53 protein-coding genes and 3 tRNA genes (2 of these 56 running past the window's edge) are annotated in these 57,490 nt (G+C 72.1%); 13 read left to right on the forward strand and 43 right to left on the reverse strand.

The genetic code is table 11. The annotated features are described in order from the left end of the window. From trmD to C3V38_RS15145, 21 genes are all read right to left on the reverse strand, one after another. Positions 1-171: the beginning of a tRNA (guanosine(37)-N1)-methyltransferase TrmD gene (trmD, locus tag C3V38_RS15045; protein ID WP_106386522.1), read on the reverse strand. 621 nt of this gene lie to the left of the window's left edge; the window shows 171 of its 792 coding nt (coding positions 1-171); the start codon lies at positions 169-171; the stop codon falls past the left edge of the window. A 35-nt stretch (positions 172-206) separates the two neighbouring features. Next, entirely contained in the window at positions 207-740 is a 534-nt protein-coding gene (rimM, locus tag C3V38_RS15050; RefSeq protein ID WP_106386193.1) for a ribosome maturation factor RimM, read from the reverse strand. A 42-nt stretch (positions 741-782) separates the two neighbouring features. Continuing rightward, a complete protein-coding gene (locus C3V38_RS15055) occupies positions 783-1,025 on the reverse strand; it encodes an RNA-binding protein (protein WP_007632879.1) in 243 nt (80 codons plus the stop codon). 5 nt (positions 1,026-1,030) lie between these two features. After that, positions 1,031-1,528, reverse strand: coding sequence for a 30S ribosomal protein S16 (rpsP, locus tag C3V38_RS15060; RefSeq protein WP_106386194.1), 498 nt, complete (start codon positions 1,526-1,528; stop codon positions 1,031-1,033). Between the two features lie 198 nt (positions 1,529-1,726). Further along, entirely contained in the window at positions 1,727-3,298 is a 1,572-nt protein-coding gene (gene ffh, locus C3V38_RS15065) for a signal recognition particle protein (RefSeq protein WP_106386195.1), read from the reverse strand. A gap of 64 nt (positions 3,299-3,362) precedes the next feature. Continuing rightward, complete coding sequence (locus tag C3V38_RS15070; RefSeq protein WP_106386196.1) at positions 3,363-5,738, reverse strand: [protein-PII] uridylyltransferase; 2,376 nt, start codon at positions 5,736-5,738, stop codon at positions 3,363-3,365. 189 nt (positions 5,739-5,927) lie between these two features. Continuing rightward, positions 5,928-6,266: a P-II family nitrogen regulator gene (locus C3V38_RS15075; protein ID WP_007632886.1), complete on the reverse strand. Its 339-nt coding sequence runs from the start codon at positions 6,264-6,266 to the stop codon at positions 5,928-5,930. A gap of 27 nt (positions 6,267-6,293) precedes the next feature. Next, positions 6,294-7,589 carry an ammonium transporter gene (locus C3V38_RS15080; RefSeq protein WP_050797242.1) on the reverse strand — a complete coding sequence of 432 codons (1,296 nt, stop codon included), beginning with the start codon at positions 7,587-7,589 and terminating at the stop codon, positions 6,294-6,296. A gap of 237 nt (positions 7,590-7,826) precedes the next feature. Next, entirely contained in the window at positions 7,827-9,308 is a 1,482-nt protein-coding gene (gene ftsY, locus C3V38_RS15085; RefSeq protein WP_106386197.1) for a signal recognition particle-docking protein FtsY, read from the reverse strand. 121 nt (positions 9,309-9,429) lie between these two features. After that, on the reverse strand, positions 9,430-9,666 hold the full coding sequence (locus tag C3V38_RS15090) for a hypothetical protein (RefSeq protein WP_106386198.1): 237 nt from the start codon (positions 9,664-9,666) through the stop codon (positions 9,430-9,432). A gap of 46 nt (positions 9,667-9,712) precedes the next feature. Then, positions 9,713-13,279, reverse strand: coding sequence for a chromosome segregation protein SMC (gene smc / locus C3V38_RS15095; RefSeq protein WP_106386199.1), 3,567 nt, complete (start codon positions 13,277-13,279; stop codon positions 9,713-9,715). Positions 13,280-13,295: 16 nt separating this feature from the next. Then, positions 13,296-13,586 (reverse strand): acylphosphatase, encoded by a 291-nt coding sequence (locus tag C3V38_RS15100; protein WP_106386200.1) that lies wholly within the window; start codon positions 13,584-13,586, stop codon positions 13,296-13,298. After that, on the reverse strand, positions 13,583-14,074 hold the full coding sequence (locus C3V38_RS15105; protein WP_174705790.1) for an OsmC family protein: 492 nt from the start codon (positions 14,072-14,074) through the stop codon (positions 13,583-13,585). Before C3V38_RS15105 ends, C3V38_RS15100 begins: the two co-directional genes overlap by 4 nt. 4 nt (positions 14,075-14,078) lie before the next feature. Then, positions 14,079-14,990 carry a bifunctional DNA-formamidopyrimidine glycosylase/DNA-(apurinic or apyrimidinic site) lyase gene (gene mutM, locus C3V38_RS15110; protein WP_070719744.1) on the reverse strand — a complete coding sequence of 304 codons (912 nt, stop codon included), beginning with the start codon at positions 14,988-14,990 and terminating at the stop codon, positions 14,079-14,081. Position 14,991: 1 nt separating this feature from the next. After that, a complete protein-coding gene (gene rnc / locus C3V38_RS15115) occupies positions 14,992-15,705 on the reverse strand; it encodes a ribonuclease III (RefSeq protein WP_063973486.1) in 714 nt (237 codons plus the stop codon). Next, entirely contained in the window at positions 15,702-16,301 is a 600-nt protein-coding gene (locus C3V38_RS15120; protein ID WP_106386201.1) for a DUF177 domain-containing protein, read from the reverse strand. The genes rnc and C3V38_RS15120 overlap by 4 nt, the downstream gene beginning before the upstream one ends. A 23-nt stretch (positions 16,302-16,324) precedes the next feature. Continuing rightward, the gene (locus C3V38_RS15125) at positions 16,325-17,116 is read right to left on the reverse strand and encodes a DivIVA domain-containing protein (RefSeq protein WP_043566353.1); all 792 of its coding nucleotides are present in this window, start codon (positions 17,114-17,116) and stop codon (positions 16,325-16,327) included. 131 nt (positions 17,117-17,247) lie between these two features. Further along, complete coding sequence (gene coaD, locus C3V38_RS15130) at positions 17,248-17,721, reverse strand: pantetheine-phosphate adenylyltransferase (protein ID WP_070719736.1); 474 nt, start codon at positions 17,719-17,721, stop codon at positions 17,248-17,250. Further along, positions 17,718-18,305, reverse strand: coding sequence for a 16S rRNA (guanine(966)-N(2))-methyltransferase RsmD (rsmD, locus tag C3V38_RS15135; RefSeq protein WP_106386202.1), 588 nt, complete (start codon positions 18,303-18,305; stop codon positions 17,718-17,720). Before rsmD ends, coaD begins: the two co-directional genes overlap by 4 nt. 16 nt (positions 18,306-18,321) lie before the next feature. Continuing rightward, positions 18,322-20,592 (reverse strand): ATP-dependent DNA helicase RecG, encoded by a 2,271-nt coding sequence (gene recG / locus C3V38_RS15140; RefSeq protein WP_106386203.1) that lies wholly within the window; start codon positions 20,590-20,592, stop codon positions 18,322-18,324. Beyond that, on the reverse strand, positions 20,589-22,364 hold the full coding sequence (locus tag C3V38_RS15145) for a DAK2 domain-containing protein (RefSeq protein ID WP_106386204.1): 1,776 nt from the start codon (positions 22,362-22,364) through the stop codon (positions 20,589-20,591). Before C3V38_RS15145 ends, recG begins: the two co-directional genes overlap by 4 nt. Before the next feature lie 127 nt (positions 22,365-22,491). Here C3V38_RS15145 and C3V38_RS15150 point away from each other — a divergent pair, with 127 nt between their 5' ends. Next, positions 22,492-23,286, forward strand: a complete 795-nt coding sequence (locus C3V38_RS15150) for an enoyl-CoA hydratase/isomerase family protein (protein ID WP_106386205.1) — start codon at positions 22,492-22,494, stop codon at positions 23,284-23,286. Positions 23,287-23,333: 47 nt separating this feature from the next. Here C3V38_RS15150 and C3V38_RS15155 read toward each other — a convergent pair whose 3' ends face one another. From C3V38_RS15155 to thiL, 3 genes are read right to left on the reverse strand one after another with little or no spacing between them, the layout of a single operon-like run. Then, on the reverse strand, positions 23,334-24,041 hold the full coding sequence (locus tag C3V38_RS15155; RefSeq protein ID WP_070719722.1) for a uracil-DNA glycosylase: 708 nt from the start codon (positions 24,039-24,041) through the stop codon (positions 23,334-23,336). Between the two features lie 3 nt (positions 24,042-24,044). Continuing rightward, positions 24,045-24,566, reverse strand: coding sequence for a gamma carbonic anhydrase family protein (locus tag C3V38_RS15160; protein WP_007633234.1), 522 nt, complete (start codon positions 24,564-24,566; stop codon positions 24,045-24,047). Between the two features lie 9 nt (positions 24,567-24,575). Next, positions 24,576-25,589, reverse strand: a complete 1,014-nt coding sequence (thiL, locus tag C3V38_RS15165) for a thiamine-phosphate kinase (protein ID WP_254426016.1) — start codon at positions 25,587-25,589, stop codon at positions 24,576-24,578. Positions 25,590-25,710: 121 nt separating this feature from the next. On the opposite strand from thiL, the gene C3V38_RS15170 reads away from it, so the two are divergent. Beyond that, positions 25,711-26,325: a DUF3515 domain-containing protein gene (locus C3V38_RS15170; protein WP_106386206.1), complete on the forward strand. Its 615-nt coding sequence runs from the start codon at positions 25,711-25,713 to the stop codon at positions 26,323-26,325. Positions 26,326-26,378: 53 nt separating this feature from the next. Here the strand turns inward: C3V38_RS15170 and C3V38_RS15175 are convergent, their stop codons facing one another. Beyond that, complete coding sequence (locus C3V38_RS15175; protein ID WP_007633230.1) at positions 26,379-27,485, reverse strand: D-alanine--D-alanine ligase family protein; 1,107 nt, start codon at positions 27,483-27,485, stop codon at positions 26,379-26,381. 10 nt (positions 27,486-27,495) lie between these two features. Next, positions 27,496-28,494 (reverse strand): NAD(P)H-dependent glycerol-3-phosphate dehydrogenase, encoded by a 999-nt coding sequence (locus C3V38_RS15180; RefSeq protein ID WP_106386207.1) that lies wholly within the window; start codon positions 28,492-28,494, stop codon positions 27,496-27,498. A 107-nt stretch (positions 28,495-28,601) separates the two neighbouring features. Here C3V38_RS15180 and cofC point away from each other — a divergent pair, with 107 nt between their 5' ends. From cofC to C3V38_RS15195, 3 genes are read left to right on the forward strand one after another with little or no spacing between them, the layout of a single operon-like run. After that, a complete protein-coding gene (gene cofC, locus C3V38_RS15185) occupies positions 28,602-29,321 on the forward strand; it encodes a 2-phospho-L-lactate guanylyltransferase (protein ID WP_106386208.1) in 720 nt (239 codons plus the stop codon). Continuing rightward, entirely contained in the window at positions 29,318-31,414 is a 2,097-nt protein-coding gene (locus C3V38_RS15190) for an RNA degradosome polyphosphate kinase (RefSeq protein WP_106386209.1), read from the forward strand. The genes cofC and C3V38_RS15190 overlap by 4 nt, the downstream gene beginning before the upstream one ends. Continuing rightward, the gene (locus C3V38_RS15195; protein WP_106386210.1) at positions 31,411-32,325 is read left to right on the forward strand and encodes an NUDIX hydrolase; all 915 of its coding nucleotides are present in this window, start codon (positions 31,411-31,413) and stop codon (positions 32,323-32,325) included. The genes C3V38_RS15190 and C3V38_RS15195 overlap by 4 nt, the downstream gene beginning before the upstream one ends. A gap of 28 nt (positions 32,326-32,353) precedes the next feature. Here C3V38_RS15195 and C3V38_RS15200 read toward each other — a convergent pair whose 3' ends face one another. The 3 genes from C3V38_RS15200 to leuC all read right to left on the reverse strand — a co-directional run bounded on the left by C3V38_RS15200 (position 32,354) and on the right by leuC (position 34,939). Then, positions 32,354-32,734 carry an HU family DNA-binding protein gene (locus C3V38_RS15200; protein ID WP_106386211.1) on the reverse strand — a complete coding sequence of 127 codons (381 nt, stop codon included), beginning with the start codon at positions 32,732-32,734 and terminating at the stop codon, positions 32,354-32,356. A 135-nt stretch (positions 32,735-32,869) separates the two neighbouring features. Next, entirely contained in the window at positions 32,870-33,466 is a 597-nt protein-coding gene (leuD, locus tag C3V38_RS15205; protein WP_106386212.1) for a 3-isopropylmalate dehydratase small subunit, read from the reverse strand. A gap of 6 nt (positions 33,467-33,472) precedes the next feature. Beyond that, entirely contained in the window at positions 33,473-34,939 is a 1,467-nt protein-coding gene (gene leuC / locus C3V38_RS15210; RefSeq protein ID WP_106386213.1) for a 3-isopropylmalate dehydratase large subunit, read from the reverse strand. Positions 34,940-35,009: 70 nt separating this feature from the next. Here leuC and C3V38_RS15215 point away from each other — a divergent pair, with 70 nt between their 5' ends. Continuing rightward, entirely contained in the window at positions 35,010-35,711 is a 702-nt protein-coding gene (locus tag C3V38_RS15215; protein ID WP_106386214.1) for an IclR family transcriptional regulator, read from the forward strand. 26 nt (positions 35,712-35,737) lie between these two features. On the opposite strand, the gene C3V38_RS15220 is transcribed toward C3V38_RS15215, so the two are convergent. Further along, positions 35,738-36,589, reverse strand: coding sequence for an ABC transporter substrate-binding protein (locus C3V38_RS15220; protein ID WP_106386215.1), 852 nt, complete (start codon positions 36,587-36,589; stop codon positions 35,738-35,740). Positions 36,590-36,660: 71 nt separating this feature from the next. Continuing rightward, positions 36,661-36,736, reverse strand: a tRNA-Glu gene (locus C3V38_RS15225). Positions 36,737-36,869: 133 nt separating this feature from the next. Here C3V38_RS15225 and C3V38_RS15230 point away from each other — a divergent pair. From C3V38_RS15230 to C3V38_RS15240, 3 genes are all read left to right on the forward strand, one after another. Beyond that, complete coding sequence (locus C3V38_RS15230) at positions 36,870-37,610, forward strand: TetR/AcrR family transcriptional regulator (RefSeq protein WP_106386216.1); 741 nt, start codon at positions 36,870-36,872, stop codon at positions 37,608-37,610. Beyond that, entirely contained in the window at positions 37,603-39,192 is a 1,590-nt protein-coding gene (locus tag C3V38_RS15235; protein ID WP_106386217.1) for an MDR family MFS transporter, read from the forward strand. Before C3V38_RS15230 ends, C3V38_RS15235 begins: the two co-directional genes overlap by 8 nt. A gap of 171 nt (positions 39,193-39,363) precedes the next feature. Beyond that, positions 39,364-40,344 carry an acyl-CoA thioesterase gene (locus C3V38_RS15240; protein ID WP_083961655.1) on the forward strand — a complete coding sequence of 327 codons (981 nt, stop codon included), beginning with the start codon at positions 39,364-39,366 and terminating at the stop codon, positions 40,342-40,344. 61 nt (positions 40,345-40,405) lie between these two features. On the opposite strand, the gene C3V38_RS15245 is transcribed toward C3V38_RS15240, so the two are convergent. The 3 genes from C3V38_RS15245 to gltX all read right to left on the reverse strand — a co-directional run bounded on the left by C3V38_RS15245 (position 40,406) and on the right by gltX (position 42,239). Continuing rightward, positions 40,406-40,478: transfer RNA gene (locus tag C3V38_RS15245), tRNA-Glu, on the reverse strand. Positions 40,479-40,531: 53 nt separating this feature from the next. Continuing rightward, positions 40,532-40,603: transfer RNA gene (locus tag C3V38_RS15250), tRNA-Gln, on the reverse strand. Between the two features lie 151 nt (positions 40,604-40,754). Further along, complete coding sequence (gltX, locus tag C3V38_RS15255) at positions 40,755-42,239, reverse strand: glutamate--tRNA ligase (RefSeq protein WP_106386218.1); 1,485 nt, start codon at positions 42,237-42,239, stop codon at positions 40,755-40,757. Between the two features lie 128 nt (positions 42,240-42,367). Between gltX and C3V38_RS15260 the strand changes: the two genes are divergently transcribed. Beyond that, positions 42,368-43,498: an isochorismate synthase MenF gene (locus C3V38_RS15260; protein WP_106386219.1), complete on the forward strand. Its 1,131-nt coding sequence runs from the start codon at positions 42,368-42,370 to the stop codon at positions 43,496-43,498. Between the two features lie 71 nt (positions 43,499-43,569). On the opposite strand, the gene C3V38_RS15265 is transcribed toward C3V38_RS15260, so the two are convergent. The 5 genes from C3V38_RS15265 to serA form a co-directional block, all read right to left on the reverse strand. Next, positions 43,570-44,364, reverse strand: a complete 795-nt coding sequence (locus tag C3V38_RS15265) for a fumarylacetoacetate hydrolase family protein (protein WP_061229712.1) — start codon at positions 44,362-44,364, stop codon at positions 43,570-43,572. A gap of 9 nt (positions 44,365-44,373) precedes the next feature. Beyond that, a complete protein-coding gene (locus tag C3V38_RS15270; protein ID WP_368664642.1) occupies positions 44,374-45,012 on the reverse strand; it encodes an exonuclease domain-containing protein in 639 nt (212 codons plus the stop codon). Between the two features lie 80 nt (positions 45,013-45,092). Then, positions 45,093-46,955 carry a DUF294 nucleotidyltransferase-like domain-containing protein gene (locus tag C3V38_RS15275; RefSeq protein ID WP_106386220.1) on the reverse strand — a complete coding sequence of 621 codons (1,863 nt, stop codon included), beginning with the start codon at positions 46,953-46,955 and terminating at the stop codon, positions 45,093-45,095. A 111-nt stretch (positions 46,956-47,066) separates the two neighbouring features. Then, positions 47,067-48,086: a 3-isopropylmalate dehydrogenase gene (locus C3V38_RS15280; RefSeq protein WP_106386221.1), complete on the reverse strand. Its 1,020-nt coding sequence runs from the start codon at positions 48,084-48,086 to the stop codon at positions 47,067-47,069. Between the two features lie 26 nt (positions 48,087-48,112). Then, entirely contained in the window at positions 48,113-49,705 is a 1,593-nt protein-coding gene (gene serA / locus C3V38_RS15285) for a phosphoglycerate dehydrogenase (RefSeq protein WP_106386222.1), read from the reverse strand. Positions 49,706-49,884: 179 nt separating this feature from the next. Between serA and C3V38_RS15290 the strand changes: the two genes are divergently transcribed. Both C3V38_RS15290 and C3V38_RS15295 read left to right on the forward strand, forming a co-directional pair. Continuing rightward, positions 49,885-50,517 carry a hypothetical protein gene (locus C3V38_RS15290; protein ID WP_106386524.1) on the forward strand — a complete coding sequence of 211 codons (633 nt, stop codon included), beginning with the start codon at positions 49,885-49,887 and terminating at the stop codon, positions 50,515-50,517. Next, positions 50,514-51,986 carry an NAD(P)/FAD-dependent oxidoreductase gene (locus tag C3V38_RS15295; protein WP_106386223.1) on the forward strand — a complete coding sequence of 491 codons (1,473 nt, stop codon included), beginning with the start codon at positions 50,514-50,516 and terminating at the stop codon, positions 51,984-51,986. The genes C3V38_RS15290 and C3V38_RS15295 overlap by 4 nt, the downstream gene beginning before the upstream one ends. A 24-nt stretch (positions 51,987-52,010) precedes the next feature. On the opposite strand, the gene C3V38_RS15300 is transcribed toward C3V38_RS15295, so the two are convergent. From C3V38_RS15300 to C3V38_RS15315, 4 genes are all read right to left on the reverse strand, one after another. Next, complete coding sequence (locus C3V38_RS15300) at positions 52,011-53,627, reverse strand: hypothetical protein (RefSeq protein ID WP_106386224.1); 1,617 nt, start codon at positions 53,625-53,627, stop codon at positions 52,011-52,013. 77 nt (positions 53,628-53,704) lie between these two features. Further along, positions 53,705-54,718 carry a ketol-acid reductoisomerase gene (ilvC, locus tag C3V38_RS15305; protein WP_106386225.1) on the reverse strand — a complete coding sequence of 338 codons (1,014 nt, stop codon included), beginning with the start codon at positions 54,716-54,718 and terminating at the stop codon, positions 53,705-53,707. 54 nt (positions 54,719-54,772) lie between these two features. Further along, entirely contained in the window at positions 54,773-55,279 is a 507-nt protein-coding gene (gene ilvN, locus C3V38_RS15310) for an acetolactate synthase small subunit (RefSeq protein WP_007627160.1), read from the reverse strand. Beyond that, entirely contained in the window at positions 55,276-57,171 is a 1,896-nt protein-coding gene (locus C3V38_RS15315) for an acetolactate synthase large subunit (protein WP_106386226.1), read from the reverse strand. The genes ilvN and C3V38_RS15315 overlap by 4 nt, the downstream gene beginning before the upstream one ends. A 280-nt stretch (positions 57,172-57,451) precedes the next feature. On the opposite strand from C3V38_RS15315, the gene C3V38_RS15320 reads away from it, so the two are divergent. Further along, positions 57,452-57,490, forward strand: the 5' portion of a protein-coding gene (locus C3V38_RS15320; protein ID WP_129591201.1) for a PH domain-containing protein. Its footprint extends 396 nt past the window's final position; the window shows 39 of its 435 coding nt (coding positions 1-39); its start codon is at positions 57,452-57,454; its stop codon lies beyond the right edge, outside the window.

Below are 57,490 nucleotides of genomic sequence, written 5' to 3' on the forward strand. Positions count from 1 at the left end.
CGGCCCGCCGCCGAACGGGGTGTCGTCGACGGATTTGTGCACGTCGTGGGTCCAGGCGCGCAGATCGTGGACGCCGACCTCGACGATGCCCCGGTCGACGGCGCGACCGAGAAGGGCGAGCCGGAGCGGGGCGAGGTAGTCGGGGAAGACGGTGACGACGTCGAGACGCATGATCGGCCCGGGCGGCTCCTCGGCGGCGGGCCCGGTCACGACGTGCCCAGGTCGAGCAGTCCCTCCGGTGGGTCGATGACGCATGTCCCACCGGGGACGTCCACCTCGGGGACCATCTCGGTGACGAAGGGCACGAGCGCGTCGGAACCGTCGGCCAGTCGGATCCCGAGGAGCTCACCGGCTGGGGTGTGGACGATCTCGGTGACCTCGCCGAGCGGTGCGCCCGTGGTGTCGAGGACCCTGAGCCCGACGAGCTGGTGATCGTGGTACTCGTCCGGGTCCTCCGGATCGGGGAGCTCGGCGGAGTCGACCAGCAGGAGCATACCGCGTAGCGCGTCGGCCGTGTCGCGATCGGATACACCGGCCAGGCGCACGAGAAGCCGCCCGGAATGGTTCCGGGCGGCTTCCACTGTGACGTCACGGTCGGTGGCGCGGTCCCCCTTGCCGACCCGGCCGGTGAGACGTGCGCCGGGAGCGAAGCGCTCCTCGGGCGAATCGGTACGGACCTCCACCACGAGCTCGCCACGGACGCCGTGCGATTTGACGACGCGGCCCACGACGAGCTCCATGGTGTGTCAGGTCCTCCGGTTGTCGGTGCGTACGGGCTGGGATCAGCGGTCGGTGTCGACCACGTCGACCCGGATGCCCTCTCCCCCGACGGCGGAGACGATCGTCCGGATGGCGGACGCGGTTCGACCGCCCCGGCCGATGACACGGCCGAGATCCTCGGGCGCGACCGCCACCCGGATCACGGTGCCGCGCCGACCACCACTCGACCGGACGGACACGGCGTCGGGATCCGACACGATGCCGCGGACGAGGTGGTCGACGGCGTCGACGACCATGTCGTTCATCTGTCTCAGGCCCCGGCGGTCTCGGCGTCAGCCGACGCGGCCTCGCCCTCGGCGGAGTCGGTCGACGCGGCGGCCTCCTGCTCGGCCTTCTTGGCCTCTTCGGCCTTCTTCGCCTTGTCGGCCTTGCGCTTGGTGGTGATGGCCTCGGCGGACGGCTCGCCCTGGGCCTCCTCGAGCGCCTTGTTGAACAGGTCCAGCTTGGAGGGCTTGGCCTCCGGGGTGCGCAGGGTGCCCTCGGCACCCTCGATGCCCTTGAACTTCTGCCAGTCGCCCGTGATCTTGAGCAGCTGCTCGACGGCCTCGGTCGGCTGGGCGCCCACGCCGAGCCAGTACTGGGCCCGGTCGGAGTCGATCTGGATGAAGCTCGGCTCCTCCTTCGGGCGGTAGAGGCCGATGGTCTCGATGGAGCGACCGTCGCGGCGGGTACGGGCGTCGGCGACGACGACCCGGTACTGCGGGTTGCGGATCTTGCCGAGTCGGGTGAGCTTGATCTTGACGGCCATGAGCGCGTCTCACTTCCTGTTGTGGGTCACATGGCGATTCAGCGACGCCCGCGCTGCTCGCGGGGTCCGGTTTCGCCTTCCGGGTGACCGCCGCTCGGCCCGGACCCCCGCATGGGGACCCACCGGTGACGGCGTCCAGCGGTCCAGTCTAGACACGCCCGGCCCGCGCGCACCAATCGGTGAACGCGGGCCGTCGGGTCACCGCTTGGGGAACTTGAGGTTGTCCAGATCGATGCCCTCGAGGCCGGGCGGGAGCTGGTCCAGGCCCGGCGGCAGCTGCGACAGGTCCGGCATGCCCCCGGGCGGCATCCCCGGCATGCCACCGGGCGGCATCCCCGGCATCATCCCCCGGTTCTTCGGCGGCGTGGGGCCGCGACCCTTGCCCTTCCCCTTGCCCTTCTTGCCCTTGCGCTGGTTCTTGCGCCCGGCCCCGGGCATCCCCATCTGGCCGGCCATCCGGCTCATCATCTTCCGGGCCTCGAAGAACCGGTCGACGAGCTGGTTGACGTCGGTGACGGTGACACCCGAGCCATTGGCGATGCGTTGACGCCGGGAGCCGTTGATGATCTTGGGGTCGGCGCGTTCCTCGGGCGTCATGCCGCGGATGATCGCCTGGATGCGGTCGAGGTGCTTCTCATCGATGTCGCCGACGGCGGCCTTCATGTCCTTGCCGCCGGGCAGCATGCCGAGCAGGTTCCCGATGGGACCCATCTTGCGGATCATCATCATCTGGTCGAGGAAGTCCTCGAGCGTGAGCTCGCCGGAGCCGATCTTGGCGGCGGTCTTCTCGGCCTCCTTGGCGTCGAAGACCGTCTCGGCCTGCTCGATGAGCGACAGGACGTCACCCATGCCGAGGATCCGGCTCGACATGCGCTCCGGGTGGAAGACGTCGAAGTCCTCGAGCTTCTCGCCGTCCGAGGCGAACATGATCGGGGTGCCTGTGAGCTCGCGGACGCTCAGCGCCGCGCCGCCGCGCGCGTCGCCGTCGAGCTTGGTGAGCACGACGCCCGTGAAGCCCACGCCCTCGCGGAACGCCTCGGCGGTGACCACCGCGTCCTGACCGATCATGGCGTCCAGGACGAAGAAGGTCTCGTGCGGCTGGACGGCGTCGCGGATGCCGCGGGCCTGGGCCATCATCTCCTCGTCGATGCCGAGGCGGCCGGCGGTGTCGACGATCACGACGTCGTGCATCTTGGCGCGCGCATGGGCCAGCCCGCGCTGCGCCACGGACACCGGCTCCTGGACGCCGATCTCCGCGCCGTCCCCGCCGACCGAGGTGCCGGGGTGTGGAGCGAAGGTCTGTACTCCGGCGCGCTCGCCGACGATGCGCAGCTGGTCGACCGCGCCCGGGCGTTGGAGGTCGCACGCCACCAACAGCGGGGTGTGCCCCTGGCCCTTGAGCCAGTACGCGAGCTTTCCCGCCAGCGTGGTCTTACCCGCACCCTGGAGGCCGGCCAGCATGATCACCGTCGGTGGTTGCTTGGCGAACCCGATCCGGCGGGCCTCGCCTCCGAGGATGGCCGTGAGCTCGGCGTCGACGATCTTGACGACCTGCTGGGCGGGGTTGAGCGCCTCCGAGACTTCGGCGCCCTTGGCCCGTTCCTTGACCCGGGAGATGAAGGCGCGCACGACCGGCAGCGCGACGTCCGCCTCGAGCAGCGCGAGCCGGATCTCGCGGGCCGTCGCGTCGATGTCGGCCTCGCTCAGCCGACCTTTTCCGCGCAGGTCCTTGAGCGCCCCTGTGAGGCGGTCGGACAAGGAATCGAACACGGCAACAGCTCCCTGGTTCGCGTCCCGGGAGCGCGCGCGTCCCGGCGTCGTCGGCGACGACTGATCACAGGGTATCGGCACGCGCGACGACCGGCTTCGCGGGCTCATGTCCCGGCAGCAGCGACTCGACCTGACCGGCCGTGCTGAGGACCGCACCCGGGCCGGAGAGTGCGAACACGTCCTCGACCGCCGCGCCCCTGGTCCGGACCACCACCCAGTCGATCCGGGCGCCCGTCTGCAGGATCGCGGAGACGATGCGGGCGAACAGCCCCGGTCGGTCCTCGGCGCGGACCTCCATCATCACGCCGTCCGCGTCGGAGCGGTGCCCGACGAGTACCGAGGACCTGGCCCGCGGGGGACCGATGGGCAGGGCCTCGCCGCGAGCGAGGGCCGCGCGCAGTGATCCCGGGAGGCCGGCGTCGATCGCGCGGCGCAGGTCCTGCCGGAGCACCCGGGCGTCCACCGGGTCGCCGAAGCGCGTGGATACCGTCATTCTCGCGCGCATCCCCCCGGGTGGCCGCAGGTCGATCTCCGCGTCGACGATCTCCAGTCGGTGGGCGGCGAGGACCTCCGCGGCCACCGCCAGTGACCGTCCGGCGCCGGGGGCCACGAGGGTGACCTCGTGTGTGGTGCCCGTGCCCGCGGCGCGGAGGTCGACGACGACGTCGGGGGGACCGTGCCGTCTCGACGCCCGCACCGTCGGGGCCTCGACGGCGGCCGGGCGGGGTCCCACCTGGGCTCGGCACGCCGCGACGAGCGTCGAGTGCACGCCGGCCCGTCCCGCCGTCCACACGGTCGGTCCGGTGGCGATCGAGTCGGCCTCGGTGAGCGCGGCCAACACGTCCAGCGCGACCGTGTCCCAGTCCAGGGTGTCGAGGACGAACTGGGCGGTCTCCGGGTCGGAGGGGTCGCGGCGTGCGGCGGTCCTCGCGAGGAGGAGGTGGTGTCGGACCAGTCGTTCCAGGGTCTGGGTGTCGCGCACGCTCAACCCCATCCTCTCGGCGATCGGCCGGATCATCACCGCGCCGTTCTCGCTGTGGTCGCCCACGCGGCTCTTGCCGAGGTCGTGGAGGAGCGCCGCGAGCAGCAGGAGGTCGGCCCGCGCGACCGAGGTGGTGAGCCGCGACGCCTCGACCGCCGTCTGCACGAGGTGCCTGTCGACGGTGTAGACGTGCGTGCGTTCGCGGGCGGGCAGGTCCCGCACGCCGGACCACTCCGGCAGCAGGCGTTCCCACAGTCCGCAACGGTCGAGGGCCTCGTGAACGGGGATCTGTGCCTCCCCAGAGCCCAGCAGGACCAGCAGGTCGGACAGCGCCTCCGCGGGCCAGCGGCCGTCGGGGGCGGGGCTGCGCTCGGCCAGGACGCCGAGGGTGGACCCCGCCACCGGGAGGGAGAAGCGCGCGGCGGCGGCCGCCACGCGCAGGGGTAGCCAGGGCTCCTCCTCGACGCGCGCGCCACGGGCCAGCGCCACCTCGCCCGCGTGCTCGACCACGCCGTCGTCCAGCGGCCGGCGGACCGGGGACCGCCTCAGCAGCCCGGTGAGTCCCCGCGTCGACAGGGTGGCGCACGATCCGCGGATCGCCTGGTCAGCGGTGAACGCGATCGTGCGGGAGGCGTCGCTGAGGGCACGGGCGAGGTCGAACCGGTCACCGAGTCCGAGGGCACGGCCGACCTCGTCGCCGTACTCCGCGTGTAGCACCTCGCGGGCTCGTCCGGCGACCCGGTGCAGCTCGGTGCGGGCGTCGAGCACGAGCCGGTGCGCGGCGGCCATCCCCCCGGGCACCACCGGCCGGCCGTCGCTGAGGTGCGCCAGCGCCAGGGCGGTGACGAGCTGTGCGTCGCGCAGCCCCCCGACACCGTTCTTGAGATCCGGCTCGCTGCGGTGGGCGATGACGCCGGCGCGATGGCGCCTGGCCGCGGCCGCGGCGACGAGGTCGTCGAAGCGGGAGGCGATCTGGTCACGCCACTGGCGGCGGGCACCGTCGACGACCAGAGCACCGAGATCCGCGTCGCCGGCGATCACCCGCGCGTCGAGCAGGCTCAGGCCCACCGAGACGTCAGCCGCGGCGACGGCCAGGCACTGGTCGACCGTGCGGACGCTGTGGTCGAGGCCGATCCCGGAGTCCCATAGCGGGTACCACAGCGCGTCGGCGAGCTCGCTCACGTCGCGGTCGGTGCGGCGCTCGTGCACGAGCACCAGGTCGAGGTCGGAATGTGGCAGGACCTCCCTGCGACCGAGTCCGCCGAACGCGATGAGGGCGAATCCGGAGCCTGGGTCGACGCCGGCCTCCTCGGCGAGCCTCGCCAACTCCATCTCGAAGAGCTCGCAGAGGGCGGCCCGTAGCGCCGCGGCCGGTAGATCCTCGCGTCGCGCGGAGAGGATCCGTGCGCGTCCGGCCCGCAGTGCCGTGGCACGTTCGCCGTCAGCCGTCGCCGTCATCCCTCTCCCCTTCCCCACGTCCGTCGGATCCAGAGTCCCGCGCCCGTGTCACCCCGCCGGGGCGGGCGTGTTTCGCTTCTGTGAACGGCCCCGCACGGAGCAGGCGCGCACGAGAGCGCGCGGGCCGTCCCCGTCGGGGACGACCCGCGCGCGGAAGCGGGGTGTGCGTGGGTGAACGGGCAGGGCCGCTCAGATGGCGTCGACGCCCTCCTCGCCCGTGCGGACACGGACGATGCTCTCGACGGCGGTCACCCAGACCTTGCCGTCGCCGATCTTGCCGGTGCGGGCCGCGTCGACGATCAGCTGCACGACCGTCCCGGCGGTGTCGTCGTCGACCACCACCTCGACCCGGATCTTCGGGACGAAGTCGACGGCGTACTCGGCGCCGCGGTAGACCTCGGTGTGGCCTTTCTGGCGGCCGTAGCCCTGGACCTCGCTGATGGTCAGTCCGTGGATGCCGGCCTGCTCGAGGGCGGCCTTGACGTCGTCGAGCGTGAACGGCTTGACGATCGCGGTCACGAGCTTCATGTCGTGGTTCCTTTCGAGGTGGTCGGGTCAGCGGATGAGCGCGCTGGTGGAGGGCTCGTACGCGGTCTCCGCGTGCTGGGCGCCGTCGATGCCGGCCTGCTCGTCGGACTTGTCGATCCGCCACCCGAGGGGGCGGCAGATCGCCCAGGCGATCGCGGTCATCACCGCGGTGAACACGAGCGCCGCGACGGCGATCACGATCTGGACCACGAGGAGCTTCCATCCCTCGCCGGAGTAGAAGATCCCGGGGGCGGTGTCGAAGGTGCCAGTGGCGAACAGCCCGATCGCGATCGTGCCCCACAGGCCGGCGACCAGGTGGACGCCCACCACGTCGAGCGCGTCGTCGTAGCCGAAGCGGTGCTTGAGCCCCACGGCGAGGGCGGACAGCACACCCGCGATCGCGCCGAGGGCGATGGCACCGAGCGGGTGGACCGACCCCGCGGCGGGGGTGATGGCGACCAGTCCGGCGACGACGCCGGAGGCCGCGCCGAGGCTGGTGGCGTGCCCGTCGCGGATACGCTCGGCCAGGAGCCAGCCCAGCATCGCGGCGGCGGTGGCGGCGGTGGTGTTGACCCAGGCCAGGCCGGCCGTGCCGTTGGCACCGAAAGCGGAGCCGGCGTTGAACCCGAACCAGCCGAACCACAGCAGTGCGGCGCCGAGCATGACCAGGGGCAGGCTGTGCGGGCGGAAGGCGGTGCGACCGAAGTCGAGCCGCTTGCCGATGAGCAGGACGAGCACCAGGGCGGCCATGCCGGCGTTGATGTGCACGACGGTTCCACCGGCGAAGTCGACGGGGCCCACGGCGGCGGTCAGACCGCCCTCGCCGTCGTCGACCGTCCCGAAGATCATGGCGGCCAGACCACTGTCGGAGTGGGAGAGCAGTCCCCCGCCCCACACCATGTGGGCGAGCGGGAAGTACGCGAGGGTGACCCACACCCCGGCGAACGCGAGCCAGGTGCCGAACCGGACGCGCTCGGCGATCGCCCCGGAGATGAGCGCCACGGTGATGATCGCGAACGTCACCTGGAAGGCGACGTCGACGACCGCCGGGTAGGCGCCCGAGCCGGACATCATCCAGCCGCTCGCGTCCCCGATCACCCCGGACAGTCCGAACATCTCGAAGGGGTTGGCGAACAGTCCGGCCACGGACTGGCTGCCGTAGGACATCGACCAGCCCCACAGCAGGTAGACGACGCCGACCAGCCCCATGGTGCCGAACGACATCATCATCATGTTGAGTACCGACTTCTGCCGGGACATGCCGCCGTAGAAGAGCGCCAGGGCTGGCGTCATGAGCAGGACCAGGGATGCCGCCATGAGCATCCAGGCCGTGTCTCCCGTATCGAACTCCGGCGTCGCCTCCTGGGCGAGCAACGCGACACTGTCACCTATCACGGTGCGGTCCTCCTCGTTTCATCGCGTGGTGAGCGTCTTCTCGCTCCCCGGTCGCCTGTAGAGGTTTCCGCTGCCGTGTTGCGGTGGATGTCCGCGTGTGTTTCCTGACGGTTACACGCGGCGGGCCCCGGTTCCGGTTGTGTATCGCGGCCCGCCGCCCCGGGCCTACGTCCCGAGCAGGGCGTCCACGAACGCCTCGGGGGTGAACGGCGCCAGGTCGTCGGCGCCCTCCCCCAGTCCGACGAGCTTCACCGGCACGCCGAGCTCGTGCTGGACCTGGAAGACGATCCCGCCCTTGGCGGTGCCGTCGAGCTTGGTCAGGACGACGCCCGTGATGTCGACGACCTCCTTGAACACGCGGGCCTGCATGAGGCCGTTCTGCCCGGTGGTCGCGTCGATCACGAGCAGCACCTCGTCGACGGGGGTCTTCTTCTCGACGACCCGCTTGACCTTGCCGAGCTCGTCCATGAGGCCGGCCTTGGTGTGGAGGCGGCCCGCGGTGTCGACGAGCACGGCGTCCACGCCGGTCTCGACGCCACGCCTCACCGCGTCGAAGGCGACCGAGGCGGGATCGGCGCCCTCCTTGCCGCGCACGACCTCGGCGCCGACGCGCTCCGCCCAGGTCTGGAGCTGGTCCGCCGCGGCGGCGCGGAACGTGTCCGCGGCGCCGAGCAGGATGGCGCGGCCGTCGGCCACGAGGACGCGGGCGAGCTTGCCGGTCGTGGTGGTCTTGCCGGTGCCGTTGACGCCGACGACGAGGAGGACGGCCGGCGTCCCGTCGTTCGGCAGCGCACGGAGCGATCGGTCGTACTCGGGGTGGAGGTTGTCGATGAGGGTCTGCCGGAGCAGGTCCCGCACCTCGGCCTCGGTGCGGACCTGGCGGGTCGCGATCTCCTCCCGCAGCCGGTCCACCACGCGCTGGGTCGTGGTGGCCCCGAGGTCGGCCATGATGAGGGTGTCCTCGATCTCCTCCCAGGCGTCCTCGTCGAGGTCGCCCGCGCCGAGGAGGCCGAGGAGCCCCTGGCCCACGGTGTTCTGCGAGCGGGCGAGCCGGCCCCGGAGGCGGTCGAGTCGGCCGGTGGCCGGATCGATGCGCTCGACCGGTGCGACCGGCTCGGGGGTCCCGGTGATGACCTCGGTGGTGGGCGCCGGGATCTCGTCGGAGGGTACCTCGGGCGGCACGACCACCGGCTCGACCGGGGCGGGCTCGACGACCTCGGTGTCCGCGCTCGGACCGGGTTCGACATCCGGCTCGACGACAGGGATCTCGGGTCCGGCATCGACGTCGCGCCCGGGCGCGGGCGACGGCTCGGACGGCGTCGGGGTCTCCGGTGCGGCAGGGGCGTCCGGCCGTGCGTCGGTCTGCGTCGCGGGTGACGCGGCGGGCGGCGCGGCAGCGGAACGGGGCTCCTCCCTCGGGATCGGCTCCTTGGCGGGCGCGGCCACTCCGCCGCCCTGCGCGAAGGAGAACCCCGTCCCGGCCTGGTAGTTGCCGGACCGCTCCTCGCGGGTGAGCTCCTTGCGTTCCTCGGCCTTGGTCAGGGAGATCTGCCGCTTCTTGCGCAGCTGCAGGCCCACGACCAGAGCGATGACGGCCAGCAGCAGCACCGCGGCGACGGCGATGATGATCCAGGTGGTGGTAGTCACGGTGCCCAGTATGGCCGAGGGCGTCCGTCACCATGGCGGCCCCCGGGGTCCCGCGCCCGCCCGGTGCCCCCGGGGACGAGAGGGCGCCGGACCCGACAAGGCCCGGCGCCCTCTCCTCGCGTCAGACGTCGTCCTCCGCGACCGGGCCGCCCTCGCTCTCCCATCGGTCGATCATCCTGACCTTGGTGCGGGAGAACTTGCGTCGCACGCCCACGCCCCCGCGGTCGCTCTCGGGGACGAACCGGGCACCGAAGTACTCGAGGGCGTCGGTGAGGGCCTGCACGGTGAAGGCCTGCACCTCGGTGTCGTCGAGTTCACCGATCCCTCGCTCGTAGTCGCGGATCTTCTGCTCGTCCACACCGGCCGCGGGTCGCGTCCGGCGGAGCGGGGGCCTGACGCCCCGGTCAGCGCATGCGTTGCGAGATGACTTTGGAGATCCCGTCGCCCTGCATGGAGACGCCGTAGAGCACGTCGGCGACGTCCATGGTCGGCTTCTGGTGGGTGATCACGATGAGCTGGCTGGTCTCCCGCAGCTGCTCGAACAGCCCGATGAGCCGCCGCAGGTTGGTGTCGTCGAGCGCGGCCTCGACCTCGTCCATCACATAGAAGGGGCTGGGTCGGGCCTTGAAGATCGCCACCAGCATCGCCACCGCCGTCAGCGACTTCTCGCCGCCGGACAGCAGCGAGAGCCGCTTGACCTTCTTCCCGGGCGGCCGCGCCTCCACCTCGATGCCGGTGGCGAGCATGTCGTCGGGCTCGGTGAGCACCAGCCGGCCCTCGCCGCCCGGGAACAGCACCGAGAAGACGTCGCGGAACTCACGTTCGACGTCGATCCACGCCTCGGTGAAGATCTGCTCGATCCGGTCGTCGACGTCGTCGATCACGCCCTCGAGGTCCGCGCGGGCCTTCTTGACGTCGTCGAGCTGGGCCGACAGGAACGCGTAGCGCTCCTCGAGCGCGGCGAACTCCTCCAACGCGAGCGGGTTGACCTTGCCGAGCGTGGCCAGGTCCTTCTCGGCCCGCCTGAGGCGCCGCTCCTGCTCGGACCGCACGAACGGCATGGGCGGCGGCGGGGTGACGTCCTCGCCGCGCTCGCGGGCCGCCTCGTACTCCGACATCTCCAGCGCGGACGGCGGCAGATCGACGTCGGGCCCGTACTCGGCGACCAGCGCCTCCGGCTCGATCCCGTGACGCTCGAGCACCGCCGCCTCGAGCTCCGAGACCTTGACCTCGAGCTGGGCGCGGACGATCTCGTCGCGGTGGGCGGCGTCCCCCAGGCGTGAGACCTCCGACTCCGCCGCTGTGAGGTCACCTCGCAGGGCGGTGGCCCGGGCACTCGCCTCCGCGCGCGCGGCCGCCAGCCGGTCGCGTTCTGCCGAGGCGGCCGTGATGAGCTCGTCGAGGCGGGCCAGCAGCCGCGCGCCGAGCTCCTCCACGACGCCGGCGACCTCGGCGCCCCGTCGGCGCTCGGCCGCCGCCCGGGCCGCGCGGGCACGGGACTCGCGCTCGGCCTGGGCGGCCCGCCGCAGGGACGCCGCCTTCCCGCGGACGCCGGCGGCCCGCTCCTCGGCGGAGCGGTGCGCGAGCCTCGCCTCCAGTTCGGCGGCCCGGGCTGCCGCCACCTCCGCCTGCGCCGCGACCCGGCCGTCGTCCTCGGGCGGCCTGACCTCGTCGTCGTCGTCACCCGCCCGGACGAGCCGGTCGGACAGCTCGGCGTGCTCGGCGCGCGCGGCGTCGAGCTTGTCCACGGCGATGCGCCGCGACTGCTCGAGGCGGCGCACGTCCGCCTCGGCGCGACGCCTCCGCTGTCCGATGCGGGCGAGCTCGGCGTAGATCTCCTCGATCGCGGCGTCGGACTCCCCGATCGCGGCGAGGGTCTCCGAGTAGCGGTCGGCGCGCTCGGCGTCCTCCGCCTCGGCACCGGCCAGCTCGGCGCGCGTCGTCTCGATCTCGGCACGGACCGAGTCACGTTCGGCGACCGCGGCGTCGATCGCGGACTGGATCTCCAGACCCGTGCGCCCGGACGCCGAGCCACCCACGGTCCACCCAGCGCCGGCGAGCTCCCCGCCCCGGGTCACCGCGCGCACGCGCCGGTCCGCGTCGACCTGCGCGTGGGCGGCGGCCAGGTCGTCGACGACAACCACGTCCACCAACAGGGCGGTCACAGCGGCGACCAGGTCCTCGGGCACGTCCACCACGTCCAAGGCCCACCGGGCGCCGTCGACGAGGTCCACCTCGAGCCGGTAGTCCCCGCCGGGCACGCCGCGGCCCACAAGCCCCGCCCGACCGGCGTCGGCCTCGCGCAACGCGGCGAGCACCTCCCCACGGTCCACGCGGGCGTCCACGACCACCGCGTCGACGGCGGGGCCGAGCGCCACACCGATCGCGCGCTCCCAGCCGTCGCGCACGCCGAGCGACTCCCCCACCGTGCCCGCCACGGCGTCCGCGCCGAGGTGCCGCACGACCCAGTCGGCGCCGTCACCGGCGCCCTTGTTCTGTTCGAGGGTCTCGATGCGCGCGGCCAACCGCGCGATCCGCTGATCGGCCTCCCGCTCGAGGCGCTGCAGCTCGGCCAGTCGCGCCCGGGCGGCCAGGTGGGCGCGCTCCGCGCGGCCGAGGTGCTCGTCGAGGGTGCGCTCGCTCTCGGAGTGGGCGCCGATCCGGGCGTGCACGGCGTCGAACTCGGCCTCGGCGTCGGCCACGGCGGCGCGGGCGGCGGCTGCCTCGGCGTCCAGCCGCGCGATCTCCGCCTCGGTCGACTCCACGCGCGCGGCGAGCGTCTCGACCTTGCCGGCGAGGCGCGCGACGCCCTCCCGCCGGTCGGCGATCGCACGGACCGCCCGAAGGTGCTCGGCCTCGAGCTCGGCCAGGGCCGCCTCGGCCGCGCCCAGCGCCTCCGTCGCGCGGCGGGCCCGGTCGGCGGCGGCCTCCACCTGGCCCGCGAGGTCCTGCTCGTGCGCTGCGGCGCGCTCGGCCTGCCGGTCGAGCTCGTCGGGATCCGTGCCGTGATGGACCGCGACCTCGGCCGCGAGCGAACGGGCGCGGTCGGACGCGATTCGGGCGGTCGCGCGGGCCCGCTCGGCCAGGGTCGACAGGGCGAACCACCGCTGCTGGGCGGCGTCGGCCTCGGGGGTGAGCCTGTCGAGCTCGGCCTGGGTCTCCGCCGCGGCGCGGGCCAGCTCGTCCCGGCGGTCGACCGCCTCGGCGACCCGGTCGGCCAGGCGGGCGCGCACGCTCTCCGCGTCGGCGAGCTCGCGCCGGCGGGTGACGAGGTCGTCGGCGGCCAGCCGGAACGTCGCGTCGCGCAGGTCGGCCTGGATCGTCTGCGCCCGCCGCGCCACCTCCGCCTGCCGCCCCAGCGGCTTGAGCTGGCGTCGCAGTTCGGTGGTGAGGTCGGTGAGCCGGTCGAGGTTGCCCTGCATCCCGGCGAGTTTGCGCTGCGCCTTCTCCTTGCGGCGGCGGTGCTTGAGGATACCGGCGGCCTCCTCGATGAACGCGCGTCGCTCCTCGGGTTTGGACTCGAGGATCTCGGCGAGCTTGCCCTGGCCGACGATCACGTGCATCTCGCGGCCGATGCCGGAGTCCGACAGCAGTTCCTGCACGTCCATGAGGCGGGTCCGGTCGCCGTTGATCTCGTACTCCGCGGCGCCGTCGCGGAACATCCGGCGGGTCAGGGAGACCTCGGCGTAGTCGATCGGCAGGGCGCCGTCGGAGTTGTCCAGGGTGAGCGTGACCTCGGCGCGGCCGAGCGGCTGCTTACCGGCGGTACCGGCGAAGATGACGTCCTGCATCTTCCCGCCGCGCAGGGTCTTGGCGCTGTGCTCACCCATGACCCACGTCAGCGCGTCCACGACGTTGGACTTGCCCGAGCCGTTGGGGCCGACGACGCAGCAGATGCCGGGCTCGAACTTCAGGGTCGTCGGCGCCGCGAAGGACTTGAAGCCCTTGAGCGTCAACGACTTGAGATACACGGGAGTCGATCCTAGGTCAGCGTTCGACGAATCCCGTCAGTCCGCCTCGCGCCGGTTCGTAGGTGTCGACGACGAGGTCCACGCGTCCGGGGGTGTCGCCACCGCGGAGGAGTTCGAGCAGGCTGGAGCACGCGGCCTCGTCGCCCTCGGCCACCACGTGGACGCGGCCGTCCGGCTTGTTGGCCGCGTACCCGCTCAGGCCCAGTTCGAGGGCGCGGCTGCGCGTCCACCAGCGGAAGCCCACCCGCTGGACGTGGCCGTGCACCCACGCGACCAGGCGGACCGGGTCCCGTCCCGGGGCGCTCACTCGGGATCGCGCCCGGTCTCGAAGTGCAGCGCGACCTCGGTACCCGCGGTGATCGTCCGGCCGACGGTGCACGTGGCGTCGACCGAACGGCGGATCATGTCGAGCACGCGGTCGGCCATCGCCGGGTCCAGGCCCGACAGGTCGAGCTCGTAGGTCTCCTCGAGGCGCGGGTAGCGCTCGTTCTCGCGGTCGGCGTCGCCGGAGACGCGGACCGTTGCGGCGTAGTCGTCACCGAGCCGGCGGGAGACGGTGAAGTCCGACGCCATGGCCGTGCACGCACCGAGAGCGATCTTGAGCAGCTCGCCCGGGGTGAACACCCCCTCGACATCGGCCGACCCGATCTCGACCCGTGCCCCGCGCGAGGAGGTGCCCACGTAGCGCCGGGTGCCGATCCGGTCGACCCGGAGCTCCGGGCCGGTGCCCGGGGTGGGGGCGTCCCCGGCGGCGGGTGCGGGATCCTGCGGTGCGGGCTGAGGCGTCTGGGTCATGCGGTCATCGTACGACCGGGCGCCGGCGCGCCCCGCTCCGGCGGCGGGGCGCGGGCTGGCACACGGGGCAGAAGTGCGAGCCCCGGTTCATGAAGTCCTCGCGCACGACGGCGGTCCCGCAGCGGCTGCACGGCAGGCCCGCGCGGCCGTAGACGTCGAGCGACCGGTCGAAGTAGCCGGACGCGCCGTTGACGTTGACGTACAGCGCGTCGAAGGAGGTGCCACCGGCGTCGAGGGCGTCGGCCATCACGTCGCGGGCGTGCTCGAGCACTCCCGTGACGGCGCGCAGGGTGATCGCGCCCGAACGTCGCCGACCGTGCAGGCCGGAGCGCCACAGCGCCTCGTCTGCGTAGATGTTGCCGATGCCGGACACGACGGTCTGGTCCAGCAGGAGCCGCTTGATCTCGGTGTCGCGGCGTCGGATGACCCGGGCGGCGGCGACGGGGTCGAACCCGGACTCGAACGGGTCCGCGGCGATGTGCGCGGCCGGCGCGGGCAGCAGCACCCCGCTGCCGTCGCGGGCCCCGGCCAGCGGCACGACCGTCCACCCGCCGAACGTGCGCTGGTCGACGAACCGGAGCTCGTTGCCGTCGTCGAGGACGGCCCGGGCGTGCAGGTGGCGCACCGGCGGTGCGCCGGCACCCGTGACGAGCATCTGACCGCTCATGCCCAGGTGGACCAGGAGGCAGTCCGCACCGGCCGCGTCGTCGCCGTCGAGGGTGAGCCACAGGTACTTGCCGCGCCGCCGCGCCCCGCTGACGGTACGCCCGGTCAGCCGCGCGACGATCTCGGCCGCGCCCCCGGGCTGGCGACGGGCCGTGCGCGCCCCGGTGACCTCGACGGAGACGAGCGTGCGGCCCACGACGTGATCGGCCAGTCCCCGGCGGACGACCTCGACCTCGGGAAGTTCGGGCACGTCAGCCGGCGGTCCGGTCCGCCGTGGTCCCGTCCAGGGCCGCCCAGGCCTGCTCGGCGGCCTTCTGCTCGGCCTCCTTCTTGGTGCGGCCGGTGCCCTCGCCGAGCGCGTCGTCGCCGACGAACACCACGGCGGAGAAGGTCTTGTCGTGATCCGGTCCCGTCGAGGTGATCTCGTACCGCGCCTTGGGCCGGCCGAGCGACGCGCACTTCTCCTGCAGACTGGTCTTCCAGTCCAACGCCGCGCCCAGATGGGGCACGACCGTCAGGCGGTCGCCGATGATCTTCTCGATCAGGCCGCGGGCCGTCTCGAGGCCGTGGGTGAGGTAGACCGACCCGAACACCGCCTCGAGGGTGTCGGCGAGGATCGAGTGCTTGTCCCGACCGCCGGTGAGCTCCTCCCCGCGGCCGAGCCGCAGGTGCCGGCCCAGTCCGCCGTCGCCGAGCTCGCGGGCGATGTCGGCCAGGACGTAGGTGTTGACCAGGCTCGCGCGGATCTTGGCCAGGTCGCCCTCGGGGCGATCCGGGTACGCGTTGTAGAGGTACTCCGTCACGACGAGCTCCAGCACGGCGTCGCCGAGGAACTCGAGGCGCTCGTTGTGTGGCAGCCCCCCGTGCTCGTAGGCGTAGGAGCGGTGGGTCAGCGCCTGGGTCGCCAGGCCGGCGGGCAGGGCCACGCCCAGGACGGCGTCCAGCGCGGAGGGCTGGTCGGTCACGCGCGGTCCCCGTCGGTGTCGGCCGGGTCGGTCATGCCGAACTTCTCCGCCAGTCCGGCCCAGCGCGGGTCGATGCGGCCGGTCTCCTCGCCGGAGACCCCGTCCGGGGCGGGCGTCTCGGGGTTCACGCACTCGTCGTGTCCGTAGTCGGTGCACGTGGGCGACATGGGGAACTCGAGCCCGAACGCGTCGACGAGAGCTGGTTCGAGATCGATCAGCTCGCCGTCGAGCAGGCGCACCTCGTCCTCCTCGGCGCCGTCGGCCGCGGCGGTCCCGGGGGTCGCGTACATCTCGGTCAACTCGACGGCGACGTCGGTGGTGAACTCACCGAGGCAGCGCGCGCACTCGACGTCGGCCCGGCCGCTGACCGACCCGGTGACCAGCACGCCCTCGTCGACGAACGTCATCATGAGGTCCAGCTCGACCTGCGACCCGCTCGGGATCCGGATGAGCTCGACGCCGATGTCGGAGGGCAGCACGGCGGCGCGCCGCACCGGCTCCATCGCGCCGGGTGTGCGGGACAGCACGCGGGTGTCGAGGACGAGCGAATCGGCGGCCGGGCGGCCGTGGCGGGGGGTGCGGGAGGTGGTGGACACGCCCAGCAGACTACCCGCCTGGCTCAGTAGTCCCCGTACCCGTCGCCGAAGCGCTCGTCGTCACGGGTGCCCCTGCGCGCGGCCGGATCGCGCCGCGCGGTGGGCGCGACACCGTGCAGTTCCTCGCGGCCGCGGGCGACGGTGCGCAGCGTCGCCCCGAGGAACTCCTCGAAGCGGGCCATCTTCTCGTCGATGTAGGCGTCGCACTCCTCGCGCCGGCGCTCGCTCTCGGCGTGGGCGGCGTCGCGCACGCGGGCGGCCTCCTCGTCGGCGATCCGCACGACCTCGGACTCGGACAGCATGCGCTGCTGCTCCTGGCGGGCCTCGGTGATCGTGCGGTCGTAGAGGATGTTGGCCTGCTCGACCAGCCGGTCGGCCTCGGCGCGGGCGCGGGTGGTGGTGGACTCGGCGTCCCGGCGGGACCGGTCCAGCAGCTCGGCGGCCTCGGCACGGGCGTCGCCGACGAGCCCGTCGGCGTGCGCGGTGGCCTCGGCGACCATGCGGTCGGCGCGGGACTTGGCGTCGGCGAGCATCGCGTCGGCGTCCTCGCGGGCGTCGCGCAGGGTCCGGTCCGCCTCGGCGTCCGCGGCGGCGATGGTCTCGCGGGCGGTGGCGTCGGCCTCCGCGAGCACCCGGTCGCGCTGGTCGAGCACGTCCTGGGCGTCGTCGAGTTCACCGGGGAAGGAGTCGCGGATGTCGTCGAGCAACAGCAGGGACTCGTGCCGGGGCACCACGCAGTTCGCGGTCATGGGCAGACTGCGGGCGTCCTCGATCATCGCGTTCAGCTCGTCGAGGGCCTGGAACACTCGGTACACGCTCGTCCCTTCACCGGATCGTCACATTCGTCCCATCAGTGTGCCCGCAACACACGGCGGCGGGCCGGTGCGGAGACGGTGTGTCCGGTGGTCGGGCGATTTCGACCGGGGCGTTCCCGCAGCGCGACGGTTCAGCCCAGACGCTCTCGCAGCGCGACGGCGACCGGCTCCGGCAGCAGGTGCGAGACGTCGCCGCCGAGCCGGGTGACCTCGCGGCACAGCGACGACGACACGAACGCCAGGTCGGCACGCGTCGGCAGGAAGACGGTGTCGACGCCCGCGATGGACCGGTTCATGTGGGCCATCGGCAGCTCGTAGTCGTAGTCGGTGGAGTCGCGCAGGCCCTTGATGACGGCCGTCGCCCCCTGGTCGCGGCAGTAGTCCACGAGCAGCCCGTAGAAGCTGTCCACCCGCACGCCGGGCATGTCCGCGCACACCTCGTCGATGAGCGCCTTGCGCTCGTCGATCGTGAAGGTGCCCTGCTTGTTGGGGTTGGCGACCACGCACACGATCACGTCGTCGAACAGCTCCGCGGCGCGGCGGATGATGTCGAGGTGCCCGAGGGTCACCGGGTCGAAAGAGCCTGGGCACACGACGGTCGTCATGGGGCGACCGTATCAACAGGCCTGGCCATCTCGATCGTGGTCTCCCCGTACGTGCGCTCGAAGATCACGTCGTAGCCGGCGGGCCAGCGCACGGCGGGGTCGCGCTTCGAGCGCTCCCACACGACGAGGGCGTCCTCGGCGAGCCAGCCCCCCTCGAGCAGCGCGCCCAGGACCGACTCGTCGAGCACGGCCGAGCGCTCGTACGGCGGGTCGGCCAGGACCAGGTGGAACCCGCCGGGCACGGGGCAACCGCCCTCGAGGGCCGCCGGGAGGGCCGCCCGTCTGACGGTGGTGCGCAGGGAGGGGGACGACGACGAGGCCCCTGCGGTGTTCTTCTTCAGACAGGCCACCGCCCGGTGGTTCTCCTCGACGAACCACGCGGTGTCGGCACCCCGGGACAGGGCCTCGAGCCCGAGCGCCCCGGAGCCGGCGAACAGGTCGAGGACGGCGGCGCCGTCGAGGTCCACCCGGCTCTCGATGGCGCTGAACAGCGCCTCGCGGACCCGGTCGGTGGTGGGCCGTGTCCCGGCCGGCGGCACGGCGATCGACAGCCCGCGCAGGCGGCCGGAGATGATGCGGGTCATTCGGTTTCCCGTCGCGTCAGTATCTGAACAGGTATTCGGATTCCTCGGAGCCGGCCAGGCGGCGGACGCGCTCGGCGAGGGCGGGATGCCGGTGCAGGCCCGGGTCCGCCTCGAGGATCTCCTCGGCGTGGCGGCGCGCGATCTCGATGACGTCCCCGTCGTCGACCACCGACAGCAGCCGTAGCGCTGACAGCGCCCCGGACTGCGCGTCCCCCAGGACGTCCCCCTCGCGCCGTTGGACGAGGTCCAGTTGGGCCAGGACGAACCCGTCGGTCGTGGCGGCGACCGCGTCGAGCCGCTCCATGGACCGACTCCCCGCGCGGGAGTTGGTCACGAGCAGACACAGACCCGGCAGCCCGCCGCGGCCGACCCGACCGCGCAGCTGGTGGAGCTGGCTCACACCGAAACGCTCGGCGTCCATCACCACCATGACCGTGGCCTCGGGGACGTCCACACCGACCTCGATGACGGTCGTGGACACGAGCACGTCGAGGCGGCCCGCGGCGAAATCGGCCATGGTGGCGTCCTTCTCCTCCGACGGGAGCCGGCCGTGCAGGAGGCCGATTCTCAGCCCGGCCAGCGGGCCGGTGGACAGGTACTCGTGCAGATCCACGGCGGCGACCAACGGCGGTCTGTCGCCGCCCTCGTCGTCGTCCCCCTTCGTCGCGTCGTCGGACCTGCCGTCGTCGGCGTCGATGCGGGAACACACCACGTACGCCCGGTGGCCGGCGGCCACCTCCTCGCGCACCCGCTCCCACGCCCGCGCCAACCACGCCGGCCGCTCGCGTGCGGGCACGACGGACGTCGAGATCGGACGCCGACCCCCGGGGAGCTCGTCGAGCTCGGAGACCTCCAGGTCGCCGAACACCGTCATGGCGATCGTCCGCGGGATGGGGGTCGCGGTCATCACCAGCAGGTGCGGCACCATGCCGGCGCGGCCCTTGGACCGCAGGCGGTCACGCTGGCGCACCCCGAAGCGATGCTGCTCGTCCACCACCACCAGGCCCAGGTCGAAGAAGTCCACCGAGTCCTGGATCAGGGCGTGGGTGCCCACGGCGATCCCCGCCTCACCGGTGACGATGTCGAGCAGGGCCGCCCGCCGCTGGGCGGTCGACATCGACCCTGTGAGCAGCACGACGCGGGTGGCCTCGTCGGCGGCGCCCAGCCGACCGCGCTCGCCGAGGTCACCGAGCATCGCCGTGAGTGACCGGTGGTGCTGGACCGCCAAGACCTCGGTGGGGGCGAGCATGACGCACTGCCGTCCGGCGTCGAGCACCTGCAGCATCGCGAGCAGCGCGACCACGGTCTTGCCCGAGCCGACCTCACCCTGCAGGAGCCGGTTCATGGGCTCGTCCCGCGCCAGGTCGGCGGAGATCTCCTCCAGCACGGCCTTCTGTCCGTCGGTGAGCTCGAACGGCATGCGGGCGCCCATCGCCGCACGGATACCGTCGTCGCGCACCGGGCTCGCCGGCGCCGGGTCCCGCGCGACGAACCGGCGCCGCGCGCCGAGCAGCAGCTGCAGGGCGAGCGCCTCGTCGAAGCGCAGCCGGTGGCCCGCGTGGTCCTTCTCCCGCGCGTTCTCGGGCAGATGGGCCTTGCGCAGCGCCTCGTCCAGCCCCATCAACCCCGCCGCCGAGCGCACGGTGTCGTCCAGGGGGTCGACCACCGGCACCAGGGCCCGCAACGCGGTCACGACCGCGCCGAGCAGATCCCAGGAGGTGACGCCCTCCTTCGCGGCGTAGACGGGCAGCAGCGGGCGGTCGAACAGGCTCGGCCCGCCCTCGGCGTCGATCTCCGCCGCGAGCCGGGCCAGCGCCGCGAGGTCACCCGATCCCTTGAGCTGCCCGCCCTGCCCGGAGACCGGCCGCAGCACCAGGAACTCGGGGTGCTTGAGGTCCGGCGCGCGACGGAAATGCGACACGGTGCCGTCGAACATGGCGAGGGTGCCCACCGGGAGCAGGTACTTGATGCTGCGCCCGGCGAAGAAGACCACCCGGAACTCCGTGTCGCCGTCCTCCACGGTGAGCGTGAGCATCTCCCGGGGCTGGCCCTTCTTGGTGTGGTACGTCCTCGTCCGGGCCGTGGTGACCGTGCCGATGACCGTCACGCGCTCGCCGTCGACGAGCTGCCGCTTGTCGTAGCGTTGCCCGTGCTGGCGGTAGCGCCGCGGCAGGGTGTGCAGCAGGTCCCCGACGGTCCGGTGACCGAACGCCGTGGTGATCCGCTCCGCCAGCCCGGGGTCGAGCACCTCGACCAGGGGCGTGTCCGTGGTGGCGAGCGTCGTCATTCGACCCCGACGTGCGCCAGCGCCCGCCCCGGGCCCGCGGCGTAGCCGACGACCTCGATGTCGGGGTGCGCGCTGCGCAGCCTGGACAGCACCGACTCGGTCGCCGCCTCGTCGTACTCGTCTCCGAACAACACCGTCACGAGCTCCCCGCCGGCGGACAGCATGCGGTCGACCAGCGCGCACACCGCCTCGACCGCGTCGGTCTCGATGAGCGCGACGTCGTGGCCGACAACGCCGAGCAGGTCGCCCGCCGCGCACCGGCCGACCAGGGTGAGGGCGTCCTGCTCGGCGCGGACGAGGTGCGCGTGCCGGGTGCCCGCCGCGGCGTCGGCCATCGAGAACCCGTCCAGGGACAGGGTCGTGATGGGGTCGTGCACGGCGAGCGCGGCCAGCCCCTGCACCACCGATCCCGTCGGCAGGATCAACGCGTGGCCGACGGCGTCCCGCAGGGCGGCGTCGAGCGCGCTGATCCGGTCGCGCGAGAGCTCCCCGTTGGGCAGCACGAGGAGCTCGTCGGCCTCCACGGCCAGCACGGCGTCGACCACACCCTCCCCGTCCTCGCCGGGGTCGACGGTCGCGGCGCCCGCGCCCGCGAACAGCGCGGCGAGCGGGCCGTCCGGAACGACGGCCACCACACGACGCACCCCCGGCTCGCCGCCGGCACCGCCGCGCCGGGCGGCGCCGCCGGTACCCGCGCCCGCGGCGTCGTCGGCGGATGCGTCCCGGCCGCCGTCCCCGGTCGGGTCGAGCATGTCCGTGACCCTGATCTCGGTGACTCGGCCCAGCGGCAGCGCCGTCTCGATCGCCGAGCCGATGTCGTCGGTGTGGACGTGGACCGCCCACCTGGCGTTGACGTCCGAGCCGCCGTCGCCGACCACCACCACGCTGTCGCCGAGCATCCGGAGTGCCGACCGCAGCTCGTCGGCGCGCGCGTCGTCGGAGTGGGTCAGCGAGTACATCACCTCGTAGCGCGTGCCGCGCCCGACGCCCTCGGCGTCGCAGGTTTCACCGGCTCCCGCGCCGCCGGGCCGGCCGTCTCCACCGGATGCCGCGACCGCGGCCGCCGCGGCGGCGGGCTCGGACGGCGTGAAGTACTCCGGCCGCTCGGGCGTCTGTCCCGTGAGCACCTCGACCATCGCGTCGAGCAGGACGAGCAGGCCCCGGCCGCCGGCGTCGACCACCCCGGCACGGCGCAGCGCCGGCAGCTGCGCGGTGGTGCGGTCCAGGGCCCCCGCACCGGCGTCCGCCGCCGCGCGGGCCACCTCGACCAGCGAGTGGGCCGAGGAGCGACCCGCCGCCGAGGCGGCCTCGCGCAGGACCGTCACGATGGTCCCCTCCACGGGGTCGCTCAACGCGTGGTCGACGAGCGTGACCGCCGTGCGCAGGGCCCGGCGGTAGGTCGAGGCGTCGACGACGGTGAAGGTCGCCGCCTCACCGACCGCACGGAGCACCTGGGACAGGATCACCCCGGAGTTGCCGCGCGCCCCGTGGACCGCGCCGTGGCCGAGCGCGACCGCGATCTCGCGGGCGCCCGCCGTGCCGCCGCCCTCGGCGATCCACGCGTCCTCACCCTCCGCACGGTCCACGGCCGCGCGCATCGTGTAGAGCAGGTTTGTCCCGGTGTCCGAATCGGGCACCGGGAAGACGTTGAGGGCGTTGATCTCCTCGCGATGGAGGGCGAGCATCTCGACCGACCGCCGCGCCCACGTGAGCAGTCCGTGCGCGTCGAGGGTCGACGGACGGTCCTCGACATGTGTCGACTCCTGCGTCATCACCCCTCCTCACCACACGACCACCCCTGTGGTGCAACTCCCGGCCGGCGCGGCCAAGCCTAGTACCCTCACCACTCGACAGCCGTCCGACTAGCCGAGACGGCCGATACGACCCGGGAGCAGCACGATGACCTTCGACCTCGCCGACACCCCGCTCGTCACCCTCTCCGAGGGCGTACTCACGCTCCCGATCTCGCTGGAGGGCAAGGGCAACTCGCTGGACTCCGACGCGGTCGACCAGGCGTCGGTCGCGCTGCGCGCCCTGCTCGCGGGTGATATCGAGGCCGGCGCGGTCCTCCTGGTGGGCCTGGGGGCGAACTTCTGCGCGGGCGGCAACGTCCCGGGCTTCGCCGCGGCCCCCGACCGCGCGGAGCACGTGCGTGAGCTCGCCGACCGTCTCCACGCGGTCGTCCGTCAGCTCGACGAGCTCCCCGTGCCGATCGTCGCCGCCGTCGCGGGGTGGGCGGCCGGCGCCGGAGCCTCGCTGGTCCTGGCCGCGGACTTCTCGGTCGGTGGCCCCGGCACCCGACTGCTGGCGGCCTACCCGGGAATCGGCCTGTCCCCTGACGGCGGGATGTCATGGCGCCTGCCCCGCGCGATCGGCCAGGGGGCGGCGCGGGCGTTCATCGTCGGCAACGAGCCGATGGACGGGGCGCGGGCGTACCAGCTGGGCCTGCTCACGACGTTCGTCGAGGGCGACGTCCGCGAGGCCGCGCGCGAGCTGGCCGTGCGCCTGGCCGCCGGGCCCCGCGAGTCCCACGCGGCCGCCAACGCCCTGCTCCGTGCCTCGGAGTCCGCGACGCTCGCCGAGCAGCTCGACGCCGAGCGGGATTCCATCGCCCGCCTGGCGGTCTCCCCCGACGGGGTGGAGGGCGTGGACGCCTTCGTCGCCAAGCGCACACCGGAGTTCGGCGGGCGCTGACGCGGCAGGGCGGGCCGGCCGGCCGGCCCGCCGGAAACGGTCTGCCTCTACGCCTGTCTGGGCTCGTCGGGGAGACTCCAGTCGACCGGCTCCACGCCGAGTCGACGGAGCTCCTCGTTCGCGCGGCTGAACGGCCTGGAGCCGAAGAAGCCCCGCGACGCCGACAGCGGTGAGGGGTGCGCAGAGGCGATGACCGGGGTGTCGCCGAGCATCGGCGTCAGTGACTGCGCGTCACGCCCCCACAGGATCGCCACCATGGGTCGCTCGCGCTCGACGAGCGCCTCGATCGCCCGCTGGGTGATCTCCTCCCAGCCCTTACGGCGGTGGGAGGCGGGCTCGCCCGGGGCCACGGTGAGCACCCGGTTGAGGAGCAGCACCCCCGCCCGGGTCCACGCGCCGAGGTCACCGTGTGCGGGGGCCGGCAGCCCGAGATCGTCGGTGTACTCGCGGTAGATGTTGACCAGACTGCGTGGCAGCGGGCGCACGTCCGCCTCGACCGCGAAGCTCAGTCCGATCGGATGGCCGGGCGTGGGGTAGGGATCCTGGCCCACGATGAGGACGCGGACGTCGTCGAACGGCTGGGTGAACGCCCTCAGGACGTGGTCGGCGGCCGGCAGGAAGCCCCGGCCGGCGGCGTTCTCGGCGCGGAGGAAGTCGCCCATCCGGTGGATCCGCTCCTCGACCGGGGCCAGGGCCTCCGCCCAGCCGGGGTCGAGGAGGTCGGCGAGCGGCGCGGGGGCGCGTCGTGTGCTCACCGGTCAGTCGAGGCGTCGCAGGTCGGCGCGGTAGCGCATGGCGTTGTCGTGGTACATCTGCGTGTTGCCCTCGAGCATCGCGGGGTCGACCTCGTGGCCCTCCCGGATCTTCGCGGGCATGCCCATCGCCATGCGGCGGTCGGGCAGCTCGAACCGCGGGGGCACCAGGCATCCCGCGGCGACGACGGCGCCCGAGCCGATGACGGCGCCGTTGAGAACGATCGACCCGGACGAGATCAGCGTGCGGTCGCCGATGGTCGCGCCCTCGATGTGGGCGTTGTGCCCGACCACGCAGTGCTCGCCGATGATCGTCGCGTCGGTCGCCGTGCAGTGCACGATGGTGCCGTCCTGGATGTTGGACATGGCGCCGACCTCGATGCGCCCGTAGTCCCCGCGGAGCACGGCGGTGGGCCACACGGAGACGCCGGGCCCGAGGGTCACCCGCCCGATGACCACCGCGTCGGGGTGGACCCATGCGTCGGGGGCGATGTCGGGTTCGAGGTCTCCGAGTGCGTAGACGGCCATGCGTCCACCCTAGTTCGCGCCCCGCGCAGAGTCCCAGCCCCCGGGGACCCGCGGCTCGCCGTCGAGGGTGACGCGCCCCGGCTCACCGGCCCGGACGGTGCCGATCACTGTGAACCCGGCCGGCGGGGTGACCCCGGGCGGGAAGGTGCCGAGCAGGCCGTGGTCCTCGCCGCCGTCGAGCACCCAGTCGGTGACCTGCGCGTCGGGGTCGGCCGCACCGAGCGTCCCGGCGGCCTCGTACAGGAGGGGGTCGACGGGGAGCGCGTCCATGGTGAGATCGGCGGCTACGTCGGACGCGCGCGCCAGGCCCGACAGGTCACGCAGCAGGCCGTCGCTGACGTCGGTGAGGGACCGGGCGCCGGCGAGGCGCGCCGCGGTCCCGAGCCCGACCGGGGGCACCGGGACGCGGTGCGACTGCTGTAGAGGTCCGTGAGGATGTCCGGCGAGGAGGAGGGCGAGGCCGGCCGCCGAGCGCCCGGGGGTCCCGGTGAGTGCGACGGTGTCCCCGGGCCGCGCGCCGTCGATCCGCAGTGGTCGCGCGCCGCGCGGGAGGGTGCCGAGCGCGGTGACGCCGACGACGACGAGGTCGGCCCTGGTGAGATCGCCGCCCACCACGACGGCACCGGATCGGGCGGCTTCCCCGTGGATCCCCGCGGCGAGGTCCTCGATCTGCCCCATGGTCGTCCCGGCGGGTACGGCGAGGGCGACGAGCACCCGGGTGCAGTCGGCGCCCATCGCCAGGACGTCGGAGACGTTCTGGGCCACCGCCCGGCGCCCCAGGTCGGCCCAGCCGGTGAAGTCCAGTCGGAAGTGGGTGCCCTCGACGAGCATGTCGGTGGTGACCACCGTCGCCTCCGCCGGCCCCAGCACCGCCGCGTCGTCCCCGTTGCCCACGGGATCGTCCGGGTGGCCGTCGCCCGGCCCGCTGAGGACGGCGAGAACCGCCGCCTCCCCCGCCCGTGCGACGGTCAGATCCCGGTCGGGGCTGACCGCATGCATCCAGGTCCCGGCCCGGTCTGACACGGCGGCCACCCCTTTTCCCGTGGAGTCGCACGCCGGGAGCTCCGGCGTGGGTCTGTAGCGTTGCCGTCAGGCTAGCGGCCGCGCCCCGGGGCGGTCGCCGTGGGAGGAAGGACGACGCGACGTGGCTTCGAGGGATTCGGATCCGGCCGACCGGTACGACGCCGGACCGAGGGATGCGGGTACCGCGTCCGCGGCGCCGGTCTCGAAAATCGTGGTGGCGCTCGCCGTCGTCATCCCCCTCGCGATGCTGGCGGTGGTGCTGGTGATGATGCGCGGCATCGGCGACGAGGCGGCCGAGGAGGCCGCGAGCGAGCCGGTGGCCGCCGTCGCCATCCCGGCCCCGGGCGCGGGGTCCGAGGAGTGCGTCGCCCTGATCGAACAGCTGCCGGAATCGCTCGGCGACGCCGCCCGGGTGGCGCTGGTCGAGCCGGCGCCCGAGGGAACGGCCGCGTACCGGATGCCGGACGCCGAGCCGGTCATCGTGCGGTGTGGGATGCCGGCCCCGCCGACGTTCACGGTCGGCGTCGCGCTGCAGGCGGTCAACGGCGTGCAGTGGTTCAACGAGCCCGATCCGGATCCGGCCGTCACGGCCTCCACCTGGGTAGCGGTCGACCGCCCGCAGTACGTGGCGGTGACCCTGCCCGAGGGCAGCGGCACCGGCCCGATCCAGGATCTGTCCGACGCCATCACCGCCGCGCTCGAGGAGGTCGAGCCGGACCCGGCCCCGGCGGGCTGACCCGCCCGAAGGCGCCCCGACGCCACTCGGCAGGGCCCCACCGCGCCCTGAGGTCAGCCGCGGGCGATCGCGGTGCGGATCAGGGTGTCGAGCAGGCTCTCGTAGTCGACCCCGGTCGCCGCCCACATCTGCGGGTACATCGAGATCGGGGTGAATCCCGGCATCGTGTTGACCTCGTTGATCACCGGTCCCTCGGCGGTGACGAAGAAGTCCACGCGGCTGAGGCCGCGGGCGTCGAGGGCGTGGAACGCCTCGACCGCCAGGGTCCGTAGCTGCTCGGTCTGCTCCGCCGGGAGGTCGGCGGGCAGATCGAAGGTCGTCACGTCGTCGAGGTACTTGGTGTCGAAGTCGTAGAAGGCGTCGCCCTCCGTCTCGCCCTCCACCCCGGTCGGTTCGCCGGGGATGTGCAGCTCGGCCGGCAGGCTCGCCTCGACCCGGCCGTCCGGGTACTCCAACACGCCGCACTCGATCTCGCGGCCGACGATCGCAGCCTCGACGATCACCTTCTCGTCGAAGCGGCGGGCCTCGGCGATCGCGGCGTCGAGGTCGGCCGCCCGAGAGACCTTGGTGATGCCGATGGACGAACCGCCGCGGGCCGGCTTGACGAAGAGCGGCAGCCCCAGACGGTCGCGGTCGGCGGGCGAGAGCGTCGCGGTGCCGGGCCGCAGGACGACCTGACGGCCGATCGGGAGCCCGGCCGCGCCCAGCACGACCTTGGTGAACTCCTTGTCCATCCCCGCGGCGCTGGCGAACACACCCGGCCCGACGTACGGGATGCCGGACAGCTCCAGCAGCCCCTGGATGGTCCCGTCCTCGGCGTGCGTGCCGTGCATGACCGGGAAGACCACGTCCACCCGGGCGATCTCCTGCCCGGCCCGGTCGCCGTCGGCGAACCGCAGCACGCCGCGGTCGTCGGTGGACAGTCCGAGGGCCACCCGCGGACGGCCGGCGTCGACCACGGGCATGATCCGGTCGGCGATGCGCAGGTCCGCCGTGTCGTCGGAGCCGAGGGTCCACGCCCCGGCTTCGGTGATGCCGACGGGGATCACCTCGTAGCGGGAGCGGTCGAGGTGACCCATGACGGCACCGGCGGACACGCAACTCACGGAGTGCTCGGAGCTGCGGCCGCCGTAGAGGACTGCGACGGTGATGCGATTCACCGGGCCGAGGCTACTCGGGCTTGGTGCTGCGTCTCATGAGGCGCACCGCCACCTCCACGGCGTCGCCGCCCTCGTGGCAGATCTCGTGGACGGCCTCGGTGAGCGGCATCTCGACCCCGGCCCGCCGGGCCAGCTCGCGGATCGAGGTGCACGACTTGACCCCTTCGGCGACCTGGCCGTTGGTCGCCCGCTGCGCCTGCTCGAGGGTCTCGCCGCGGCCCAGCCGTTCCCCGAAGGTCCGGTTGCGCGACAGCGGCGAGGTGCAGGTGGCCACGAGGTCGCCCAGCCCGGCCAGCCCGGCGAACGTCATCTGGTTGGCCCCCAGCGCCACCCCGAGCCGGGTGGTCTCGGCCAGCCCCCGCGTGACGAGGGTGGCCATGGTGTTGTCCCCCAGGCCCATCCCGGTGGCGATCCCGCACACCAACGCGATGACGTTCTTGGTGGCGCCGCCGATCTCGCATCCCACGACGTCGGTGTTGGTGTACGGCCGGAAGTACGGGGTGGAGAACGCGTCCTGGAGGCGGGCGGCCCGCTCCTCGTCCGAACACGCGATCACGGTGGCGGCGGGCTGCCCCTCGGCGATCTCGCGGGCGAGGTTCGGCCCGGACAGCGCGGCGATGTGGGACCCCGGGAGACCGAGGACCTCCGCGACGACCTCGCTGATGCGCATGAGGGAGCCGGTCTCGATGCCCTTGGCCAACGAGATGACGCCGGCGTCGGGTTCGAACGAGGGGACCCAGGTCTCGAGGTTGCCACGAAGGCTCTGCGAGGGCACGGCGAGCACGACCTCCTCGGCGCCCTCGAGGACCTCCGCGGGATCTGTGGAGGCGGACACGCTCGCGGGCAGCACGATGTCGGGCAGGTAGGTGGGGTTGCAGTGCGCGCCGTTGATGTCCGCCGCCACCTCCTCGCGACGGGCCCACATCACGACCTCGGACCCGGCATCGGCGAGCACCTTGCCGACCGCGGTCCCCCAGGACCCCGCTCCCATCACCGCGATCCGTGCCATCTTCGCCTCCCGGCCCTCGTCGTCCCTGCCCGCCGACCGCGGTGGTTCCCGGCAAACGCTACCCGGTGCGGGACGCCGGGGAGGCGCAGCTGGCAGGATGGCGGTCGATGAGCACAGCTGAGGGCGGCGCGACCGGCACTGACGGCTGGACGATCGTCGTCCCCGTCAAGGCGCTGGACCGCGCGAAGAGTCGCCTGGACCCGGTTCTGCCGTCAGCCGGGCGGAAGTCCCTGGTGTTGGCGATGGCCACGGACGTGCTGCGGGCGTGCCTCGCCACCCCCGGTGTCGGCCGGGTCCGTGTCGTCTCGGTCGCCGATCCGCTCGTCCGGGATCTGGCGGCCCGGGTCGGCGCGGAGTTCGTCCCGGAGCCGCCGCCGGCCCCCCGTCCCCACGTCGACCCCCTCAACTCCGCCCTGACGGCCGTGCTCGCCGACGTCCGCGGGCCGATCGGGGTCGTCGCCGCCGATCTGCCCGAGCTCCGCCCACATCACCTCGCGCGCATCCTCGCCTCCGCCGCGCGGCATCCCCATTCGACGGTCGCGGACCATCGCGGGGCGGGGACCACGATGTCGTTTTGGACGGGCGCGCCCGACTCCCGCGTGTGCCGGTTCGGCCCCGACTCCGCTGCCCGGTTCCGAGCGGGCGGCGCCGTGCCCGTCGGCGTGGCGGCCGATCTCGCCGCGGCCGGCCGGGACGTCGACATCCCGGCCGATCTCGCCACCCTCTCGTCCCGCGACGTCGGCGCCGCCACCGCCGGGGCACTGCGCGACCGCTCGACACGGCACGCCACACGCGCGGACGGGGTATCGGCCACAATGGTGCCGTGACCGTAGAACAGCACGCCCTCCAGGGACTGCCCCGACCTCGTGACCGCTATCTCAACCGTGAACTGAGCTGGCTCGACTTCAACGCACGGGTGCTCGCGCTGGCCGGCGAGAAGGGCCTCCCCTTACTCGAGCGGGCCAAGTTCCTCGCGATCTTCGCCTCCAACCTGGACGAGTTCTACATGGTGCGCGTCGCCGGCCTCAAGCGACGTGACAAGACGGGGCTGTCGGTCCGGTCCGCCGACGGTCAGACGCCCGCCGAGCAGCTCGGGCGGATCAGCCTACGCACGCGCGAGCTGTGCGACGAGCAGACCCGGTTGTTCCGCGACGAGATCCGTCCGGAGCTGGAGGCGAACGGCATCCGGATCCTCCCGTGGTCCGACCTCACCGCGGACGAGCGGTTCTCGCTGGCGGAGCTCTTCCGCAACTCGATCTTCCCGGTGCTCACCCCGCTGGCGGTGGACCCGGCGCACCCGTTCCCGTACATCTCGGGCCTGAGCCTCAACCTCGCGGTCATCATCCGTGACCTCGACTCGGGGCAGGAGCACTTCGCCCGGGTGAAGATCCCCCACAACGTTCCTCGCTTCGTACGGGTGGATCGCGGTGGTCCGGACGAGTACTCGTTCGTCCCCGCCGAGGACATCATCGCCGCGCACCTGGGCGAGTTGTTCCAGGGGATGGAGGTCGTCGAGCACCACGTCTTCCGGGTGACCCGCAACGCGGACATGGAGGTCGAGGAGGACCGCGACGAGGACCTGCTGCAGGCCCTCGAGCGTGAACTGGCGCGCCGCCGGTTCGGGTCGGCGGTGCGGCTGGAGATCGCGGAGGACACCACCCCGCGGATGCTGCGCATCCTGCAGCGGGAACTCGATGTCGACTCCGCCCACGTCATCCGGTTCTCCGGTCTCCTCGACCTCACCGGCCTGTGGCAGATCCACGGGTTGGACCTGCCCGACCTCAAGGACCCGCCCATGGTCCCGGCTACTCCCCCGGCCTTCGGGGAGCGGGAGACCGCCCGCAACATCTTCGCCTCCCTGCAAGAGTGCGACGTCCTCGTCGAGCACCCCTACGACTCGTTCGCCACGACCGTGCAGCGGTTCATCGAGCAGGCCGCCGCGGACGAGGACGTGCTGGCTATCAAGCAGACCCTCTACCGGACCTCCGGTGACTCCCCCATCGTCAACGCGCTCGTCGACGCCGCGGCGGCCGGCAAGCAGGTGGTCGCGCTGGTGGAGATCAAGGCCCGGTTCGACGAGCAGAACAACATCCGGTGGGCCCGCGAGCTCGAGCAGGCCGGCGTCCACGTCGTCTACGGCCTGCTCGGCCTCAAGACGCACTGCAAGACCTGCCTGGTGGTGCGCAAGGAGGGTGACCGGCTTCAGCGGTACGCACACATCGGCACCGGCAACTACAACCCGAAGACAGCGCGGCTGTACGAGGACGTGGGACTGTTCACTGCCGACGAGGAGGTCGTGTCGGACCTGACGGACCTGTTCAACCACCTCACCGGGTTCTCCAATGTGAGCAAGTACCGTCGTCTCCTGGTGGCGCCGGAGGGGATCCGCTCCGGCATCATCGAGCGGATCGACCGCGAGATCGCCCTGGCCGAGGAGGGCCACGATGCGGGCATCCGGCTCAAGGCCAACGCGTTGGTGGACGAGCAGGTGATCGACGCCCTGTACCGCGCCTCCCAGGCCGGCGTGCCGGTGGAGATCGTGGTGCGCGGCATCTGTTCGCTCCGCGCCGGGGTCCCGGGGCTGAGCGAGAACATCCACGTCCGGTCGATCCTCGGCCGCTTCCTCGAGCACTCGAGGATCCTGCACTTCCGTGGTGCGGACGAGGTGTTCATCGGCAGCGCGGACATGATGCACCGCAATCTCGACCGCCGGGTCGAGGTGATGGTCACCGTCTCCGACCGCCGCCTCAAGGAGCAGATCCACCGCATCTTCGACTCGGCGCTGGACCCGGCGACCCGCAGTTTCCATCTCCAACCGGACGCGACCTGGCGACGCATGCCGGCACCGGAGGACTGGGACGACTCGGTCGATCACCAGGAGCGCATGGCCTCCGAGCACGCGGGGTTCCGTAACCGATGAGCCCGAAGTCGGGGAGGTCCAGGGTCCGCGTAGTACCGGCCGCCGGAGCGGTCCTGTACCGGATGGACGGCGACTCGCCGCTGTGTGCGGTCGTCCACCGGCCGCGCTACGACGACTGGTCGCTGCCCAAGGGCAAGGTCGATGCCGGCGAAGCACTGCCGGTCACCGCCGTGCGCGAGATCGAGGAGGAGACGGGCTTCACCGCCGAGTTGCGCTCCCGGATCGGAACGACCGCCTACCCCCTCAAGGAGAACACCCGTAAAGAGGTCACCTACTGGTCGGCGCTGGCCACCAGCGGCGACTTCGAACCCAACTCCGAGGTCGACGAGATCCGCTGGGTTCCCCTGGACGAGGCCAAGCGGCTCGTCTCCTACCCGCTCGACCGCAAGATCCTCACCCGTTTCGACGACGCGCCCCGCGCCCGGTCGATCCTGCTGCTCGTGCGGCACGCCAAGGCGGGGCGCCGGAGCGAGTGGAGCGGTGACGACGACCTGAGGCCGCTGGAGAAGGACGGCCGGGCGCAGGCCGAGATGTTGGCGCCGATGCTGAGTGCGTTCGGCGTCACCCGTCTCCACAGCGCGCCGCGGGTCCGGTGCGAGCAGACGCTCGCACCACTGGCCGATGAACTCGGGGAGTCGGTCGCGACCGAGCCGGCCCTGAGCGACGAGGCCTACCTCGACGACCCCGCCGCGGCCGTGTCACGGCTGACCCGGATCGCCGCCGGTGACGGGATCGCCGCGGTGTCCTCGCAGGGCACCGCCATCCCCGGGATGGTCTGCGATCTGGCCGGGCCGGCAGGCCTCGACGTGGGCGACGCGTCCACGAAGAAGGCCGGCGTGTGGGTGCTGGGGTTAGACGGCGGGGCGGTGGTCCACGCCGACTACTACCCGAGCCCCCTACCGCTGTTCTGAGGCGCGGGCGGCCCTGCGGCCGGGCGGGTCAGCTGACCTTGTCGCGGAGTCCGACCCCGTTGGCGTGCAGGCCGCCGAACGACTGGTGCGAGCTCGACCGCTTGGCGGCGAGTCGCCCCTCGGGCAGCGTCTCGGTGCCCTGGATGACGGATTTGAAGTACTGGCCAGGCCGGAACACCGGCGAGTAGGTCGGCGGGACCGGGATCGACTCGCCCGTGTGGGGGTTGCGCGCCACGCGGGCCGCACGTGCCCTCTTCTCGAAGATGCCGAAACCCATGATCGTGATGGATTCCCCGGACGCCACCGCCCGCACGATGATGTCGAGGGTGTTCTCCAGCGCCTCGGTGGCGAGCTGCTGGTCTCCGCCCATCCGGTCCGCCAGTTCGGCGATCAGGTCGGCTTTGTTCACGTGAGGATCCCCCTTCGGGTGAGTATGCGCCCGCGGCTTTCGCAACCACACGGAATGAATATAAGCATACTCACACAGCCAGGCCAGACGGGGGACAATACGAAGGTGACTCCGTGAACTCTCTACGCGCGTCGATCAGCGGGGGGTGGTGACCGGTTTGAACGCCGGCCGCCGGCTCTCGAACGCCTCGATATCGTCGGCGCGCCGCAGCGTGAGGCCGATGTCGTCGAGACCCTCCATGAGCCGCCAGCGTGTGTAGTCGTCGATGTCGAACGGTACGGTGACATCGCCCGCGGTGATCGTACGGGTGACCAGATCCACGGTGAGCTCGACACCCGGTCGCTCGTCCATCACTTTCCACAGGAGCTCGACGTTCTCCTGTTCGACCCGGGCGGCCACGAGGCCGGACTTACCCGAGTTGCCTCGGAAGATGTCGGCGAAGCGCGACGAGACGACCACGCGGAAGCCGAAGTCCATGAGGGCCCACACCGCGTGCTCCCGCGACGAGCCCGTCCCGAAGTCCGGTCCGGCGACCAGGACGGAGGCACGGTCGTACGGCGCGCGGTTGAGGACGAAGTCCGGCTCGTTCGCCCGCCAGGAGGAGAACAGGCCGTCCTCGAAGCCCGTGCGCGTGACGCGCTTGAGGTACTCGGCGGGGATGATCTGGTCGGTGTCCACGTTGGAGCGGCGCAGCGGGGCGCCGATGCCGGTGTGGGTGGTGATCGGCTCCATGGGTTGTCAGGCCCCCTTCTCGGGCTCGAGATCGACGGGTGAGGCGAGGTGCCCGAGCACCGCGGTCGCCGCGGCGACCGACGGGCTGACCAGGTGGGTGCGCGCCCCCTTGCCCTGGCGCCCCTCGAAGTTGCGGTTGGAGGTGGACGCGCACCGCTGGCCGGGCAGCAGCGAGTCGGGGTTCATGCCCAGGCACATGGAGCAGCCCGGCTGGCGCCACTCGGCGCCGAACTCGGTGAACACCCGGTCCAGGCCCTCTTGCTCGGCCTGCTGGCGCACGCGCATGGAACCCGGCACGACGAGCATCCGCACACCGTCGGCGATCCTCTGCCCGTCGATGACCTCGGCGACGGTGCGCAGATCCTCGATACGGCCGTTGGTGCACGACCCGACGAACACGACGTCGACGGGCACCTCGCGCATGGGGGTGCCGGCCCGCAGGTCCATGTACTCCAGGGCGCTCTCGGCGGCGATACGCGCGCTCTCGTCGGTGAACGACTCCGGGTGCGGCACGGACGCGCCCAGCGGGACACCCTGACCCGGGTTGGTGCCCCAGGTGACGAACGGGGTGAGCGCCGAGCCGTCGATCACGACCTCGGCGTCGAAGACCGCGTCGTCGTCGGTGCGCAGGCTGTCCCAGTACCGCACTGCCTCGTCCCACTCGTCGCCCCTGGGCGCGTGCGGACGGCCGCGGAGGTAGTCGTAGGTGGTCTGGTCGGGCGCGATCATGCCCGCCCGCGCGCCGGCCTCGATGCTCATGTTGCAGACGGTCATCCGGGCCTCCATCGAGAGTTTCTCGATGGCCTCGCCGCGGTACTCGATGATGTAGCCCTGCCCCCCGCCGGTACCGATCTGGGCGATGACGGCGAGGATGAGGTCCTTGCCCGTCACCCCGGGCTGCAGCTCGCCGGTGACGGTCACGGCCATCGTCTTGAACGGGCGCAGGCTGAGCGTCTGGGTGGCCATGACGTGCTCGACCTCGGAGGTGCCGATACCCATGGCGATGGACCCGAACGCCCCGTGGGTGGACGTGTGGGAGTCGCCGCACACCACCGTCATGCCCGGCTGCGTCAGGCCCAGCTGGGGGCCCACGACGTGGACGATCCCCTGGTCGAGGTCGCCCATCGGGTACAGGCGGACCCCGAACTCCTCGCAGTTGCGGCGCAGGGTCTCGATCTGGACGCGCGAGGTCTGGTCCGCGATGAGGTTGACGGCGCCGCCGACGATGTCGGTCGGCACGTTGTGGTCCTCGGTGGCCAGGGTGAGGTCCGGACGGCGGAGCTGACGGCCGGCCAGGCGGAGTCCGTCGAAAGCCTGGGGGCTGGTGACCTCGTGGATGAGGTGGAGGTCGATGAAGATGAGGTCGGGCCCCCGGGACTCGCCCTCACCCTCTCCGCTGACCACCACGTGGTCGTCCCAGACCTTCTCGGCCAGGGTCCGCGGTCGCGTTCCGCCGGTCACGGTCTCAGTCATCACGCCTCCAGTCCACGTCCCGGATGAGCCTTGGATGGATTCTCACCATGTAGGACGATATAGTCGAACTGTGAGACAGTATAGCGGGATCGGGGTCCTCGACAAAGCCATGACGGTGCTGCACGCGGTGGCCGAACAGCCCTGCGTCCTGGCCGACCTCTGCGAGCGGACGGGACTGCCGCGCGCCACCGCGCACCGCCTCGCGGTGGGCCTGGAGATCCATCAACTGCTGTCCCGCGACGACGCCGGGGTGTGGAGCCTCGGGCCCGGCCTGGCCAAGCTCGCGGCCCACGTCTCCGACTCTCTCGCCGACGCCGCATCCTCGGTTCTGCCGCGGCTGCGTGAGATCACCGAGGAGAGCGTTCAGGTCTACCGCCGGGACGGCGACCGCCGCATCTGCGTGGCCTCGGCCGAGCCGCCGACCGGCCTGCGCGACACGGTGCCCGTCGGCGCGGTTCTGCCCATGAACCGTGGTTCGGGGGCCAAGGTTCTCGCCGCGTGGGCCGACCCGGCCACGCAGCGCACCCTGCTGACCGACGCCACGTACACCGATCGCCAGCTGACGGAGGTCCGCCGGCGTGGCTGGGCGCAGTCCGTCGCCGAGCGGGAGGCGGGCGTGGCCTCGATATCCGCGCCCATCCGGGACTCGACGGGCACCGTGGTCGCGGCGATCTCGGTCTCCGGGCCGGTGGACCGCATCGGCCGACGGCCGGGCGCGAAGTGGGCCGCCGACCTGCTCGCCGCGGCGGACGCGATCCACAAGCGGCTGTAGGGCGGCCTACCGGCACGCGGCCGACCTCAGGCGGGCCGTCGCCCGCGAACGAGCCTGTCCAGTACCCACGGCAGGCTCGTGGCACTGGGCTGGCGCACGGCTGCCACGAGGTCGTCGTCGCGGGGGTCGACCCGCGCCACCTGGACTCCCGGACGCCGCAGCTCGCGGTACGGCCGGGGCTCGGCCCGCGCGTCCACCTCGAATCCCAGGGCGCGGATCTCCGCGCCGAGCGGCGAGTCCGCCGCGAGGGTGGCGACGGGGGTGTCGGGTCGGGCGCCGGTTCCCACGACGACGGCGAGGGCCTCGACCCCGAGACGCCGCTGACCCCGGGCCCACACGTCGAGCGCCTCCTCGGCGGTGGCGATCGGCGGTCCGGGGTCGCGGTGGAGGGCGTCGGCCACGAGGCCGAGGTGGTCCCGCCAGCCCGGTCGCCCCCGAGGGTCGACGATCACGGTCGCCAGGCGCTCGTACCCACGTAGCTGGTCGCCGGTGACGTCCGCGGCGGCCAGGACGAAGGCGTCGACACCGAACGGCAGCAGGGACCGCAGACTGGGCAGCCCCGGGCCGTCCCATTCCGGGCGCGGCGGGGCCGGCCGCCCACGCCACGGCCGCGGTCCCGTGCCGTCGACCGCCCACGCGGCCTCCGGCTCGAGGTCGAGCGCGTGCAGGACGTCGAGATCGGCCGAGGAGAGCGCGATGAGACGACGCGGCGGCGCGTCCGGCGTGGGTGTCCTGACCGGTTCCGGCGGGGCGAGCGGGTCGGTCGGCGGAGCGGACGGACTCGTCGTCGCCCCCTTCTCCGCGCCGCACGCACCCAGGGCGGTGAGGGACAGCCCGGCCCCGACGGCGAGGCGGAACAGGTCACGGCGCGAGGTCACGTGGTGATCTTCGCACGCGCTCGAAATGCAGGACGTCCCGGCTCGTCAGTGACGAACCGGGACGTTCTGCCTGGTACCCCCGATGGGATTCGAACCCACGCTACCGCCGTGAGAGGGCGGCGTCCTAGGCCGCTAGACGACGGGGGCCTTGCTCGCTGCTCCATCACAGTAGCCGACACGTGGACGCGGAACCAAATCGGCGGAACCACGTCGTGGCGCACAACAAACTTCACCCGGTGCAAAGATGCACTCGGTATACTTATTCCGTTAGGATTCCTCCGTGAGCTCTCCCCCCGACACCTCCCTGCGGACACACGACGTGCCCCCTCGTGCGGACGCCCCGCGTGACGACTCTCTGCGCGACCGGAAGCGCCGCGCGACCCTCCTCGCCATCGAGGACGTCGCCACCGCGCTGGTCCTCGAGCACGGGTATGACGCGGTGACGGTCGACCAGATCTGCGCGGCCGCCGAGGTCTCCAAACGCACGTTCTTCAACTACGTCGCCTCCAAGGAGGCCGCGGTCATCGGCGCCACCCCACAGGACGTCCCCGAGGCCGAGCGCGAGGAGTTCCTCGACCGGGTCGATCCAGACGTCCCCCGCGCGCTGATGCGGGTCTTCCTCGCAGGCTTCGCCGCCGCCCGCATCGCGGACAGGGAGCAGACAGCCATGCTCGTCCAACGCCGGCGTGACATCTTCCGGGCCGAGCCGCAGCTCGGTGCTGCGCGGATGACCGCCTCGTACCGGTTCCAGATCGAGCTCGTGGACCTCGTGTCCCGCCACCTCGACCGGCATCCGCGGCTGCGCCGACTGCCCGGGGTGAGCGCCGAGGCCGAGGCACGCGCGTGCGTCGCGCTCGTCGCCGCCTCGGGGAACCTCGGCATGGCCACCTGGCTGAACCGCGACTCCGCCTCCTTCGACGACCTCCACGCCGACTGCGCCACAGCCCTGCGCCAGCTCGCCGTGCTCGTCGGCGAGCCCTCCTCCACCGCCATCACCACCGACGGGATCCCGCATGAGTGAGACTGACATCCGCACCACCGCGGCTCCGCCCGGTGCCGAGCGCCCCCTTACCCCGGCGCCGACGCCGCACAACGTCCCGCTGGTGTTCACTTCGCTGCTGCTGGGGATGCTCATCGTGTCCCTGGGGCAGATGATCTTCGCCACCGCGCTGCCCACGATCGTCGCCGACCTCGGCGGCGTCGACCGCATGAGCTGGGTCATCACCGTCTACCTGCTCACCATGACGATCGGCCTGCCCGTGTACGGCAAGCTCGGGGACCAGATCGGCCGCAAGCCGCTGTTCGTCGCCGCCATCCTGCTGTTCTCGGCCGGTTCGCTACTCGGCGCTCTCGCCTCGAACATCGACCTGCTCATCGCCGCCCGTGCCGTCCAGGGTCTCGGCGGCGGCGGCCTCATGGTCCTGTCCCAGGCCATCGTCGCCGACGTCGTCCCCGCCCGACAGCGCGGACGGTACATGGGCGTCATGGGCGCCGTCTTCGGGCTGTCGTCCGTCCTCGGCCCGCTCCTCGGCGGATTCTTCACCGAGGGGCCCGGCTGGCGGTGGGCGCTGTGGTTCAACCTCCCGGTGTGCCTGATCGCCCTCGTCGTGGCCGTCGTCTGGCTGCGCCTGCCCAACCGCGGGAGCGGACGCCGCACCGACTGGCCCGGCACGGTGCTCATGGCCATCGGCACCACCGCACTCATCCTTCTCTCGTCGTGGGGCGGCAACCGCTACGACTGGACCGACCCGGTCATCCTCGGCATGGGCGCGCTGTTCCTCGTGTGCGCCGTGGCCTTCGTCCGGGTAGAGCGTCGTTCCCCTCACCCGCTGATCCCGATGACGCTGTTCGCCGAGCGCAACTTCTCGGTCTCGACCGCCGCCGGGCTCCTGATCGGCGTAGCGATGTTCGGGTGCATGGCCTACCTGCCCACGTACATCCAGATGGTCCACGGTCTCGGCCCCACCGCGGCCGGCCTCATGATGATCCCCATGATGATCGGCATGATGGGCACGTCCATCGTCGTCGGCAACATCGTCAGCCGAACCGGCCGCTACAAGTGGTACCCCGTCGTCGGCACTCTCATCATGGCCGTCGGGCTCTGGTTCATCGGCTCGCTGCGGGCCGGTGACACCCTTGTCCACCTGGGCGTGGTTCTCTTCGTGTTCGGTTTCGGGCTCGGCCTGTGCATGCAGCTGCTCGTGCTGATCGTCCAGAACGCGTTCCCCATCACCATGGTCGGCACCGCGACCGCGTCCAACAACTTCTTCCGCCAGATCGGCGGCACGATGGGTTCGGCCATCGTCGGTTCGCTGTTCGTCAGTCGGCTCGCCGATCTCATGAGCGAGCGCATCCCCGCCGCGGCGGCCCAGCTCGGACCCGAGGGCGCCCGGGTCGCCGAGACCTTCGCCCACGGGGCGGGTGCAAACTCCATGAGCCCGGAGATCCTGGCCGGGCTGCCGGGTCCCCTGCACGACGCGATCGTCGGGGCGTACAACGACGCCCTGGTGCCGATCTACCACATCGTCGTCCCGCTCATCCTCGTCGCGACCGTGCTGCTGCTGTTCGTCCGCGAGGACACCCTCAAGGAGACGGTCGACTGACCGTCCACGAGGCGCGCCCATCGGTGCGCCCTTCGGCCGCGGTCCGCCGCCCTCACCCCCTCACCCCCGTGCCCGCGCTCACCGCGCGCCGGCGCGGGGGTGAGGAGTCCGACACGGGATCCGTACGCACGACACACGGCCCCGTCACGCGGCGTCACTAGCGTCCGACGAGTGACCACGCCTCACCTCACCGCTCCCGACCACACCGCCTCCCACCAGACCGTGCTGCGGTTCCTGGCCGCCCCGACCGACGTCGGGACGGGTACCCAGGTCCATACCGGCCGCATCCTCGAGTGGATCGACAAGGCCGCCTACGCGCTGGCCGCGGGATGGTCGGGTGGGTACGCCGTCACGGCCTACGTCGGCAACGTCCGTTTCTCCCGCCCGATCGCCTCCGGGGACCTCGTGGAGGTGTCCGCCCGGCTCGTGCACACGGGCACCTCCTCCATGCACATCCAGTGCGACGTCCGCGCCTGCGATCCCGCACGCCCCGGGTACCGGCACTGCGCCGAGTGCCTGGTCGTCTTCATCGCCGTCCGCGACGGCGCGCCCACCCCGGTCCCCGCCTGGCGGCCCGCCTCGAGCCTGGAGATCCACGAGTCCGACGAGGCGGTCATGCGCATCGGGCTGCGCAAGGACATCGAGCGCGCGATGGCGCAGCAGGTCTACTCCGAGGCCGGCACCGCCCCGCGATCGACGCTGCGCCTGCTCGCCGCCCCCTCGGACGTCAACTGGGGAGGCAACGCCCACGGTGGACGGATCATGGCGTGGATCGACGACGCGGCGAACCTGTGCGCGGCCCAGTGGTCGGGTACCCCGTGCACCTCGGTGTACGCGGGCGGGGTGCGCTTCTACCATCCGGTACGGATCGGGGACGTGGTGGAGGTGGAGGCCCGCCTGCTGCACACCGGCCACGAGACCATGCACGTCTCCGTGCACGTGCGCTCCGGGGCGGCCACCTCGTCCGCCCGCACGCTCAGCACGCACTGCCTCACCGTCTGCGCCGCCCTGGGCGCGGACGGGCGCCCCACCCCGGTCGCACGGTGGTCCCCCGTGTCCGCCGAGGACCACGCCCTGGACGCCCACGCACGCGACCTCGTCCGGCTGCGGGCGCGGGGACGGTCCTCGAGGCGGGCGCCCGCCTCGAGCTGAGCGATGCCGCCCGAAATGCGGAAGACGCCCGGAGCGATGTGCTCCGGGCGTCGTCACGGTGTACCCCCGATGGGATTCGAACCCACGCTACCGCCGTGAGAGGGCGGCGTCCTAGGCCGCTAGACGACGGGGGCTAGGACACGGATCCACAGGGGATCCGCTGTGAGCACTCGCGTGGAGCACTCCGCTGGCCTACCAGGACTCGAACCTAGAACGGCTGAACCAGAATCAGCTGTGTTGCCAATTACACCATAGGCCACTATTTTCACTTCTCCGCCGCTCTTCAGCGACCTCGAAGAGACTACCAAACCTCTGTGGGTGAATAGCAAATCGCCTGGTCAGTGGCCTCGTTTCTCCGACGGCTGGATTCGGCCACGCCCGTCATCCGTCGACGGGCGCGGCCGCTCTCATCAGCCGGCGACCGGTGCCGAGCGGAGACGGGACAGCGTCGCCTCACGGCCGAGCAGCTCGATGGACTCGAACAGCGGGGGCGAGATGTGCGAACCCGTCACCGCCACCCGGACCGGGCCGTAGGCCTTGCGCGGCTTGATGCCCAGGCCGTCCACTAGGGCCCCGGACAGCGCGGCCTCGATGGCGGGCGTCGTCCACTTCTCGAGAGAGCCGAGGGCGGCGATCGCCGCGTCGACGACCTCACGCGACCCGGGCTTGAGGTTCTTGGCCGCGGACTGCGGGTCCACCGTGAACTCCGACTCGTCCACCAGCAGGAAGCGGATCAGCTTCCAGGCGTCCGACAGAACCACGATGCGGGTCTGTAGCAACTCCGCCACGACCGCCCACCGTTGCTGGTCGAAGTCCTCCGGCAGCGTCAGTCCGTCCTGGGCCGGGTGGGCGACGAGGTACTCGCGCAGACGCCGTGCGAACTCGTCGGTCGGCAGCTGCCGGATGTGCTCGGCGTTGATCGCGTCGGCCTTCTTCTGGTCGAAGCGGGCCGGGTTCGCGTTGACCTGCCGGACGTCGAAGGCGTCGACCATCTCCTGGAGTGAGAACACGTCGCGGTCCTCTGACAGGCCCCACCCGAGCAGCGCCAGGTAATTGAGCAGGCCCTCGGGCAGCATGCCTCGGTCCCGGTGCAGGAAGAGGTCCGACTCGGGGTCGCGTTTCGAGAGCTTCTTGTTGCCCTCACCCATGACGAACGGCAGGTGACCGAACTCGGGCACACCGTCGGCCACGCCGATGCGCTCGAGGGCGCGGTACAGGGCGATCTGCCGCGGGGTGGAGCTGAGCAGGTCCTCGCCGCGCAGGACGTGCGTGATCTTCATGAGGGCGTCGTCGACGGGGTTGACCAGCGTGTAGAGCGGGATCCCGTTGGCGCGGGTGAGCGCGAAGTCGGGGACCGTGCCGGCCTTGAAGGTCGTCTCGCCGCGGACGAGGTCGTTCCAGGACAGGTCCTCCTCCGGCATCCGCAGGCGGATCACCGCTCCGCGACCCTCGTCGCGGAAGGCCTGCTTCTGCTCCTCGGTGAGGTCGCGGTCGTACCCGTCGTAGCCGAGCTTGGGGTCGCGTCCGGCCGCCCGGTGCCGGGCCTCTACCTCCTCGGGGGTGGAGAAGGACTCGTAGGCCTCCCCCGCATCGATGAGCCGGCGCACCACGTCGATGTGCAGCTCACGCCGCTCCGACTGGCGGTACGGCGCGTACGGACCGCCGACCTCGGGCCCCTCGTCCCAGTCCAATCCGAGCCACCGCAGCGCGTCGAGGATCGCCTGGTAGGACTCCTCGGAGTCGCGCGCGGCGTCGGTGTCCTCGATCCGGAAGACGAACGTCCCACCCATGTGCCGGGCGTGCGCCCAGTTGAACAGTGCCGTCCGCACGAGCCCCACGTGGGGTGTGCCGGTTGGCGACGGACAGAAGCGGACGCGGACATCGGAGGCTGTCATGAGGCCCATCCTAGAGACGGTCCCGGCTCGCACCCCCGTCGAGGACCGGCCTAGGATCAGCGGGTACCCGTGGCAGGCGCCTGCAGGACGGCGCCCCACGGACCGAACCGAGTCGAGGGAGGCGAGCCGTGGCGTCAGGGCTCCACCCCGACGTCGGACGACCAGTCACAGCCCCGGACTTCCTGCTCTCGCGGCCGACCGGCTCGCTGCGCACGCAGGGCGCCCTCGCCGCGTTCACCGATCCCGCCGACGCCGCACTGGCCCTTCGTTCGGGCTCCTGCGGACTCGTGGTGGGTGCGATCGGTTTCGAGCCGGACGCACCGGCCGCGCTCGTGGAGCCCGACGTCGTGGTGCGCACCGACGGCCCGCTCGAGCCGCCTGCGTATTTCCGCGCGATGCGGACCCGCGCCCACATCGCCGAGGAGATGCCCACGGCGGCAGAGCACCGGGCGCGTGTCGCGACCGCGATCGCGGGCGTGCGCGCCGGTGAATTCGACAAGGTGGTGTTGGCCCGCGCGGTGCGACTGGCGGCGGACGAGCCGATCGATCCCCACGCGGTGTGCGCCGCCCTCATCGACTCGAGCCCCTCGGCCGACGGGTATCTCGTCGACCTCTCCCCCGCCGGCGGTCGCTACTCGGGCCGCGTCCTGGTGGGTTCCAGTCCCGAATTGCTCGTCCGTCGCCGGGGTGACCTGGTGGAGTGCCACCCGTTGGCCGGATCCGCGCCCCGTTCCGCTGACCCCGCCGCCGACCAGGCCGCGGGCCGCGCGCTGCGGGCCTCCGGGAAGGATGCCTCCGAGCACGCCTTCGTCGTGGACTCGCTGGCTCGGTCACTCGGGCCGGTGTGCACCGACCTGGAGATCCCCGAGCACCCTTCGTTGACGTCGACCCGGGAGATGTGGCACCTCGGGACCCGGATCCGGGGGCGCATCGCCGACCCCAGGACCACCGCTCTGGACCTGGCCCTGGCCGTCCACCCCACCCCCGCGGTGTGCGGGACGCCGACGGACGCGGCCCGCCGCCTCATCGCGGGGATCGAGGGCGACCGGGGGTTCTACGCAGGTGCGGTCGGGTGGTCCGACTCCGGCGGTGACGGCGACTGGATGGTCACCATCCGGTGCGTCGAGATCGACGCGGACCGCGCCGGGGCCGTCGCCTGGGCCGGGGGCGGGCTCGTCTCCGACTCCCAGCCCGACGACGAGGTAGCGGAGACCGGGGCCAAGCTGCGGACAGTCCTGCGGGCGGTCGGCGCCGCGTAGGCCACCGGAGGCCGGGCCCGCCCCGGCGCAGCCTAGGCCGCCGGGGTGGAGCCCGGCGGCACGCGGGTGGGCTACCTGTCGACGACCGGGTTGGTCAGCGCACCGATGCCCTCGATCTCCACGGTGACGCGGTCACCGGGCAGCATCGCCCCGACGCCTGCCGGGGTGCCGGTGAGGATGACGTCCCCGGGCAACAGGGTCATGACCCGGCTGACGTACTCGATGATCTCGCCCACGGTGTGCATGAACTGTGAAGTGTTGCCGTCCTGGCGCAGCTCGCTGGTCCCGTCCTCGTGCGTGAGGGTGGTGCGGACGTCGAGTCCGTTGGGGTCGAGGTCGGTGACGATCCACGGACCGAGCGGGCAGAAGGTGTCGTAGCCCTTGCCCCGCGTCCACTGTCCGTCGGAGAGCTGCTGGTCGCGCGCGGTGACGTCGTTCGCGCAGGTGTAGCCAAGGATGACCTCGTGCGCGCGGGCGGCGGCGACGTCGCGGCACGGCTGCCCGATCACGACGGCGAGCTCGCCCTCGTGGTCGACCCGCTCGGAGCTCGGCGGGTACGCGATGGCCGCCTCGGGGCCGACGACCGAGGTGTTGGGCTTGAGGAAGATCAACGGCTCGGCGGGCGCCGGCGATCCCATCTCCTCGGCGTGGTCAGCATAGTTCTTGCCGACGCACACGATCTTCGACGCCAGGATGGGCGCGAGGAGACGCACGTCGGCCAGCGGCCACTCCCGGCCGGTGAACTCGGGGGTACCGAACGGGTGCTCGGAGATCTCGGCACAGGTCAGCGAGGAGGGGTCGGCGATGTCCCCACGGACCTCGACGAAGGCGAACCCCTGCGGATGGGCGATACGGGCGAGACGCATACCGCGATCCTAGGGCGTACGGAGGTCACGTAGGACGCGTGCCCCACGGTCGCGGAGCTCGGCCACCTGTGCGAGGTACAGCTCAGCGCAGGCGAGCGCGTCGACGGCCGCGTCGTGCGCGCGGTACCGGGGAAGCCCGTAGCGTCCCCGGGCACCCCACAGGCGCAGCTCGTCGGGCGAGGGATCCGCCGTGAACCCCATGTCGATCCCTCCGCCGGAAATCCGTCGCTGCAGCTCGAGCGTGTCGACGGCCTCCAGCGGCGGGCACACGCCGTACACGCGCTTACACAGCGCGCCGAGGAAGTCCACCTCGATCATGCTGTAGTGCGCCAGCAGGACACGTCCGGTCAGGGCGGCGAGCACCCGGTCGAGCACCTCTGCGATCGCGTCCCCGTGCGCCACGTCGTCGTCTGTGAGGCCGTGCACGGTAGCGCTCTGGCCCACCCCGCCGTCGTCCCCCGGCCGGTCGTCCGGCCGCAGCAGCATCGACCCGGCCCCGCCCAGCACGATCCGGTCCCCGTCGACCGGCACGAATCCTACCGACACGACGCGGTCCCGCCGCGGGTCGAGGCCCGTCGTCTCCACGTCCACGGCCAACAACCGAACCTCGTCCAGCGGTGTGGCGGCGCCCGGCGGCGGTGTCCGCAAGAAGGTGCCTAGCGGGCCGTCGGGCACCCGGCGCGCCGCGCGCCGCCGACGGGCGGCCGTCGTCAGTCTGCCCAGTCCCGTCACATCTGCCCGACCCGGTACTGGATGGCCAACGCGGACTGCGCGGCCGCGATGATGCGGAACGCCGCCCGCAAGCGGTGCCGGTCCATCGTGCCGAGGATCGACGGGTCGACGTGGTTGTCCAACTCGATCCCGTCGGCGATCTGGCGCGCATGGTGCCGGTAGGCCAGACCCCTGAGGAATCGGATCGCGCCGGACAGGTTCTCGGCATCCGTCCGGGCGATCACCCCTGCGGCCGCCGCGGCCTCGAGTCGGCCCAGCGTGGAGACCTCCGGCAGCCCCGCCGACAGCGCGTGCAGCCGGGCGATCTGGACGACGGGCGCGATGCCGCCCGCCTTGATGTCCAGCGTGTTGCGGTACTCCCCCCGGCGCGCGACCACGAGTCCCCGGAAGAACCCGAGAGGCGGTTGCCACTCGCAGGCGATCCGGGCCAGGTGGGCGAGGAACCGTCGGCTCCCCCGGGGCCTGGAGAGCATCTCGCGGCGGACCCGGTCCACCAGTCGCCCGGACCCGTGGACGGCGCGGATGTCGAAGAACACCTGGCTGTGCAAGACGGCGTCGGGGTCGGGCGCGCCCACCCAGTCCCGCACCCGTCGTTCCCAGTCGGACGCGGTGCGCCGCCACTGCGGGTTGCTCGCCATCACGTCGCCCGGGCACCGCGGGAAGCCCGCCCGGTCCAGGCCGTCGCAGACCCGGTCGGCGAGTGCGGCGAAGTAGTCGTGGGCGCCCGCGACCGAGTCGGCGGCGTCGTCGAGGATCAGGGCGTTGTCCTGGTCGCTGGACGCACCGAGTTCGCCGCGGGCCTGCGAGCCGAGACCGACCCAACAGTAGGCGGCGGGCGGCGGTCCGAGGTCGGCCTCGGCCAGGCCGAGCAGTCTCCGGGTGGCGGCGTCGGCGGTGGCGGTGATGACGCGCCCGATGTCCTGGGGTGCGGTCCCGCGCCGCACGAATTCACCGATCAGCGGCAGGAGCCGCTCCGCCAGCCGGGCGACCGTGTCGGCGTCCGGGGCGCGGGAGATCCGCGCGGCCAGGTAGACGGGGTCGGCCTGGGCGAGCCGGAGCAGGTCGCCCGTGGTGACCATCCCCATCGGCGCCCCGTCCTGGCACACCGGTAGATGGTGGACCCCGCGCTCCATCTGAAGCAGCGTGGCGTCGAACGCCCGGGTGCGGGCGTCCACCGTCACCGGGTCGCGGGTCATGATGGTCGACACCGGAGCCTCGGGGTCCCCGCCGGCGGCGACGACCTTCGTGCGGAGATCGCGGTCGGTGAAGATTCCCACCACACGCCCGGCCTCGACCACCGCGAGCGCCGACACCCGCTCGACCGTCATGAGCTGTGCGGCCTTCCGGATGGGGGTGTCGGGCCCCACGGTGACGGCGTCCCGCGTGAGTAGCTCCCCCACCGGCGTGCCGAGGGCGTCCCCTCCGGCCGCGGCGGCGCGGGCGGATGCCAGATCCTGGCGGATCCGGTCGTTACGCGCGCCGAAGAAGGCGCGCAAGGCGGGATGCCCGGCGGCCAGCTCGTCGAACACCTCGCGGGACATCTCGAGGAGCAGGGTGTCCGCCGTGGCCACCATGAGGTAGCGCGACAGGCGGGACTCGGTGAGGGTCGAGTAGCCGAAACAGTCGCCCTCGTCGCGCGCGTCCAGCAGGGTGCCGTCGGGATCGCACACCTCGACGGCGCCGGTCCGGATGATGTGAAGGTAGTCGTTCGGCGTCCCCGGTTCGATGATCACCGAGCCGCGGCGATGGTAGCGCTGGGACAGCAGGGCGGGAAGTCGGTCGAGTTGCTCCGACGGGAGACCGTCGAACGGCGCACAGCGTGCGAGGAAGTCGCGCACCTCGGCCAGTTCCACGTCCACGCCTCTACTGTGGACGCTGGCGGCCCGCGGTGTGATCGCTTCACGCGATTCACACCCGCGGGCCGAGGGGTGGGACGGTCCGGCGAGCCGACGCCGGGGAGAAAGCCGGGCCTAGGAGCTGACCGCGGCGACGATCCGGTCCCCCACCTCGGAGGTGACGACGGGTGCGTCGCCGCGCGAGCCGAGGTCCGCCTCGACGGCGGCCTCGACGCGCGCGGCCTCGTCCTCCTTGCCGAGGTGGCGCAGGAGTAGGGCCACCGACAGGATGGCCGCGGTCGGGTCGGCCGTGCCCTCGCCGGCGATGTCCGGAGCCGAACCGTGGACGGGCTCGAACATCGACGGGTTGGTGCCGGAGGCGTCGATGTTGCCGGACGCCGCGGTGCCGATCCCGCCGGTGACGGCCGCGGCGAGGTCGGTGATGATGTCGCCGAAGAGGTTGTCGGTGACGATCACGTCGAAGCGCGCGGGGTCGGTGACCAGGTAGATGGTCGCGGCGTCGATGTGGCAGTAGTCCACCTCGACACCCGGGAACTCGGGCGCGACCTCGTCGACCGTCCGCTGCCACAGGCCACCGGCGTTGACCAGCACGTTGGTCTTGTGGACCAGCGTGAGCTTGCCGCGGCGGACCTGCGCGCGGGCGAACGCGTCGCGGACGACGCGCTCCACGCCGAAGCGGGTGTTGACCGACGTCTCGGTCCCGATCTCCTGCGGGGTGCCGACGCGGATCGCGCCACCGTTGCCGGTGTAGAGGCCCTCGGTGCCCTCGCGCACCACAACGAAGTCGATCTCGCCGGGGTTCTTCAACGGGGTGGCCGAGCCGGGGAACAGCCGTGAGGGCCGGAGGTTGACGTGGTGGTCGAGCGCGAACCGCAGCGGGAGCAGCATGCCGCGTTCGAGCACACCGGCCGGCACGGAGCGCGGGTCGCCGATGGCGCCCAGCAGGATTGCGTCGTGTTCCTTGAGGCTGGCGATGTCGGCATCGGTGAGGGTTTCGCCGTTGCGCAGGTAGCGGCGGGCCCCTAGGTCGTACTCGGTCGTGCAGATGTCGGGCACCAGCGCGTGGAGGACCTTGAGCGCCTCTGCGGTGACCTCGACGCCGATGCCGTCGCCGGGGATGACTGCGAGCTTCATGACGGTGAGGGTTCCTTTGCTGCTCGTCAGTCGAGGTTGATCTGGGTGGCGGTGGCGCCGAGGTCGGAGACGATCCGGTCGATCGTCGGCTCGGCGACCGCACGGTCCACTCGAAGGATAAGCGACGCGCCCTCCCCGGTGGCGTCCTGGCTCAGCGCGGCGGCCTGGATGTCGATGCCCTCGCCGCCGAGAATCGAGCCCACCTTGCCGAGCACGCCCGGGCGGTCGGAGTAGTGGACGAAGAGGTTCTGACCCTGCGCGCGCAGATCGAAGCCTCGCTCGTTGATCCGGACGATCTTCTGGACCTGGTCCAGGCCCGAGAGCGTCCCGGTGACCTTCCCGGTGGAACCGTCGGCGGCGACGGCCGTGACGGTGACGGTGCTGCGGTAGGACTTGGACTCACTGCGGGTCTCGACCGAGTGGGTGACGCCGCGCTGCTCGGCCATCTGGCCGACGTTGACGAACGTGGCCGGCTCGTCGGTGATGGCGGAGAACAGGCCGCGCAGGGCGGCCAGGCCGAGGACGTCGACCTGCTCTGCGGCGAGCTCGCCGGCGACCTCGACGTTGACGGTCGTGGGCACGCCCGGGCACAGGTGGCCGGCGATGAGGCCGATCTTGCGGACGAGGTCCAGCCAGGGGGCGACCTCGTCGCCGACCGGGCCGCCGGAGACGTTGACGGCGTCGGGGACGAACTCGCCGCGGAGCGCGAGCAGGACGCTCCGCGCGACGTCGGTGCCGGCGCGGTCCTGGGCCTCTGCGGTCGAAGCCCCCAGGTGCGGGGTGACGACGGTGTTCTCGAGCTCGAACAGTGGCGAGTCGGTGCAGGGCTCGGTGTCGAACACGTCGAGCGCGGCGGCGCGGACCTTGCCGGACTTCAGGGCGTCGACGAGGGCGTCCTCCACGATGAGGCCGCCGCGGGCGGCGTTGACGATCACGACGCCGTCCTTGGCGCGGGCGAGACGCGCGGCGTCGAACAGACCGGCGGTCTCCTTGGTCTTGGGCAGGTGCATCGTGATGATGTCTGACCGGGAGACCAACTCGTCGATGTCCACGAGTTCGATGCCCAGCTGCGCCGCGCGGGCGGCCGGCAGGTACGGATCGTAGGCGATGATGTGGGTCTCGAACGCCGCCAGCCGCTGCGCCACGAGCTGCCCGATGCGGCCCAGGCCCACGACTCCGACGGTCTTGCCGAGCAGCTCGACTCCGTTGAAGGAACTGCGCTTCCAGGTGTGCTCACGCAGCGTGGCGTCGGCGGCGGGGATCTGGCGGCAGGCGGACATGAGCAGCGCGACGGCGTGCTCGGCGGCCGAGTGGATGTTGGAGGTGGGCGCGTTGACCACCATGACGCCGCGCTCGGTGGCGGCGGGGATCTCGACGTTGTCCAGGCCCACACCGGCACGGCCGATGATCTTGAGGTTAGGGGCCGCGGCGAGCACCTCGGCGTCGACCGTCGTCGCAGAGCGCACGAGCAGGGCGTCGGCGTCGGCGACGGCCTCGAGGAGCTTCGGACGATCCGGGCCGTCCACCCAGCGGACCTCCACGGCGTCGCCGAGCGCGTCGACGGTCGACTGGGCGAGCTTGTCGGCGATGAGGACGACGGGACGTCCGGATGCTGTCACAGTGGGATCTCCTCGGTGTCAAAACGGGCAGGGCCAGTCTAGGCCACAGCCTCAGAGCCCCCGACCAGTGGCCGACCCGTGCCCCGACGACAGAACGACCAGTGGCCACCGGCGGCGCCGGGGCCTACCGTGGCGGCATCCCATCGCTGCCCACCGCCGACGCCCGACGAAGGACCACGATGTCCCGCAGCCGCAGGCTCACCCGACAACCGACCCGCCTCCCGGACCCGTGGCTGCCCGTACTGGCCCCGGCTCGCGGCCCGACGGCGGTCGCGACCTACCTGCGGGTGCACCTATACGGTGCGGCGGTCGGTCGCAGCCTGCTGGACCGCTGCATCAGCGCGGTGGACGCCGCGGACCGTGAGCGTCTGGTGCCGCTGCGCGAAGAGTTCGAGCAGGAGATCGCGGTTGCCTCGCGTCTGCTCTCCGAACTCTCGATGGTCGGTGCCCCGGGCCGGCGGCTGCTGCGCCTGTCTTCGGAGATCGGCCTGTCGGTGTTGCCAGTGGGCCCGGTGATCACCGACCCCCTCGCGCGGCTGGGCGTGCTCGAGACGCTGCGCACCCTGGTCGTGGCCAAACGGTCCATGTGGGAGTTGCTCGCCGCGTCCTGGGTGGCGGACCGCCCGGGAACGGCGCGAGACGACGACGTCGGCGATGACGACGACGAGGCCGGCGGTCCGCCCACCCGCCGCGTCCTACGGGGGTTGGCCGAGCAGGCCGAAGAGCAGGAAGCACTGCTGGAGCAATTGCGCCGCACCTACGGCCTGGCGGTGTTCGAAAGAGCAGGAGTCGTTCGAGCGGGAGTCGAATGAGCGCGCCGGGGAGCTTCCGCGCCGACGTCGCGGTCGTGGGCTCCGGCCCGAACGGCCTGGCTGCCGCCCTGCTGTGCGCTCGCGCCGGTCGCGACGTGGTGGTGCTCGAGGCGCAGGACACGATCGGCGGGGGCTGCCGCACCCTGCCCATGGACGACATGCCCGACGACCTCGGGTCGGGCCTGCTCGTGGACCCCTGTTCGGCCGTCCATCCCATGGCCGGGGCGTCCCCGTTCTTCCGGGATTTCGACCTGGCCGCCCACGGGGTCAATCTGGTCACCCCGTCGGTCCAGCTGGGCCATGCGCTGCCGGGGCGGGACGCGATCGTCGTGCCCGCCGACCCCTCCCCCGACTCGCTGGCGATGGGTCTGGGGTCACGGGCGGAGGCCGAGGCGTGGACATCCCTCATGGGCCCGGTGGGGCGCCGCAGCCTTGACGTGGCGGCCACGGCCCTGTCCGACCAGCGGTCGGTACCGCCGGTGGCGGCGACGGCGGCACTCGCCGGCGCGTTCGTCCGCGCCCACCCCCGCGGGGGCGTGGCGGATCCGCTCGGACCGGACGGGCGGACGCTGCTGTCCAGCATCTCCTCGCACTCCATCACCCCCCTGTCCTCGCCCGCGGCGACGGGCGTGGGACTGGTACTCGGCTCGCTGCTGCACTCCCCGCTCGGGTGGGCGCTTCCTCTGGGTGGGAGCGGGGCCATCACCGCCGCGCTGGCCGAGGCCCTGGTCGAGGCCGGGGGCCGGATCCGGACAGGGGTCCCGGTGGAGTCCCTCGCGCGCCTCGACGCCCGACACGTGGTGTTCAACACCTCCTCCCGGATCCTCGGCCGGATCCTCCTGGCTTCCGAGCCCTCCCCGGCAATCGCCCGTCGTGCCCGACGCCTGCTACGCGCCCCGATCGGTGGCGCGGCCGCCAAGGTCGACCTGGTGCTCTCTGGTCCGGTCCCCTGGCGGGACCCCCGGCTCCACGAGGCGGGCACGGTCCACCTGGGCGGCGACTCCGAGCAGATCGCCGTCGCTGAGCGCGACGTCGCGGCGGGCCGTCACGCCGAGCGCCCCATGATCCTCGTCTCGCAGCCCTGGGTGACCGACCCGGGCCGGGTGGCCCCCGACGGGCGCCGACCCCTGTGGACCTACGCACACGTGCCGGCCTGGTCCGACCGCGACCAGACCGAGCAGGTGCTCACCGCACTGGAGGAGGTCGCGCCGGGCGTCAGGGACGTGGTGGTGGCTGCCCGCTGCATCCCCGCATCACGCATGGGAGAGCACAACCCCAACTACGCGGGCGGCGACATCGCGGCGGGCCGCGTGGACCTGCGGGGGCTGGTCGCCCGCCCCGTGCCGCGGGTCGACCCGTTCGCGACCGGCGTGCCCGGCGTCTGGCACGCCTCCGGCTCGACGCCGCCGGGGCCCGGCGTGCACGGCATGGCCGGACAGCACGTGGCCGACCGGATCCTCAGGGACTGAACGGCACGACGGTCCGGGCCCCGGTCACTGGTAGGAGACGAACCACGGCCGGGGCTCGACCGCCATGGTCTGTTCCGGCGTGAACGTGGGCGTGTCCTCGTCGTAGAAGTTCTTCCACGCCATCCAGATGTCCGGGGACAGACCCGCGCGCAGGACGTCCCACGTCTCCATCTTGAGCTGCGGCGTGCCGTGGCCGTCCGCGTGCAGGGCGATCGCCACCTCGGGCCGCGAGGTGTCGATCCTGTCGCGGTCGGTGATCATGGCGAGGCTGAACTGGTGGAGGATCAGCAGCTTCTGGGGCCCGCCGCTGTCGCGCGTGAGGTCCGCCAGCCAGTCGGTGACCCGGTTGATCTCCTCGGCGTCCACGGACCCGATCTGAGCACCCGGCTGCTGCCCCGGATCGAGCTTCCACTCGGGGTCGAGGGCGAGCCCGACGTTGGGACGGGTGAGCAGTTCCTCGAAGATCTTCGCCTGGTCCAGGAGGTCGGCCATTCCGGGCTGGAGGTCGATCACCGCGTACCCTCCGGCCTCGGTGATGGCGTCGATGAGCGGGACGAACTCCTGCGGGTCCCACTCGTTGGTGAAGTTGCCGTCGGGCCCGGGGGACGTCGAGGCGACCGTCGCGATGATCTCGAACGCCGGGATGACCGGCTCCGGGGAGTGCGGTTGGTACTCCTCGACCAGCCGCTGCACCCGCGCCACGCTCTCCTCCGGCCCCTGCTCGCCGAGGATCCCCAGGGCAGGGGTGATCGGCGTACCGTACGCTGCCACGAACCGCCGTCCCGGGAACAGCAGCTGTCCCCCACCCGGCAGCTCGGGAACGGTCCGTGCCTTCTCCACGCGGTCCCCGAGCTCGTCCTCGGTGCCCCACCCGGGCCCGAGTGCGTAGACCGCCCCGGCGTCCCGGACCGCCTCCACGGACCCCCCGTCGACCCGCGGGTCGGGGGCACGCAGGTGCGACACCGCCGCGCCGACCGCGACGGCCGTGGCGATCGCCGCGACCGGGGTCTCGTCGTACACGAGCACGCTGGGCGCGCCGTCGCCGTCCCATGCTGGTTCGCCGCGGTCGAACGACTCGGTGCCCGCTCCCGCCCCGTCAGCGGCGGTGAACTCGCCGGCCGCCATCAGCGCCGGCGTCCCCGGCACCTGATGGACGGTGACGTCGTCGATCCGCCCCTGAGGGACCTCGACCTCGGAGTCGAACGTGATCCCGGTCAGCTCCTCGAGCTCCGCCCGACCTCCCGGAGCGTCGACCACCTCGCCGTCGTCCGGGGTGAAGGCCACCCGCCCGACCCGCAGCACCCGCTCGGCGCCGAGCCGCGAGACCTCGTCGGCCAACGCCGCGTCCCCGCCCTCGACGGCGGTGAGCATCGGTGCGTGCAACCCGACCGCGACGGAGGCGGCGCGCGCCTGCGAGGCGGCGTCCGGGGCGGCCACGATGACAACCGGGGCGGAGTCCACCAGCAGTCTCGCGGTCTCCACACCGGACCCGTCGGACTCGGCGGCGACCCGCGTGCCCTCCACTTGGGCGACCTGGGTTCCCGTGCCGTCGCCACCGGGGTCGGACGTGCACGCCGCGGTCGATCCCACCAGGGAAACGGCGAGGACCGCCGCACCCACTCCTCGGTTGAAGTGGCGCACGGCGGTCCTCCTACAGCTGTCGGAAATCGATCCCGGAGGACCCTACAGGGGCCTCACACGGAACGCTCCCGCAACACTCAGGCAGTCTCCGTGATGGGACGGTCGACCCAGCTCATGAGGTCGCGCAGCTTCTGACCGGTGACCTCGATCGGGTGCTCCGCGTTCTCCTTGCGCAGCTGCTCCAACTCCTTGTTGCCGCCCTCGACGTTGGCCACGAGGCGCTTGGTGAACTCGCCGTTCTGGATATCGGCGAGGATCTCCTTCATGCGCTCCTTGGTGCCGGCGTCGATCACGCGCGGGCCGGAGAGGTAGCCGCCGAACTCCGCGGTGTCGGACACCGAGTAGTTCATGCGGGCGATGCCGCCCTCGTACATGAGATCCACGATGAGCTTGAGCTCGTGAAGCACCTCGAAGTAGGCCAGCTCGGGCTCGTACCCGGCCTCGACCATGACCTCGAAGCCCGTCTTGACGAGCTCCTCGGTGCCGCCGCACAGCACGGCCTGCTCACCGAACAGGTCGGTCTCGGTCTCGTCCTTGAAGGTGGTCTTGATGACGCCGGCGCGGGTGCCGCCGATCGCTTTGGCGTAGGACAGGGCGAGCGCCTCACCCTCGCCCTTCGGGTCCTGCTGCACGGCGATGAGCGCCGGGACGCCCTTGCCGTCGACGAACTGACGACGCACCAGGTGGCCGGGGCCCTTGGGGGCGACCATCGCGATGGTGATGTTCTCGGCCGGCTTGATGAGGCCGAAGTGGATGTTGAGTCCGTGGCCGAAGAACAGCGCGTCGCCGTCGTTCAGGTTGGGCTCGATGTCGTCGGTGTAGATCTGCGCCTGCGAGGTGTCGGGGGCGAGCAGCATGACGACGTCGGCCCACTTGGCAGCCTCGGACGCGGTCATGACCTTCAGGCCGGCCTCCTCGGCCTTCTCGCGGGACTTGGAGCCCTCGCGCAGGCCGATCACGACCTCCACACCGGAGTCGCGCAGGCTCAGCGAGTGCGCGTGGCCCTGCGAGCCGTAGCCGATGACGGCGACCTTGCGGCCCTGGATCAGCGACAGGTCCGCCGAATCGTCGTAGAACATCTCCACTGCCATGGTGGATTCCCTTCGTTTGTTAACGGTAAGTCGAAACCGGGTTACAGGTCGAGACTATCGAGTGGTGGTGATGGACTTGGGACCGCGTCCGAGCGCGACCATCCCGGACTGGACGATCTCGCGGATGCCGTAGCCGTCGAGCATCCGCAGCAGCGCGTCGAGCTTGTCCGGCGTGCCCGTCGCCTCGAGCGTGAGCGACTCAGGCGAGACGTCGACGATGTGCGCGCGGAACAGGCTGGCGATCTCCACGATCTGCCCGCGGTTGGTGGCGTCGGCACGGACCTTGACCAGCGTGAGCTCTCGGGCCACCGAACCGGCCGGGTCCTGTTCGACGATCTTGATGACGTTGACCAGCTTGTTGAGCTGCTTGGTCACCTGCTCGAGCGGGAAGTCCTCGACGTTGACCACGATCGTCATGCGGGACAGCCCATCGGTCTCGGTCGGGCCGACGGCCAGCGACTCGATGTTGAACCCGCGCCGCGAGAACAGCGACGCGACGCGCGCGAGCACGCCGGGCTTGTCCTCCACCAGCACGCTCAGGGTGTGGGAACGAGCGCTCACTGATCCTCCTCCTGCCCGGCGATGACGGCGGCGTCGATCCGCTCGGTCACCTCGTGGATCTCCGTTGCGTCGTCCGCCGCGGAGTCGGTGTCGTCGAACAGCGGCCGGATGTCCCGGGCCGCCATGATCTCGTCGTTGGACGTGCCCGCCGCGACCATCGGCCAGACCTGGGCGTCCTTGCCCACGATGAAGTCGATGAGCACCGGGCGGTCGTTGATCTCGCGCGCCTGGGCGATCACGTCGTCCACGTCCTCGGCCCGCTCACAGCGCAGCGCCACGCAGCCCAGCGCCTCGCCGAGCTTGACGAAGTCCGGGATGTGCATGGAGTGCGTCGACAGATCGGTCTGCGAATAGCGCTCCTCGTAGAACAGCGTCTGCCACTGCCGCACCATGCCGAGGTTGCCGTTGTTGATGAGCGCGACCTTGATCGGCGCACCCTCGATCGCACAGGTGGCCAGCTCCTGGTTGGTCATCTGGAAGCAGCCGTCGCCGTCGATGGCCCACACCTCGGCGTCCTGACGACCGAACTTGGCGCCCATCGCGGCGGGCACCGCGTAACCCATCGTGCCGAGACCGCCCGAGTTGAGCCACGTCCGCGGCTTCTCGTACTGGACGAACTGGGCCGCCCACATCTGGTGCTGACCGACGCCCGCGCAGTACACGGCGTCGGGTCCGGCGGCGGCACTGAGGCGCTCGATGACGTACTCCGGCGACAGGGACCCGTCCGACTGCGGCGCGTAGCCCAGCGGGTACTCGTCACGGATCTCGTCCAGCTCGCCGACCCACGTCGACGGCGCGTCCAGCGCACCGGAGTCCCGCTCACCGCGGAGCGTCTCGACGAGCTCGACGAGGACCTCCTTGATGTCCCCGACGATCGGCACGTCGACGGCGCGGTTCTTGCCGATCTCGGCCGGGTCGATGTCGGCGTGGATGACCTTCGCGTCCGGTGCGAACGTGTCGAGGCGCCCGGTGACCCGGTCGTCGAAGCGCGCACCGAGCGTCACCAACAGGTCGGACCGCTGCAGCGCGGCGACGGCGGCGACCGTGCCGTGCATGCCGGGCATCCCATAGTGCAGCCGGTGCGAGTCCGGGAACGCGCCGCGGGCCATGAGCGTGGTGACGACGGGGATGCCCGTCAGCTCGGCCAGCGCCATGAGCTCGGCGGAGGCGTCCGCCTTGATGACGCCGCCGCCGACGTACAGCACCGGTCGCTTCGACCGCGCGATCATCCGGGCGGCCTCGCGGATCTGCTTGCCGTGCGGCTTGGTGACGGGCCGATAGCCGGGGAGCTTCATCTCCGGCGGCCACGAGAACGTCATCTCGCCCTGCAGGACATCCTTGGGGATGTCCACCAGCACGGCACCCGGACGGCCCGTCTGGGCGATGTGGAACGCCTCGGCGATCATCCGCGGGATGTCGTCACCGTGAGAGACCAGGAAGTTGTGCTTGGTGATCGGCATCGTGATGCCGGAGATGTCGGCCTCCTGGAAACCGTCTGTGCCGATGAGGGCGGTCCCCACCTGGCCGGTGATAGCCACGATCGGAACCGAGTCCATCTGCGCGTCCGCGAGTGGCGTCACCAGGTTGGTGGCACCTGGGCCCGAGGTCGCCATGCAGACGCCGACCCGACCGGTGGCCTGGGCGTAGCCGGTGGCGGCGTGGCCCGCACCCTGCTCGTGCCGGACGAGCACGTGCCGGACCTTGGCCGAGTCGTAGAGCGGATCGTAGACCGGCAGGATCGCCCCGCCGGGGATGCCGAAGACCACCTCGGTACCGATCTCCTCGAGGGACCGGACGACGGCTTGCGCGCCCGTCATCCGCTCGGGGGCCGCCGGGCGGGCCTTCTGGTCTGCGCCCGGACGGGGTCCGGGCTGTGCCGTTGGTGCGCTCACTTCAACTGTCCTTCATGCTGGTCGTGGAGCTTGTCGTTCGTCGCCTCACCCGGTCCGGTGGGACCGGTGGAACCTGGCAACAAAAAACCCCCGACGGCCAGAGGGCCGGCGAGGGTGCGCGTCGGGGGGAAGCCAGGTTGCGGCTCAGGCGCCGACGCGCCGGCCGAGTACGAGACCGTTCCAGGTGTTCACGCGGCCCAGACTAGGCCCCGGCCGTCCATAGCGTCAACTCGTGGAACGGCGATCCCACATAGTGGACCGTGCGAGAATCGAGGACATCATGAGCGCCCCATTCAGAACCCCGGTCCCGGAGTCCACC

This window comes from Dietzia sp. oral taxon 368 (genome assembly GCF_002999155.1).
Taxonomy (GTDB): domain Bacteria; phylum Actinomycetota; class Actinomycetes; order Mycobacteriales; family Mycobacteriaceae; genus Dietzia; species Dietzia cinnamea.

Coding starts and splice junctions, on each gene's coding strand:
- rimM (WP_106386193.1), bottom strand. CDS start 740: ATGGAGCTCGTCGTGGGCCGCGTCGTCAAATCGCACGGCGTCCGTGGC.
- C3V38_RS15055 (WP_007632879.1), bottom strand. CDS start 1,025: ATGAACGACATGGTCGTCGACGCCGTCGACCACCTCGTCCGCGGCATC.
- rpsP (WP_106386194.1), bottom strand. CDS start 1,528: ATGGCCGTCAAGATCAAGCTCACCCGACTCGGCAAGATCCGCAACCCG.
- C3V38_RS15070 (WP_106386196.1), bottom strand. CDS start 5,738: ATGACGGCGACGGCTGACGGCGAACGTGCCACGGCACTGCGGGCCGGA.
- C3V38_RS15075 (WP_007632886.1), bottom strand. CDS start 6,266: ATGAAGCTCGTGACCGCGATCGTCAAGCCGTTCACGCTCGACGACGTC.
- C3V38_RS15080 (WP_050797242.1), bottom strand. CDS start 7,589: ATGCTCATGGCGGCATCCCTGGTCCTGCTCATGACGCCAGCCCTGGCG.
- C3V38_RS15105 (WP_174705790.1), bottom strand. CDS start 14,074: ATGACCCAGACGCCTCAGCCCGCACCGCAGGATCCCGCACCCGCCGCC.
- coaD (WP_070719736.1), bottom strand. CDS start 17,721: ATGACGACCGTCGTGTGCCCAGGCTCTTTCGACCCGGTGACCCTCGGG.
- rsmD (WP_106386202.1), bottom strand. CDS start 18,305: ATGACCCGCATCATCTCCGGCCGCCTGCGCGGGCTGTCGATCGCCGTG.
- recG (WP_106386203.1), bottom strand. CDS start 20,592: ATGACGACGCTCGCCACCACGGACACGCCCCTGGTCGAGGTGCTCGAC.
- C3V38_RS15145 (WP_106386204.1), bottom strand. CDS start 22,364: ATGACGCAGGAGTCGACACATGTCGAGGACCGTCCGTCGACCCTCGAC.
- C3V38_RS15150 (WP_106386205.1), top strand. CDS start 22,492: ATGACCTTCGACCTCGCCGACACCCCGCTCGTCACCCTCTCCGAGGGC.
- C3V38_RS15160 (WP_007633234.1), bottom strand. CDS start 24,566: ATGGCCGTCTACGCACTCGGAGACCTCGAACCCGACATCGCCCCCGAC.
- C3V38_RS15180 (WP_106386207.1), bottom strand. CDS start 28,494: ATGGCACGGATCGCGGTGATGGGAGCGGGGTCCTGGGGGACCGCGGTC.
- cofC (WP_106386208.1), top strand. CDS start 28,602: ATGAGCACAGCTGAGGGCGGCGCGACCGGCACTGACGGCTGGACGATC.
- C3V38_RS15195 (WP_106386210.1), top strand. CDS start 31,411: ATGAGCCCGAAGTCGGGGAGGTCCAGGGTCCGCGTAGTACCGGCCGCC.
- leuD (WP_106386212.1), bottom strand. CDS start 33,466: ATGGAGCCGATCACCACCCACACCGGCATCGGCGCCCCGCTGCGCCGC.
- leuC (WP_106386213.1), bottom strand. CDS start 34,939: ATGACTGAGACCGTGACCGGCGGAACGCGACCGCGGACCCTGGCCGAG.
- C3V38_RS15235 (WP_106386217.1), top strand. CDS start 37,603: ATGAGTGAGACTGACATCCGCACCACCGCGGCTCCGCCCGGTGCCGAG.
- gltX (WP_106386218.1), bottom strand. CDS start 42,239: ATGACAGCCTCCGATGTCCGCGTCCGCTTCTGTCCGTCGCCAACCGGC.
- C3V38_RS15265 (WP_061229712.1), bottom strand. CDS start 44,364: ATGCGTCTCGCCCGTATCGCCCATCCGCAGGGGTTCGCCTTCGTCGAG.
- C3V38_RS15280 (WP_106386221.1), bottom strand. CDS start 48,086: ATGAAGCTCGCAGTCATCCCCGGCGACGGCATCGGCGTCGAGGTCACC.
- C3V38_RS15290 (WP_106386524.1), top strand. CDS start 49,885: ATGTCCCGCAGCCGCAGGCTCACCCGACAACCGACCCGCCTCCCGGAC.
- C3V38_RS15295 (WP_106386223.1), top strand. CDS start 50,514: ATGAGCGCGCCGGGGAGCTTCCGCGCCGACGTCGCGGTCGTGGGCTCC.
- ilvC (WP_106386225.1), bottom strand. CDS start 54,718: ATGGCAGTGGAGATGTTCTACGACGATTCGGCGGACCTGTCGCTGATC.